General features: G+C 47.8%; 38 protein-coding genes (1 of these 38 only partly in view). 15 read left to right on the top strand and 23 right to left on the bottom strand.

Annotated features, from left to right (window positions below; all coding sequences use genetic code 11):
• Positions 1–369 precede the first annotated feature (369 nt).
• The gene (gene pckA / locus DXN05_RS22370) at positions 370–1,986 is read left to right on the top strand and encodes a phosphoenolpyruvate carboxykinase (ATP) (RefSeq protein ID WP_116849520.1); all 1,617 of its coding nucleotides are present in this window, start codon (positions 370–372) and stop codon (positions 1,984–1,986) included.
• 135 nt (positions 1,987–2,121) lie between these two features.
• Here the strand turns inward: pckA and DXN05_RS22365 are convergent, their stop codons facing one another.
• Both DXN05_RS22365 and trpS read right to left on the bottom strand, forming a co-directional pair.
• Positions 2,122–2,757 carry a deoxynucleoside kinase gene (locus tag DXN05_RS22365; RefSeq protein ID WP_116849519.1) on the bottom strand — a complete coding sequence of 212 codons (636 nt, stop codon included), beginning with the start codon at positions 2,755–2,757 and terminating at the stop codon, positions 2,122–2,124.
• A 181-nt stretch (positions 2,758–2,938) separates the two neighbouring features.
• Positions 2,939–3,937, bottom strand: a complete 999-nt coding sequence (gene trpS, locus DXN05_RS22360) for a tryptophan--tRNA ligase (protein WP_116849518.1) — start codon at positions 3,935–3,937, stop codon at positions 2,939–2,941.
• A gap of 417 nt (positions 3,938–4,354) precedes the next feature.
• On the opposite strand from trpS, the gene recG reads away from it, so the two are divergent.
• Genes recG through DXN05_RS22345 form a run of 3 tightly spaced genes read left to right on the top strand, consistent with a single transcriptional unit; the run spans position 4,355 to position 11,328 of the window.
• Complete coding sequence (gene recG / locus DXN05_RS22355) at positions 4,355–6,469, top strand: ATP-dependent DNA helicase RecG (RefSeq protein ID WP_116849539.1); 2,115 nt, start codon at positions 4,355–4,357, stop codon at positions 6,467–6,469.
• 58 nt (positions 6,470–6,527) lie between these two features.
• Positions 6,528–10,274, top strand: a complete 3,747-nt coding sequence (locus tag DXN05_RS22350; RefSeq protein ID WP_245975278.1) for a DUF7948 domain-containing protein — start codon at positions 6,528–6,530, stop codon at positions 10,272–10,274.
• A 19-nt stretch (positions 10,275–10,293) separates the two neighbouring features.
• A complete protein-coding gene (locus DXN05_RS22345) occupies positions 10,294–11,328 on the top strand; it encodes a PorP/SprF family type IX secretion system membrane protein (RefSeq protein ID WP_116849517.1) in 1,035 nt (344 codons plus the stop codon).
• 61 nt (positions 11,329–11,389) lie between these two features.
• On the opposite strand, the gene DXN05_RS22340 is transcribed toward DXN05_RS22345, so the two are convergent.
• The gene (locus DXN05_RS22340; protein ID WP_116849516.1) at positions 11,390–12,217 is read right to left on the bottom strand and encodes an HlyD family secretion protein; all 828 of its coding nucleotides are present in this window, start codon (positions 12,215–12,217) and stop codon (positions 11,390–11,392) included.
• Between the two features lie 201 nt (positions 12,218–12,418).
• On the opposite strand from DXN05_RS22340, the gene DXN05_RS22335 reads away from it, so the two are divergent.
• Entirely contained in the window at positions 12,419–13,840 is a 1,422-nt protein-coding gene (locus DXN05_RS22335; protein ID WP_116849537.1) for an FAD-binding oxidoreductase, read from the top strand.
• Positions 13,841–13,869: 29 nt separating this feature from the next.
• Entirely contained in the window at positions 13,870–14,505 is a 636-nt protein-coding gene (locus tag DXN05_RS22330; protein WP_116849515.1) for a hypothetical protein, read from the top strand.
• Here DXN05_RS22330 and DXN05_RS22325 read toward each other — a convergent pair.
• Positions 14,474–15,025: an LOG family protein gene (locus DXN05_RS22325; protein WP_116849514.1), complete on the bottom strand. Its 552-nt coding sequence runs from the start codon at positions 15,023–15,025 to the stop codon at positions 14,474–14,476. The two genes, DXN05_RS22330 and DXN05_RS22325, sit on opposite strands and share 32 nt — an antisense overlap.
• Positions 15,026–15,183: 158 nt before the next feature.
• Here DXN05_RS22325 and DXN05_RS22320 point away from each other — a divergent pair, with 158 nt between their 5' ends.
• The 5 genes from DXN05_RS22320 to DXN05_RS22300 are packed head-to-tail and all read left to right on the top strand — an operon-like array spanning position 15,184 to position 20,832.
• Complete coding sequence (locus DXN05_RS22320) at positions 15,184–16,632, top strand: sodium:solute symporter (protein WP_116849513.1); 1,449 nt, start codon at positions 15,184–15,186, stop codon at positions 16,630–16,632.
• Position 16,633: 1 nt separating this feature from the next.
• Positions 16,634–17,275 carry an O-methyltransferase gene (locus tag DXN05_RS22315; RefSeq protein ID WP_116849512.1) on the top strand — a complete coding sequence of 214 codons (642 nt, stop codon included), beginning with the start codon at positions 16,634–16,636 and terminating at the stop codon, positions 17,273–17,275.
• A gap of 42 nt (positions 17,276–17,317) precedes the next feature.
• Positions 17,318–18,409 (top strand): glucosaminidase domain-containing protein, encoded by a 1,092-nt coding sequence (locus DXN05_RS22310; protein ID WP_116849511.1) that lies wholly within the window; start codon positions 17,318–17,320, stop codon positions 18,407–18,409.
• A gap of 53 nt (positions 18,410–18,462) precedes the next feature.
• A complete protein-coding gene (hpt, locus tag DXN05_RS22305; protein ID WP_116849510.1) occupies positions 18,463–18,999 on the top strand; it encodes a hypoxanthine phosphoribosyltransferase in 537 nt (178 codons plus the stop codon).
• A gap of 54 nt (positions 19,000–19,053) precedes the next feature.
• Positions 19,054–20,832 (top strand): vWA domain-containing protein, encoded by a 1,779-nt coding sequence (locus tag DXN05_RS22300; RefSeq protein WP_116849509.1) that lies wholly within the window; start codon positions 19,054–19,056, stop codon positions 20,830–20,832.
• A 188-nt stretch (positions 20,833–21,020) separates the two neighbouring features.
• Here DXN05_RS22300 and dnaJ read toward each other — a convergent pair whose 3' ends face one another.
• Positions 21,021–22,193, bottom strand: a complete 1,173-nt coding sequence (gene dnaJ, locus DXN05_RS22295) for a molecular chaperone DnaJ (RefSeq protein WP_116849508.1) — start codon at positions 22,191–22,193, stop codon at positions 21,021–21,023.
• A gap of 76 nt (positions 22,194–22,269) precedes the next feature.
• The gene (locus DXN05_RS22290; protein WP_116849507.1) at positions 22,270–22,815 is read right to left on the bottom strand and encodes a nucleotide exchange factor GrpE; all 546 of its coding nucleotides are present in this window, start codon (positions 22,813–22,815) and stop codon (positions 22,270–22,272) included.
• Positions 22,816–22,904: 89 nt separating this feature from the next.
• Between DXN05_RS22290 and DXN05_RS22285 the strand changes: the two genes are divergently transcribed.
• Positions 22,905–24,080, top strand: a complete 1,176-nt coding sequence (locus DXN05_RS22285) for a class I SAM-dependent rRNA methyltransferase (RefSeq protein ID WP_116849506.1) — start codon at positions 22,905–22,907, stop codon at positions 24,078–24,080.
• Positions 24,081–24,256: 176 nt separating this feature from the next.
• Here DXN05_RS22285 and DXN05_RS22280 read toward each other — a convergent pair whose 3' ends face one another.
• The 11 genes from DXN05_RS22280 to DXN05_RS22230 form a co-directional block, all read right to left on the bottom strand.
• The gene (locus DXN05_RS22280) at positions 24,257–24,646 is read right to left on the bottom strand and encodes a T9SS type A sorting domain-containing protein (protein ID WP_116849505.1); all 390 of its coding nucleotides are present in this window, start codon (positions 24,644–24,646) and stop codon (positions 24,257–24,259) included.
• Positions 24,647–24,825: 179 nt separating this feature from the next.
• On the bottom strand, positions 24,826–25,299 hold the full coding sequence (locus tag DXN05_RS22275) for a redoxin domain-containing protein (RefSeq protein ID WP_116849504.1): 474 nt from the start codon (positions 25,297–25,299) through the stop codon (positions 24,826–24,828).
• A 35-nt stretch (positions 25,300–25,334) separates the two neighbouring features.
• Entirely contained in the window at positions 25,335–26,834 is a 1,500-nt protein-coding gene (locus tag DXN05_RS22270) for a carboxypeptidase M32 (RefSeq protein WP_116849503.1), read from the bottom strand.
• Positions 26,835–26,932: 98 nt separating this feature from the next.
• Positions 26,933–27,589: a 3-oxoacid CoA-transferase subunit B gene (locus DXN05_RS22265; RefSeq protein ID WP_116849502.1), complete on the bottom strand. Its 657-nt coding sequence runs from the start codon at positions 27,587–27,589 to the stop codon at positions 26,933–26,935.
• A 56-nt stretch (positions 27,590–27,645) separates the two neighbouring features.
• Complete coding sequence (locus tag DXN05_RS22260; RefSeq protein ID WP_116849501.1) at positions 27,646–28,347, bottom strand: CoA transferase subunit A; 702 nt, start codon at positions 28,345–28,347, stop codon at positions 27,646–27,648.
• Between the two features lie 25 nt (positions 28,348–28,372).
• Positions 28,373–28,750 (bottom strand): DUF4296 domain-containing protein, encoded by a 378-nt coding sequence (locus DXN05_RS22255; RefSeq protein ID WP_116849500.1) that lies wholly within the window; start codon positions 28,748–28,750, stop codon positions 28,373–28,375.
• On the bottom strand, positions 28,747–29,667 hold the full coding sequence (gene porD, locus DXN05_RS22250; protein ID WP_116849499.1) for a type IX secretion system protein PorD: 921 nt from the start codon (positions 29,665–29,667) through the stop codon (positions 28,747–28,749). Before porD ends, DXN05_RS22255 begins: the two co-directional genes overlap by 4 nt.
• Complete coding sequence (gene coaBC, locus DXN05_RS22245; protein ID WP_116849498.1) at positions 29,651–30,856, bottom strand: bifunctional phosphopantothenoylcysteine decarboxylase/phosphopantothenate--cysteine ligase CoaBC; 1,206 nt, start codon at positions 30,854–30,856, stop codon at positions 29,651–29,653. The genes porD and coaBC overlap by 17 nt, the downstream gene beginning before the upstream one ends.
• A gap of 75 nt (positions 30,857–30,931) precedes the next feature.
• Complete coding sequence (locus tag DXN05_RS22240) at positions 30,932–31,273, bottom strand: DNA-directed RNA polymerase subunit omega (protein WP_116849497.1); 342 nt, start codon at positions 31,271–31,273, stop codon at positions 30,932–30,934.
• Entirely contained in the window at positions 31,242–32,072 is an 831-nt protein-coding gene (locus tag DXN05_RS22235) for an outer membrane protein assembly factor BamD (RefSeq protein ID WP_116849496.1), read from the bottom strand. Before DXN05_RS22235 ends, DXN05_RS22240 begins: the two co-directional genes overlap by 32 nt.
• A 138-nt stretch (positions 32,073–32,210) precedes the next feature.
• Entirely contained in the window at positions 32,211–33,740 is a 1,530-nt protein-coding gene (locus DXN05_RS22230) for an OmpA family protein (RefSeq protein WP_116849495.1), read from the bottom strand.
• A gap of 204 nt (positions 33,741–33,944) precedes the next feature.
• Here DXN05_RS22230 and DXN05_RS22225 point away from each other — a divergent pair, with 204 nt between their 5' ends.
• Complete coding sequence (locus tag DXN05_RS22225) at positions 33,945–34,907, top strand: polyprenyl synthetase family protein (protein ID WP_116849494.1); 963 nt, start codon at positions 33,945–33,947, stop codon at positions 34,905–34,907.
• 66 nt (positions 34,908–34,973) lie between these two features.
• The gene (gene recJ / locus DXN05_RS22220; RefSeq protein ID WP_245975277.1) at positions 34,974–36,689 is read left to right on the top strand and encodes a single-stranded-DNA-specific exonuclease RecJ; all 1,716 of its coding nucleotides are present in this window, start codon (positions 34,974–34,976) and stop codon (positions 36,687–36,689) included.
• Positions 36,690–36,758: 69 nt separating this feature from the next.
• On the opposite strand, the gene htpG is transcribed toward recJ, so the two are convergent.
• From htpG to DXN05_RS22200, 4 genes are all read right to left on the bottom strand, one after another.
• Positions 36,759–38,603, bottom strand: a complete 1,845-nt coding sequence (gene htpG, locus DXN05_RS22215; RefSeq protein ID WP_116849493.1) for a molecular chaperone HtpG — start codon at positions 38,601–38,603, stop codon at positions 36,759–36,761.
• Positions 38,604–38,914: 311 nt separating this feature from the next.
• On the bottom strand, positions 38,915–40,768 hold the full coding sequence (gene yidC, locus DXN05_RS22210) for a membrane protein insertase YidC (RefSeq protein ID WP_116849535.1): 1,854 nt from the start codon (positions 40,766–40,768) through the stop codon (positions 38,915–38,917).
• A 162-nt stretch (positions 40,769–40,930) separates the two neighbouring features.
• Positions 40,931–43,102 (bottom strand): S9 family peptidase, encoded by a 2,172-nt coding sequence (locus tag DXN05_RS22205; RefSeq protein ID WP_116849492.1) that lies wholly within the window; start codon positions 43,100–43,102, stop codon positions 40,931–40,933.
• 95 nt (positions 43,103–43,197) lie between these two features.
• The gene (locus DXN05_RS22200; protein WP_116849491.1) at positions 43,198–44,847 is read right to left on the bottom strand and encodes a CTP synthase; all 1,650 of its coding nucleotides are present in this window, start codon (positions 44,845–44,847) and stop codon (positions 43,198–43,200) included.
• Positions 44,848–45,244: 397 nt separating this feature from the next.
• On the opposite strand from DXN05_RS22200, the gene DXN05_RS22190 reads away from it, so the two are divergent.
• Positions 45,245–45,763, top strand: a complete 519-nt coding sequence (locus DXN05_RS22190; RefSeq protein WP_147314039.1) for a hypothetical protein — start codon at positions 45,245–45,247, stop codon at positions 45,761–45,763.
• 14 nt (positions 45,764–45,777) lie between these two features.
• On the opposite strand, the gene proC is transcribed toward DXN05_RS22190, so the two are convergent.
• Together proC and DXN05_RS22180 are read right to left on the bottom strand one after the other, a co-directional pair.
• Positions 45,778–46,578, bottom strand: coding sequence for a pyrroline-5-carboxylate reductase (gene proC, locus DXN05_RS22185; protein WP_116849488.1), 801 nt, complete (start codon positions 46,576–46,578; stop codon positions 45,778–45,780).
• A protein-coding gene (locus DXN05_RS22180) for a type II toxin-antitoxin system VapC family toxin (protein WP_116849487.1) crosses the window boundary here: on the bottom strand, positions 46,575–46,769 show its 3' portion. Its footprint extends 183 nt past the window's final position; the window shows 195 of its 378 coding nt (coding positions 184–378); its start codon lies beyond the right edge, outside the window; its stop codon occupies positions 46,575–46,577. The genes proC and DXN05_RS22180 overlap by 4 nt, the downstream gene beginning before the upstream one ends.

Here is a 46,769-nt window from a genome sequence, read left to right as displayed (position 1 = left end):
AGAATCCTCGTTGCAAAGCAATGTCTTTTGCAAATGAACCGCTTTAATCAGCTGTATCAGAAAAAACATTACTTTACAACGAGGTCTATTATCTACAAAAAAAGTCAACCTTATTCAGGCAAGTACAAAGTTTAACGTTAAACATGAAACTTTTAAACATCGCTGCTAAATCGATAAACTCCGCAAACCCAATATTTATAATACTTGCAAGGGTTTTGCTAAAATTTTTCTGTTTGCACAACAGGGTTGCAAAATATTTTTTAGCAACTCAGCATCAGCGCTTTTTCATTGAATTTCTTCTAAAACGAACGCTCCCTAATACTAACACCTGTAAGTTTTTAAGCGCTAGATTTGTTTAAAACTTCCATTATGCCTGTAGTAAGTACATTAGCCGCACCCAAACAACTTGCACGCCTCGGCTTAGGCAGCCATGTGCAGGTGCATTACCAGCTACAACCCCACCAATTGATTGAGCAAACCCTTCAGTTAAACCAGGGCGTACTGAGCGATACAGGTGCGTTGTGTATTAACACAGGCCAGTTTACCGGCAGAAGTCCGCAGGACAAGTTTATGGTGAAAGATGCACTCACCGAATGCTCCATTAACTGGAACAATTTCAATATCCCTATTGATGAGCAGCATTTTATACAGCTAAAGCGGAAAATGATACATTATTTAAACCAGCGGCGTGAAGTATGGATACGTGACTGCCAGGCCTGTGCCGATGAACGTTACCGGTTCAATATCCGGGTAATTAACGAACACCCGTGGAGCAACCTGTTTGCTCACAATATGTTTATCCGCCCCGGTGAAGACGCACTGGAAAACTTTAACCCCGAATGGCTGGTGATACATGCACCTGGGTTTAAAGCCACTCCCCTTGAAGACGGTACCCGCCAGGAAAACTTCGCTGTACTCTCCTTTTCGCACAAAACCATTTTAATAGGCGGAACAGCCTACACAGGAGAAATAAAGAAAGGCATTTTCACCATTCTCAATTACCTGATGCCAAAAGAAGAAAATGTGCTGAGCATGCATTGCAGCGCCAACATGGGCGAAGCAGGTGATGTGGCAGTTTTTTTTGGTTTAAGCGGAACCGGCAAAACCACGCTGAGCACCCATCCTTCCCGCAAATTGATTGGCGACGACGAACATGGCTGGGCGGCAGACGGTATCTTTAATTTTGAAGGAGGTTGTTATGCCAAGTGTATTAACCTGCAGGCTGAAAAAGAACCCGATATTTTCAACGCCATCCGCCCTGGTGCGCTGGTAGAAAATACCCGCTTTTACAACGGCACACAGCGCATCAACTTCAATGATGGCACTGTAACCGAAAACACGCGTGTAAGTTATCCATTGCATTTTATACCCAACAGCGAGCCGTCTGCAAAAGGGGGTATTCCTAAAAACATCTTCTTTTTAACCTGTGATGCATACGGTGTGCTGCCACCTGTAAGCCAGCTTACACCGGCGCAGGCCATGTATCATTTTATCAGCGGTTATACCGCCAAGGTAGCCGGCACTGAAACAGGCATCTGTGAGCCGAAATCTACATTCAGTGCATGTTTCGGCGCACCGTTTATGCCTTTGCACCCGGTGCAGTATGCCGAAATGCTGGGGCAGAAATTAAAACAACACAAAGTAAATGTATGGTTAATCAACACCGGCTGGACAGGCGGTTGTTACGGCAGCGGTGAACGCATTTCGCTGGCCCATACCCGTGCCATGGTAGATGCAGCCCTCAACGGCAGCCTGCAACAGGTGCCGTACGAACAGCACCCGGTGTTCGGGATGATGGTTCCGCAGCAGTGCCCCGGTGTACCGGCCTGTTTACTTAACCCGCGCAACACCTGGAAAAACCCGGAAGCCTATGATGCTCAGGCCAAAGAACTGGCCGGGCAATTCAGGCAGAACTTCTCCAAATATATGCGCCAGGTGCCCGAAGAAATATTTTTTGCTTCACCCTTGGCAGATTCAAAAATTTGAGTACATTTAACAATCCAATTCTTTCAATAATTTTTGAAAGCAATTGCCACGGCCCTTCTTCGATTGCTATGACATAATAAAAACTCCACCGGCTTCGGTGGAGTTTTGTTTTGTATAATAAGTTGTAAATGAGGTTTAAAACAGGCCGAACAACATGCCGTCTATCTTGCTGATAATGTCCCCGAAGTCTTCTTCGCTATCGGCAAACTTGTTCTTGTCAACGTCTATTACCAGTATCGGGCCCTCGGTATAACTGTCAATCCACTTGTTGTATAAATCGTTCAGCTTTTTCAGGTAATCGAGGCGGATGTTTTCTTCATATTCACGGCCGCGTTTCTGAATCTGGCCAACCAGTGTAGGCACCGATGCTTTCAGGTAAATCATCAGGTCTGGCGGTTGCACCATGGATTTCAGCGTTTGAAAAAACGCATAGTAATTATCGAAATCACGTTTGCTCATCAACCCCATTTCGTGCAGGTTGGGCGCAAATATGTTGGCATCTTCATAAATGGTTCTGTCCTGTATCACGGTTTCTGTACCGCGGTGAATTTCGAGCAGCTGGTTCAGCCTGCTGTTCAGGAAGTAGATTTGCAGGTTAAAGCTCCAGCGTGGCATGTCTTCATAAAAATCCATGAGGTATGGATTATGATCCACGTCTTCAAACTGTGGTATCCAGCGGTAGTGCTTGCTTAATAATTCCGTTAATGTGGTTTTACCTGCACCGATATTACCGGCTACGGCAATATGTTTTGGTTTCTTCGCTTTTGCCATTTTACTTATTTCGGGTTTCAATCGGGTTACAGGTTGCAGGCAGCAATACAACACAAACCTTCACAGGTTAACAACTGCAGGCATGCTGCCTTACGTAATCACTCGGGTAACGGATACGTTGTTGTTGCAACCGTAGCTGCGTTTTAATGCATTACATGGTATGCTTACCTTCAAGCTGCAACTAAATATAATGTACACCTATTGCATCGCGCACCGCTTTAATGGTGGCGTTGGTGTTTATCCGCGCTTTCTCTGCTCCGTCGCGTATAATTTTGTCGAGCAGGTTTTTGTCTGCCTGAATCGCAGCTGCCTTCTCACGTATGGGATGAATAAACTTCGCCATATCTTCTGCCAGCTGCTTTTTCATGTCACCGTAACGGATGACGCAATTGTTGAAATCGGCATTGAACTTCTCCAGTACATCCGGGCTGCTCACCAATCCCATCAGCGTAAAAAGGTTTTCGATATAATCAGGCTTTTCAGCATTCGGTTCTGTGGGACCGCTGTCTGTTTTTGCCTTCATTATTTTTTTCCTGATCAGGTCATCATCATCTGCCAGGTACAAGGTGCTCATCTGGTTTTCGCTCTTGCTCATTTTACCGTTGCCATCAAGGCTCATGATCTTGGCCAGGCTGGTGCCATAATTAAACGCCTGCGGCAAGGGAAACACTTCACCATAACGGTGGTTAAAACGTTCCGCAAAGTTGCGGGTCATTTCCAGGTGTTGCTCCTGGTCTTTACCCACCGGCACTTTCACTGCGCGGTGCACCAGAATATCGGCCGCCATTAATACCGGGTAGGTTAGCAATCCGGCATTCACGTTGTCGGGCTGCAAACGCACTTTGTCTTTAAATGTAGTGGTTTTTTCCAGCTCGCCTTTATACGCCAGCATATTCAGGTACAGGTACAGTTCAGATACTTCAGGCACAGTGCTCTGCACATACAATGCCACCTTTTCAGGATCCAGTCCGCAGGCAACGTTTTCTGCAATTACCCGCATTACGCTGTTGCGCAGTTCCTTTGTATCGGGGTGCGTGGTAAGACTATGCAGGTCGGCCACAAAAAAATAACAGTTGTATTCATCCTGCATGCGCACATAGTTGCGCATGGCACCAAAATAATTGCCCAGGTGCAAAAAACCGGTAGGTCTTATTCCGCTTAAAACAACTTCCTTCTTCATAAGCGGCGAAGATAAGACAAGTTACAGGTTTAACCGAGACCGTGCATGGACAATCGTCTCCGTGAATCGTCAGTCGTGAGTGGAAAAAACATCGAGAATCGAGAATCGACACTTCGGGACCGTGAATCGACAGTCGTGAGTGGAAAAACCATCGGGAATCGAGAATCGACACTTCGGGATTATCCAGGCGAAGACGGGTTGCCGGTGGGGACACCGGCAACGGCAGCGTAGGGATGACCTTCGCTTCAATCACTCACTACTGACTACTCACCACTCACCTGTTTTCATTCACTATTGCCTGTTCACTATTCACCAAAGGAGCCCTATGGACACCAGTACCCCCTTTTTCCAAAAAACCTACGCGCCAACCACCAACAGCTAACAGCTTCTTCCTATTTTGCGGCCAAATTTCCGGACATTTCTTTCGAAACACCATCCATATTAGATTCTCCGATCGAGTACCTCAAAGGCGTAGGGCCGCTGAAAGGTGATATGCTGCGCAAAGAACTGTCGGTATTCACCTTCCGTGATTTGCTGGAGCATTATCCCAACAGGCACCTCGATAAAACAAAGGTGAACACCATCCGCGAAATAAACGCGCAAACCGAATTTATACAGGTAGCCGGAACATTGCTCAATGTATCTGTACTGGGCGAAAAACGCGGCAGGCGCCTGGTAGCGCAGCTGCAGGATAAAACAGGCATACTTGAACTCACCTGGTTCCAGGGCATACAATGGGTGCAGAAAACACTTACAGCCGGGCAGGAATACCTGGTATACGGCCGCACCAGCGTTTTCAATGGCAAGCCGCAGATTACCCATCCCGAAATAGAATTGCTGCGCGATACAAAGGCAGATGGCAAAGCGTTTCTTGAGCCGGTGTATCCTACTACTGAAAAACTCAAGGCACGCGGTTTAAACGGCCGGCAGATAGGCAAACTCACGGCTGCACTGCTACCGCAGATCAGCGAAAAAGATCTTCCTGAAAATATCCCGGCACGCATACTGCATCACCTAAACCTGCCCTCCCGCTACCATGCTGTTTGTGCACTGCATTTCCCTGCCAATGCCGATCAATACCAGGCGGCCCTGCAACGCATGAAGTTTGAAGAGTTTTTCATGGCGCAGATAAGGCTTAACCTGGCCCGCTTAAACAGGCACCGCCACAGCAAGGGCGTAGTGTTTGAAAAAGTAGGCGACCTGTTCAATACCTTTTACACCACATACCTGCCCTTTGAATTAACCGGTGCACAGAAAAGAGTGCTGAAAGAAATACGGCAGGATACCGCCCGGGGCCACCAGATGAACCGGCTGCTGCAGGGTGATGTGGGCAGCGGCAAAACCATGGTAGCTTTACTAACCATGTTACTTGCCGCAGGTAACGGTTACCAGAGCTGCCTGATGGCGCCTACTGAAATACTGGCCCAGCAACACTTCGCGGGTTTAAGTGCACTGCTGAAAGATTTACCCGTACAGCTGCGCCTGCTTACCGGCAGCACCAAAGCAGCAGAAAGAAGGAAAATACTCGCAGGCCTGGCCGATGGCTCTATACAAATGGTAGTAGGCACCCATGCGGTGATTGAAGAAGCCGTGCAGTTTCAGAACCTTGGCCTGGCCATTGTAGATGAGCAGCACCGCTTTGGTGTAGCACAGCGCGCCCGTTTATGGGAGAAGGCAACTGTTCCGCCGCATGTGCTGGTAATGACAGCTACGCCTATTCCGCGCACACTGGCCATGACTGCCTACGGCGATCTCGATTACAGTGTAATGGATGAGCTGCCGCCCGGCAGGCAACCCATTACCACCGTGCACCGCAACGAACACCACCGCGCCAGGGTAATGGACTTTATCCGCACCGAAATAGAAAAAGGCCGCCAGGCTTATATTATATACCCGTTAATTGAAGAAAGTGAAAAGCTCAGCTACGAAGACCTGATGCAGGGATACGAGCAGGTAAAAAGCTTTTTCCCCGAGCCAAAGTACCGCATCAGCATGGTGCACGGCAAACAGCCGCCCGAGCAAAAGGAAACCAATATGCAGCGCTTCGTAACAGGCGATACGCATATTATGGTAAGCACCACGGTAATTGAAGTGGGTGTAAACGTACCCAACGCTTCGGTAATGGTAATTGAAAGCACCGAAAAATTCGGATTGTCGCAATTACATCAATTGCGCGGCCGTGTGGGAAGAGGTAGCGAAAAAAGCTTTTGCATTCTTTTAACTGGTTCCCGCCTCAGCAACGACGCACGCGAACGTATTGGTATTATGTGCGCAACCAACGATGGCTTTAAAATCGCTGAAAAAGATCTTGAATTACGCGGACCGGGCGACATTGAAGGCACCCGGCAAAGTGGTGAGCTAAACTTTAAACTCGCCAGTCTCGTAAATGATAAAAGCATCCTTGAACTGGCAAAATTTCATGCCGGGCAGCTTTTAGACGCAGATGAGGATCTTGCTTCAGCAGAGAATTTACCACTAAGACAATTCCTTTTGTCTCAGAAAGGAAAAACTTCCTGGAGCAAAATTTCCTGAACAACTTTTTCGCGTTGGTAAGCGTTGTATTTAGTAACTTATATATAAATTGTTGAGCTTGGAAACTATTTCCAGAATACTGTCCGTTGCCGTTGCCTTGCTGGTATGGGATATAGCACAGGCGCAGGCTTTGGAGTTTACCGAAAACAAGGGACAGTGGGAAAAGCGCATACAATTCCAGGGTGATATTTCCAATGGCGTATTCATGTTGCATAAAGATGGCTACCGCATATTACTCAACAACCCCGACGATGTAAAACGCATTACCAGCTTCTATCACGGCGCTACACATACCGGCACACCAGGCATACAACCCAATGTTACTACAGCCCGCACCAGCGCCGAAAATCCAACGGCAGGCGGCGGAGGTGTAGGTACTGCCGGCTCACCGGCTGCCGACATGGTGCTGCATTCGCATATATACCAGCTGCGCTTTCTCAACGCCAATGATACCGCTGCCATTACCGCCATACCCGATAAACCGTTAAACAGCTACAATAATTACATACTGGGCAACGATCCCTCCAAATGGGCATCACACTGCACCGTATACCAGGCCGTGCTGTTTAAAAATGTATACCCCAATGTAGATGTGCGTTATTACACCGATAACGGCGCACTCAAATACGATATTATTGTAAACCCGGGCGGCGATCCTGATAAAATAACCCTGCAGTTTGACGGCGTGGATAAACTGAGCCTGAAAAACGAACAGCTTTCCATCCAAACATCTGCCGGTACGGTAAATGAGTTGAAGCCGTACACCTATACTTCAGGCAACACTGGCAGAACCGATGTTGCCGCAAAATATGTGGTAAAGGGTAATACGCTTAAATTCCGCGTTGGCCAGTACGATAAACAATCCACGCTGGTGATAGATCCCACGCTGGTATTCTCCACCTTTACCGGCAGCCGTGCCGATAACTGGGGTTATACCGCTACCTACGATAACCAGGGCAACCTTTATTCAGGCGGCATCGTATTTAATAACGGGCGTGGCGGAGGCGGCTTCCCGGTAAACAATGGCGCTTATCAAACAACATTCCAGGGCGGTGTTCAGGGCGATAATGCAGCCCCCAACGATGTAGCCATTATGAAGTTCAGCGCCAACGGTTCGCAGCGTTTGTACGCCACCTATCTGGGCGGCAACGGTAATGAGCAGCCGCATAGTTTGATTGTAGACAATGCAGGCGAGCTCATCATTTCAGGCCGTACCAGTTCAACCAACTACCCTACCACTGCACCCAATTTTGGTACCTGCGGTAAGCTGGATATTTTTCTTACCAAGCTGAATGCCACCGGCGGCGGCTTGATCGGCTCCCGCAAAATAGGCGGTGCAGATGATGATGGCGTAAACATTGCCACCAAGTACAATTCCAACACCACCAATACCGGCGCAGTAAGCACACGCCGCAATTATGGCGATGATGCGCGCAGTGAAGTGCTCATCGATAACAGCGACAATATTTACCTGGTTACCCAAACCCAGTCATTGAAAGAAACAGACAGCGCTTCAGGCCTGTTCCCTGTTACTGCCAATGCCTTTCAGCCAAAACCCGGCGGCGGCCTGCAGGATGGCGTGGTGATAAAAGCCAGCAGCGATCTTTCTACCATTTATGCCTGCAGCTTTTTGGGCGGCACCGGTAATGATGCGCCATTTGCAGTTGCACTCAACCCTGCCAATAACCATGTATATGTAGCAGGAGCAACGGCCAGCACCGATTTCCCGGGTATTGCAAGGGCCAATGCCGTTATCGGCGGTACTTATGCCGGCGGCGACTGTGATGGTTTTGTAACAGAGCTTAACAACGACTGCTCATCACTGCTCAACAGTTCTTACTTCGGTACATCCGGGGCAGATCTCGTGTTTGGTGTGCAGTTCGACAAGCTGGGCTTTCCTTACATCACGGGAACCACCACCGGCTCATGGCCTGTAAGCAATGCGGCCTTCAGCCAGAATAACGGTAAACAGTTTATTTCGAAATTAAACCCCAACCTGGGTACCTATGTCTACTCCACCGTATTTGGTAAAGGCAGTGCACTACCCGATATTTCGATTACTGCATTCCTGGTAGACCGTTGTGAGAATGTATATGTTTCAGGCTGGGGCGGTGGTATTAATGCAGCAGAAGGATATAACAGCAATGGCACAACAGGCTTAACCACCACAGCCGATGCGATTATTGCCAACTCGCCGCAACGCGACGGAGCAGATTTTTATTTTTTTGTAATGAAGAAAGACGCCGTATCACAATTATATGGAACCATGTTTGGCCAGAACGGCGGCGTTATCAACGACCATGTTGATGGCGGTACCAGCCGTTTCGATAAACAGGGCGTGATATACGAAGCCATTTGTGCAGACTGTAATGGCGGCGGCGTGTTTCCCACCACACCCGGCGCATGGAGCCAGACTAATGGCGCACTGCCCAGTTTCTGCAACCTCGCAGCCATTAAAATTGCTTTTCACCTGGCAGGCATTGCTGCAGGCCTGCGCGCTACCATTGACGGCGTACCCAACGATTCATCGGGTTGCGTACCGCTTACCGTTGAGTTTACCGATACCATGGCCATGGGTAAAACCTACCAGTGGTCGTTTGGCGATGGCTCACCCGATACCACCACAGTTGTTAACTCGGTGAACCATACTTTCACGCAGTTGGGCACCTACCTGGTACGCCTTATTTCAAGCGATCCCGAAGCCTGTAATGCGGCAGATACCGCTTACATGCATATAAGGGTACGCGGAGACAAGGCACCGGTTTCATTTGCCTACCGTAAACTGCCGCCCTGCGATTCACTGAAATACGAATTCAGGAATACCTCGAAAGCACCGGTAACACGGCCATTTACCGATACCTCGTTTGTATGGGATTTTGGTGACGGCAACGTTACACCGCCAACAGGTACACAGATAGTGACACACAGTTATACAACACCAGGCACTTACAATGTGGTATTGCATTTAATAGACACATCCTATTGCAATTACCCTGATTCTGCGCTGAAGCAGATACGCATATCGCCCACTGTAAAGGCAGGCTTTGAAACACCGGCCGCAGGCTGTTACCCGTATACCGCCAAATTCAGCAACACCTCGCTCGCAGGCCAGCAGTTTTACTGGGATTTTGGTGACGGCACTGCCTCGCAGGAAGTAGAACCTGTGCATGCTTACACACAAACCGGTACCTTTACCATCAAATTACTGGTAATTGATTCATCGGCCTGTAACCTGAAAGACAGCATTTCAAAAACCATTGTAATAACCCCTAACCCCACGGCATCGTTTACTTATTCACCCGTACCGCCGCAATCGAATACACCGGTGAATTTCATGAACACCTCAACAGGCGCTGTAACTTATTTATGGGAATATGGTGATGGTGACACCCTGCGCACTACGCTGCACGACACCACTATTCAGCATATTTATGAAGCTACCAGTATTTATAAAGCCTGTTTATATGCCAGTAACCAGTACGGTTGTACCGATTCGGCCTGCCAGGCCATCAGTGCCGTGGTTACACCGCTGGTAGATGTGCCCAACGCATTTACGCCAAACGGCGACGGAATTAATGATGTGGTAATGCTGCGCGGTTATGGCATTGCCAAACTCAATTTCAGGATTTATAACCGCTGGGGGGAAATGGTGTACCAGGCTACCGACCCCAAACAAAACTCGGGGTGGAATGGCCGGTACAAAGGCACTGTACAACCACAGGATGTATATACCTATGTAGCCGATGTGGTTTTCTATGACGGTTCCACTTACCAGAAGAAAGGAGATATAACTTTGTTAAGATAGAATAAAGCGGAGGTTTGATATGCTATTGATTTTTCAACGCCATCCAGGATGGCTCTGTACCCTTTTATTGCTGCTGGTTGCATCTGCAGCCAACAGCCAGGATTTGCATTTTTCACAGTACTTCAATGCTCCGCTGCTCGTAAACCCTGCCAACACAGGTTTTGAGCCGGATGCAGATTACCGCCTTGGCGTTAACTACCGTAACCAATGGGCGAGTATTTCCAACAACCCTTATAAAACATTCAGCGTATGGGGCGATGCGCAGCTGTTTAACCAGCGCTTTGAAAATGGCTGGGTAGGCATCGGCGGTGCGTTATTGCGCGATGTGGCAGGCAGCGGCAACCTCTCTTCTACCAAGGCATACGGCTCTGTTGCCTATCACCAGATGCTGGGCCTCAGCAGCCTGCTGAGTATGGGCTTCAGCGGCGGACTGGTAAACAAAAGTGTTGACATCAGCAAGCTCACATTCGACAACCAGTGGAACGGCAAGTTCTTCGATATTACCATTCCCAGCGGCGAGCCGTTTGCCTACAGCTCTGTGTATTATCTCGATCTGCAGCTGGGTGTAAACTATGCCTGGTTTCCCAACGAAAACACTTACCTGAATGCAGGCGTAAGTGTAATGCACCTGAACAAACCCAACGAAAGCTTTTTTGCACAGAAAACAGCACTCAGCGAAACCAACCGGAGAATGACTTTCTTTCTCAATGGCTCGTTTAAGCAAAACGACCAGTGGATACTGAGCCCCAACCTGTATTACAGCAAAATGGCCAATAGCGAGGAACTGGTGCTGGGTTTGCTGGCCAATTACAATCTCAGCGGCGATGGCAACACGCAGCTCATAGGCGGCGTTTACGTACGCAAGGGAGATGCTGCCATACCTATGGCCGGCTACCAGTGGAATGGCTTTAAGCTTATTGTAAGCTACGATGTAACCACATCGGGCCTCAGCGCATACAACCAAAGCCGCGGCGCCTACGAGCTGTCTATTACCAAAACCGGCCTCATCAGCCCGGCTGCACGCGGTACCAAATGCCCGGTGGTGCGGTTTTAGGTTAACTTATACGCATAAAAAAACGCAGGGCATTGTGCCCTGCGTTTTTTTATATAAGCTATTAAATCTTGTCCTGGTCATCATCGCCCTCATTGTTGTTTATCAGGAAATGATCTTCGTTGGGAAAGTACCGGCGGTATTTCTCTGTTACTTCCCTGCTTTGCGTTTTACCGTTGATAATAAGCTGGCCATCTTTCAGCTCAATCCGGTAGGGCTTATCCTTTTCAATCAACCCGTCTTTCTGCAATGCACTGGTAAGCGCTTTTATCTGTTTCAGCTGTGCCTGGGCGGCTTTCATTTGCACGTGCGCTTCTGCCAGGCTTTTCTGCACCTGCTCATGTATAGCCCTGGTATCAATGTTAACATGAATGCTGTCCAGCTTAGCCTGTGCCAGCCCGGCTTTTACCTCTGCTTCAATCTTTGCCATGTCTACCTGCTGCATTTCCAGTTGTGCCTGCTGCATGGCTTTTTGCACTTCTTTCATCGACTGCTTCATCGATACATTTACTTCTTCCTGTATCTTCTTCCAGTCAACATTGTTTACAGCGGCCATTGCCTGTTCATGGATCTTTTTAAAATCAATGTTCGCCAATGCATTGTTTACCTGCGTGTCAATGTCCACATCCAGGTGCGCCAGCTGTTTGTCGAGGGTTACCATCTGGCTATCGAGGTTGCGCATGGCCAGGTTTAAGTCAACATCACTGTTTAGTTGATATTCATTTTTACCATAACGCTGTTTACGGGATTTGGTGGTATCTCGGTCATCGTATGTTCGGTCTGCGTTTTTATTGTTTTTCTTCCCGGCCACCTGCCAGGCAAAAGCAGAGATGCCAGTAAGCAGCAGGCACACAATAAGTATATAACGGGATGATGAAGTCGCATTTTTCATAAATTTTGATTGACAGTTTATATTTACGAATTAATTCGTAGCAAACATACGACAGATTTCGTAAATACCAAATACCGCTCTCTATTTTTGCAGTTTTTAACAGGTTCCGGTGTTTTTACAGCTGGAAGGTTATCAAAAACCCGGCAAAACAATTCGTTCTCATCTAATGCATTGCCCGTATTTTTACAAAAATTTCAAGGCATGCAACCTGTTCTTGCGAAAGGAAAAATTACTAGCGATCACCTGGCCACATTTAAAGAAATTGCCGGCGCGTCTTACGTACTGGCCGATGAAGAATCACTCCATCATTACGGGCACGATGAAACCGAGCACCTGGTATATTTACCCGAAGTGGTAATTAAACCGCGTACTGCCGAAGAAATCAGTGCCATCATGAAAATATGTAATGCCGATGGCATCCCTGTTACCCCACGTGGTGGCGGTACCGGTTTAAGCGGCGGCGCATTGCCTCACCTGGGCGGCGTGCTGCTGTCTATGGAACGCTTTAACAGCATTCTCAGCATAGACGAACGCAACCTGCAGGTAATCACCGAACCCGGTGTTATTACCGAAGTACTGCAGGATTCTGTAAAAGAAAGAGGCCTGTTTTACCCGCCAGACCCCAGCAGCCGCGGTTCCTGCTTTATTGGCGGTAATATTGCCGAGAACAGCGGCGGACCAAAAGCCGTGAAATACGGTGTGGTAAAGGATTATGTGCTGAACCTCGAAGTGGTATTGCCCACCGGCGAAATTATATGGACAGGTGCCAATGTACTTAAAAACTCCACCGGTTATAACCTTACCCAACTGCTGGTAGGCAGCGAAGGCACGCTGGGTATTGTCACTAAAATAGTACTGAAACTGATACCGCTGCCCAAATACGACCTGCTGATGCTGGTGCCCTTTGCTTCGCTTGAAAAAGCCAGTGAAGCCGTAAGCGCCATTTTCCGTGGCGGCTTCACACCCAGCGCACTGGAACTGGTAGAAATAGATGCGCTACAGATTGTAAGCAAAATGGTAGACAGCCATGCCGTTCCGGTGACAGACGATATTGCCGCCCACCTGATTGTAGAAGTAGACGGCAATAACCTCGATGTGCTGATGAACGATATGGAAGCCATTGCTACCCTGCTGCAGGATTATGAAGCAGGCGAAGTGTTTTTTGCCGACGATGCCCAACAGAAAGCCGAACTCTGGAAACTGCGCCGCCGTGTGGCAGAAGCCGTAAAAAGCAGTGGCTACACCATTGAAGAAGATACGGTGGTACCGCGTGCCGAACTGCCCAAACTCATCAGGGGTGTAAAAGAACTGGGCCGCCAGCATAATTTTCATGCCGTGTGTTATGGCCATGCCGGCGACGGTAACCTGCACATCCGCATTAAAAAAGAAGGTACTGCCAACAGTATGGACAATGCTGAAATGAACAACAGCCTGCGCGCCTTATTTGAACTGGTGTACAGCCTCGGCGGCACCATCAGCGGCGAACATGGCATTGGTTTGATTCAGAAAAGTTATATGGATATCGTGTTTGCCGATGCAAACCTGCGTTTAATGCGTGAAATAAAGCAGGTATTCGATCCTAACAATATTTTAAATGCCGGCAAAATTTTCGATTTACGCTAAACCTTTACGTTTGTATGAAACTATACAGTATGTTTAAACGGATTGCCTGCCTGCTTTGCATTACCTTTGCCTCGTCACAGCTTTTTGCGCAGGGTATTACCCCTACGTACGAAGATGGCGAACCGGCCCCGCAGGAACACGGTTTTAACCGCAACAACATTTTCCTCGGCGGCAGCGTGAGCCTTGGTTTTGGTACCGGCTACTTCAATATCGGCGGCAACCCCGAAATAGGCTACAGTTTTTCAGAATGGCTCGATGCAGGTGTGGCTTTCAACCTCAGCTACTACAGCACCAAATACTACGACTACAGTGGTTACAGCGATGCCAACCAGAAAAGCTTTAACTATGGCGGTGGTGTGTTTGCACGCCTGTATCCCATACGCAACGTGTTTTTGCAGGTACAGCCCGAGTACAACTGGTCTAAGTACACCTTAACCGATAACTCATCAGGCACCCAGCAAAAAAGCACGTTCAGGGTAGGTGCACCCAGCCTGCTGGCAGGCATTGGCTATTCACAGCGTGTGGTTGGCAGCGCCAGCTTTTACACTGTGCTGCTGTTTGACGTAAATAAAGATCCCAATTCACCATACCGCAACTACGACGGGAGTTTTATACCTATCATCCGCGCGGGTTTTAACGTATATCTTCACCCAGGTCGTCGGTAAGCTCAACAGGAGTGGCGTACACGGCAAACCGTGTGCGCCAGTCTTCGTGCAGGAAACCCTGCAGCTGCGTATGATTGATATGCCCCATCAGGTGATTGTAATATCCTGCTGAGTTCAGCAGGATTATTTTTTTATTGTGGATGTTGAGCGCGTTCCACGTAAGCATTTCAAACATTTCATCCATGGTGCCGTTGCCGCCCGGTAGCACAATAGCCGCATCACACAGGTCGTACATCATTTTCTTGCGCACATGCATATCTGCCACTACATGCAGTTGGGTAAGGCCCTTGTGCTGCCGCTCCCACTGCACCAGCACATCAGGAATAACACCCACAACCTCCCCGCCGGCTTCCAGTGCCGCATTGGCTACTGCACCCATCAGGCCTACATTGCCGCCGCCATATACCAGCGTAATCTTATGTTCTGCCAGCAAACGCCCCAGTTCACGGGCATGCTGCTCGTACAAGGGATCGTTGCCCATACGCGATCCGCAAAAAACGGCGACTGATTGATATGCCATACACGAATTTTTACCTGCACCAATTTAAAGGTGATTTGCCATTTTGCCCGGATAATACGGATATTTGTTTCTTAACAAATTGTGTTGTGCTGCCGATGATTCCCTGTTTTATCATCCCGGCACACCCGAATTAGCCCATTAAACAAAGGATAGCCCCCATGTCACCAGCCTTATTGTTTTCTTTTGTAGTCGCCTATTTTGTGCTGTTACTCTGCGTGGCCTGGTATACCGGCCGTAATGCCAACAACGATTCTTTCTTTATCGGTAACCGCAACAGTAACTGGATGCTGGTAGCGTTCGGCATGATAGGCACCACCCTCAGTGGCGTAACGTTTGTAAGCGTACCCGGCGGCGTAGGCAAAAGCGCCTTTGCCTATTTCCAGATAACCCTCGGGTATGTGGTGGGCTATTTTACCATTGCCTATGTGCTGCTGCCGCTGTATTACCGCATGCAGCTTACTTCTATCTACAATTATCTTAATCACCGCCTCGGTATAGTATCGTATAAAACCGGTGCCTCTTTCTTTATTCTCTCGCGCGTACTGGGTGCCACTGCCAGGCTGTACCTGGTGGTCAACATCCTGCAGGATACCATTCTCAGCAGTTTTGGCGTGCCTTTCTGGGCAACCACGCTTATCATACTGCTTATGATTCTCCTGTACACTTACGAGGGCGGCGTTAAAACCATTGTATATACCGATACGCTGCAAACTACCTGTATGCTGCTGGGGCTGATCATTTGCACTTTCTATATTCTCAACTACCTGCACCTCGGTTTTGGTGAAAGCCTGCACTTAATGGGGCAGCAGGGTATGACCAGGGTGTTTAACCTGGATGTAGACAGCAAACACTTTTTTGTGAAAGAATTTGTGGCCGGTGCGTTCATCAGCTTAACCATGACGGGTATGGACCAGGAAATGATGCAGAAGAATATCTCCGTTAAAACCCTGGGCGATTCACAAAAAAACATTGTGACCATGACGCTTACCCTGGTGGTGGTAATTGCCCTGTTCCTGTTCCTTGGCGGGCTGCTGCACCTGTATGCAGCACAGGTAAACGAGCCGGCAACAGGCGATAAGCTGTTCCCGGCCATTGCCCTGCACCATATGCCACCGGTGGTTTCGGTGATCTTTATCATTGCGCTGATATCGGCCCTGTTCCCCAGTGCCGATGGTGCGTTAACCGCCCTCACTTCTTCATTTTGTATAGACCTCATAGGCATGCAGCGCAGAACCGACTGGAACGATGTACAGAAGAAAAAAATACGCCAGCGCACGCACCTTATTTTCGCAGCCCTGTTCCTCGCCTTTGTAATGCTGTTCAAATGGATCAACAATACCAGCATGGTAAATGTGATACTGCAGATTGCCGCTTATACCTACGGTCCGCTGCTGGGCTTGTTTTCATTTGGCATTTTAAGTAAGCGTGAAGTAAACGATAAGCTGGTTCCCATTGTTTGTTTAGTGGCGCCGCTCATTTGCCTGGCCATTGATTTAAACCAGGCTGCCTGGTTTAACGGTTTCCAGATAGGCCCTGAATTGCTTATCCTTAATGGTGCACTCACTTACACAGGTTTATTCTTCATCAGCAAACGCAAAACTGCCTGATATGGATCTGGTACACCCGCTTGCAGAAAACTATGCAGCAGCGCATACTTCACCCGAAGATGCACTGCTGCACGCAATCAATGCGCAAACACAGCAGCACGCGCAGCCGCATATGCTCAGCGGGCATGTGCAGGGCAGGCTGCTGGAGTTTATCAGCTGGATGATGCAACCGAAGTATATCCTGGAAATAGGCACATTTACAGGCTACAGTGCCCTGTGCCTCGCTAAGGGACTGCAACCCGGCGGGGCGCTCCACACCATTGAATTGCGGGAAGAAGATGCTGCCCTGAGCCGTGAAAATTTCAGTCGCAGCGATCAGCATAATCTGATACATTTGCACACCGGAAACGCGCTGGATATAATACCCACCCTGCCTCATGCCTGGGACCTGGTTTTTATAGACGCCGATAAAACCGGCTATACGGCATACTACGAGATGCTGTTACCCCGTTTAAGCAAGAACGGACTGATTATTGCGGATAATGTGCTGTTTCACGGCCAGGTGCTGGAAACACCCCTGAAAGGAAAAAACGCCAAAGCAATAGATGCATTTAATAAACATGTACTGAACGACGAACGATCAGAGCAGGTATTTGTTACTGTGAGAGACGGATTGCTGTTCATTAAAAAGAAACAGGCGTAAAACACTGTTTTACCAGGCCATCGAACAAAACCATTGAGACAAATGAAAAAATTCCTGGCAGTTATCTCAGTTATAACTATTGCCCTGGGTGCAAAAGCCCAAACAAGCGCTGTAGCCAATTACATCAACACCTATAAAGAACTCGCCATCAGCGAGGAAATACGCACCGGTGTTCCGGCATCCATTACCCTTGCACAGGGTATTGTAGAAACAGAAGCCGGCCAGAGCGACCTGGTGAAACAATCCAACAACCATTTTGGCATTAAGTGTAAAAACGAGTGGACAGGCGCCAAGGTGTATCATGATGATGATGCCAAAGGCGAATGCTTCAGAAGTTATGGTTCTGCAGAAGAATCGTACCGCGACCACTCCGATTTCCTGAAAAACCGCCCCAACTACGCCTTCCTCTTCACCCTTGATCCTACCGATTACCAGGGCTGGGCAAAGGGCCTTAAAAAGGCCGGTTATGCGACCAGCAATGTGTACGCCCAGATGCTCACCAAAATTATTGTAGACAATAACCTGCAGCAATACACGCTTACCGCCATGGAGCGCAAACGCAATGGTGGCAATGATCCTGTGTACGCCCGCAACAATACGCCGGCTGTACAGCAGGGCAGCAATGCACCGGTTGTTACCGACAACGATGCACAAACCGAACAGAAAGCAGCTGCCGTAACACCTCCGCAAAAAAGCGCGCCGGTAATGGTAGCCCAAACGCCCGTTAAAGCACCCGCCTACCCCAACGGTGTGTTTGCAATCAACGACACCAAAGTAATTTATGCCGCAGAAGGTACTTCCCTGTTTGCCGTAGCCAATTACTACAACCTGCGCTACAAAAAACTGCTCGATTTCAACGAGCTTGACCAGGTTGACATACTCAGCAACGGGCAGCTTATTTTCCTGGAAAGAAAGCCTAAAAAAGGCGCGAAGGACGTACATACCGTAGAACCCGCCGAAACCATCGCGCTCATCGCACAACGTGAAGGCGTTCGCCTCGAAAGCCTGCTGGACTACAACCACCTCACCAAAGGACTGGAACCGCTTACCGGTGAAAAGATTTATCTTCGCGGCAATGCACCTGCGGCGCCCAAAACCACGCGCGACAATAACCGCATGGCTGCAGCCAGGTAACCAGGCACCGCCCCGGTTATTCCCGGTTTAAATTAATGGAATAGTATACAGATATGACACTTGTAAAAGTTCACGATAAACAGTTTCACCCGTACCTGACGCAGACCATGATTCACGATAAGCTGCAGGAAACAGCGGCTGCCATCAATGCCGACTATGCAGGCAAACGCCCGTTGTTTATCGCGGTATTAAACGGATCGTTTATGTTTGCAAGCGACCTCTTTAAATACCTTACCATTGATGCGGAAATCTGTTTTATCAAACTGGCTTCTTACAAGGGCACCAAATCAACCGGTCATGTCATTACAGCGATTGGCCTCGATACCGATATTACCGGCAGGGATATTATTGTACTGGAAGATATCATCGACACCGGTAAAACCCTCAGCCAGTTTTTACCACAGCTGATCAACCAGCAGCCCGCTTCGCTCAAAATAGCTGTGCTGCTGCACAAACCCGAAGCCACCGTTTACCCGGTTCATATTGATTACTGCTGCTTTTCCATACCCAATAAATTCGTGGTAGGTTATGGACTTGACTACGACGGCCTGGGAAGAAATCTGCCTGAAATTTACCAACTTCACGAATAAAGATTTACATTTATTAGTTACGTTTTTACTGGCAAAACCCATTATACAACCCAATTGAAGCCTGTACTGTTTGCCATATTACTGCTGGCGCTGTTACCGTGTAAGGCCCAATACTATCTCCGCGGCGAGGTTAGGGATGAGCAAAACAAACTATTGCCCAATGTAAAAATATGCCTGGCCTCAAAAGGTGCATTGCCTTTTGCAACAGGCAGCGGCGGCGCATTCGGTATTCCCACATCACGCCCGGTTGATACCATCAGCCTGCAGCTGGAAGGCTTTGAAACACTGAAAACCGCTGTTATCTCCAGCAAATACCAAACCCTGGTATTAAAACAACTGCCGCAAACAGCTGCCGCACGCACACACAAACTGCTCAGCTTCAGCAAAAGCAAACGCGAAAACAAGCCGCTTTCACTGCACGATGGTGAAAGCTACAACAACCTCATCGAAAACAATTTCCAGGAAACAGAGAGCAACCCCGAAACAGGTTTTGCACTGAATGTAGACAGGGCCTCATACAGCAATATCCGCCGCTTTCTGAACATGGATTATGAAGTGCCGCCCGATGCCGTGCGCATTGAAGAAATGCTCAACTACTTCGACTTTGGCAGTCCCGATGGCACTTATCCTGAAGGCCGCTTTACCAGCTACAGCGCGTTAACCAGTGCACCCTGGAATAAAAAGAACCAGCTGCTGTTTGTACGTTTACAGGCACCCAAACTCAACCTCGACAGCGTGCCACCCAGCAACCTCGTGTTCCTGATCGATGCGTCCGGCTCAATGGATCATCCCAACCGCCTGCCCCTGCTGCAGGCTGCACTGCGATTGCTTGTTACCAACCTGCGCGCGCAAGACAGTGTTTCCATTGTTGTGTATGGCGGTAATGTTTCTGTACTGCTCGAACCCACTTCAGGCGCCGATAAAAAAACCATTCTCAATGCCATTGACCAGCCTTCTGCACATGGCACCACACCCGGTTCTACTGCCATTAAACTGGCTTACCAGATGGCACACCGTTCGTTTATGCCCAACGGCAACAACCGCGTAATTATTGCCACTGACGGCGATTTTAATGTAGGGCAAACATCAGAGAAAGAACTGGAAACACTCATCTCCGAGCAGCGCGAATCGGGTATTTACCTTACCTGCTTAGGCATGGGCATGGGCAATTACAAAGACAGCAAGCTGGAAACCCTGGCCCGCTACGGCAACGGCAATTTTGCCTATCTCGATAACATCAATGAAGCAGAAAAAGTACTGGTGTCTGAGTTTACCAAAACCATGTATGCTGTTGCCAACGATGCTTTTCTCAACATCCGGTTTAACCCGCAGTTTGTAAAATCTTACCGCCTCATTGGTTTTGATAACCGCGAAGAAGCCCTGAAAGACAGTACTGCCGAACTCGAAGGCGGTATTATTGGCTCCGGCCACGGGCTGATTGCCATGTTTGAAATTGTACCCAACGAAGAAAACAACAACCAGCATACAGACGATAGCAGCAATACCATTACCATTGGCCGGCTGGCTACCATGACGCTGCATTACCAGCGCCCGCACCAGCTAAGTGAAGAACAGGTGCAGCATTTCACTGTGCCTTTTCATTTTGAACAGCCGGCCCTGCTCGATCCATCCCTGCGACTGGCCACGGCCATTACCATGTTTGGCGAACTGCTCAAACATTCCCGCTTTGTGCAAAACTACACCTGGACCGATGTGCTGCAACAAGCCACTGCTGCCGCCGATCCCAAATCAGCCGTACAAATGGAGTTCATTGCCCTCGTACAAAAAGCCCAAAAGCTGTACACCCGCAAAAAGAAGAAAGACGACCAATAAAGGATGTGAATCAACAATCGGGATGAGCTAAGCGCGAAGTCTTTCACGCAAAGTCCGCAAAGAAGCAAGGGCGCAATGGGGAATAAGTCTCTGCCCTGTATTCCATTTTCAAATTTACACAAATTAAAAAGGCCGGTAAACATCCCTGTTCACCGGCCTCACTTTATGAAGAAAATCGCTTATATCGATTAACTGAATACCTCTTTCACCTTGTCGAAAAAGCTTTTCTCGCTTTTACCCGGCTGTGGCTGAAAGTTCGGGCTCTGCGCCATTTTGTCCAGCATGGCTTTCTCTTCAGTACTTACATGCTGCGGCGTCCACACATTCACCTGTATCAGCTGGTCACCGCGTGAGTAGCCCTGTACTTCCGGGAATCCCTTGCCTTTCAGGCGGAATATTTTACCACTCTGCGTACCGGCCGGGATCTTGATTTTCGCCCTGCCATCAATGGTAGGTACTTCAACCTGCGTACCAAAAACAGCATCGGAGAAGGAGATATGTAATTCATATGCCACATTCAGCCCGTCGCGCTGCAGGTCTTTGTGTGCTTCTTCTTCAATCAGGATAATCAGGTCGCCCGGCATGCCGCCACGTTCACCGGCATTGCCTTTGCCGCTAAGGCTCAACTGCATGCCTTCAGAAACACCGGCAGGTATGTCAATGCTCACCATTTCTTCACCATATACACGGCCTTCCCCTTTACAGGTACCGCATTTGGCGCTGATGGTAACCCCTTCACCATTACAGGTAGGACAGGTTGTTACGGTTTGCATCTGGCCAAGAAAAGTATTGGTCACTTTACGCACCTGGCCGTTACCGCCACAGGTGGTACAGGTTTGCACACTGTTTTTGTCTTTTGCGCCTGAACCGGAGCAGGTGCCGCAGGGCACATATTTTTTAACCTTGATGTTCTTGGTAACACCTTTGGCCATTTCTTCGTAGTTCAGCTTTATTTTAACCCGCAGGTTGGTGCCACGCACACCTCTTGAGCGACCGCCGCCTGCGCCACCCCGGCCACGGCCACCGCCGCCACCAAAGAAACTGCCAAACAGGTCGTCTCCGAAAATATCACCGAACTGGCTGAAAATGTCGTCCATGCTGCCGCCATAACCACCGCCGCCACCGGTTCCCGGGGCAAAAGCAGCATGGCCAAAACGGTCGTACTTTGCACGTTTGTCTGCATCACTCAATACTTCGTATGCCTCGGCAGCTTCCTTAAACTTCTCCTCTGCCGGTTTGTCGCCAGGGTTACGGTCAGGGTGGTATTGCATGGCCACCTTGCGATAGGCTTTCTTGATCTCATCTGCAGAAGCAGATTTGCCTATGCCAAGGATTTCATAAAAATCTCTTTTGTTCGACATCTGATAGTCAGCTTTTTGCCGGGGCAATTAAAATACACCGCGTTTGCTCCGGCACAACGCAATGCAGGTAATACAGTTACTTGCCAACCACCACTTTGGCGAAGCGAATAATTTTATCGTTCAGGTAATAGCCTTTCGTTACTTCATCCAGTACTTTGCCTTTCAATGCTTCAGCAGGGGCAGGTATTTCGGTAATGGCCTCGTGTTTTTCCACGTCAAAATCGGTATTTACACTTTCCATCACTTTCACCCCTTTTTGTTGCAGGGTGCTGCGTAATTTATTGAATACCAGCTGTACCCCTTCTTTTATCTGTGCCACATCAGTTGCGGTCTGCAGCTGTTTTTCGGCACGGTCACAATCATCCAGCACATCCAACAGGGAAACAATTACTTCTTTACCTGCGGTCTGCGTCAATTCCAGGCGCTCTTTGGCAGTTCTTCTCCTGAAATTGTCAAATTCAGCCATCAGGCGCAGGTATTTGTCTTTTTGTTCCTCCAACTGAGCTTTCAGCTGGTCTGTCTCATTTGTAGGTGTGGCAGCTGCATTTTCGGCAGTTTGATTGTCACTACCTGCATTTTCAACAGCTGTTTCCTGATTTTGCTGCAATTCTTTCTCGTCCATAGTTGAATTTGTATTAGCCCTATACTGGTCAAAATTTTTGCCAACGCAAGATAATGGGAAAAATTGGCAGGAGATAATACCTTTGCCGGATGATCAAGGTGATACTGAAGAAAAAAATAGCCCCCAGGATAGCCAACGGGCACCCATGGATTTTCGCCAACGAAGTAGATAAAATTTCCGGGGAAGTTACACCCGGGGAAATAGTGGACGTATTTTATGCAGATGAAAAATTTGCAGGCCGCGGTTACATTAATCCTAAATCGCAGATACTCGTACGCTTACTTACCCGTAAAAAAGAAGATATCAACGAGCAGTTCTTCTACAACCGCCTGCTCGATGCCTGGAATTACCGCCAGAAAATAGGTTATACCGAAAACTGCCGTCTTATTTTCGGCGAGGCAGACGGCATGCCGGCCCTGATTATCGATAAATTCAATGATTACTTTGTTATTCAAACACTTGCACTCGGGATAGACCAGTGGAAACCTGCCATTGTGCAGGCACTGGAAAAAATATTCAAACCCAGGGGCATTTACGAACGTAATGACGTTCCTGTACGCGAACTCGAAGGCCTGCCACAGCAAAAGGGCTTTTTGTCAGCCCCGTTCCCTACTGAAATCACTATCCGGGAAAACGGGCTGCAATTTTATGTAGATATTGAAAATGGCCAGAAAACCGGTTACTTCCTCGATCAGCAGGATAACCGCCGCGCCATTCAGCATATTGTAAAAGGTGCCGATGTATTGGGCGCCTTCACCTATACCGGTACGTTTGAACTGCATGCTGCTCATTACGGCGCCAAATCTGTATTGGGACTGGATATCAGCGCCAATGCCGTGGCACAGGCTACCCGCAATGCCCAGCTGAACGGTCTCGACAAAATTGCCCGTTTTGAAGCAGTGAACGCCTTCGATGTGCTGAAACAATGGGCCAAAGACGGCCGCCAGTACGATGTGGTTATGCTCGACCCGCCTGCCTTTACCAAAAGCAGGGAAAACATCCAGAAAGCAATTACCGGTTACAAGGAAATTAACCTGCGTGGTATGAAACTCGTGAAAAACGGCGGTTTCCTTGTTACCAGCAGCTGTACCAACCTGGTTCATCCTGAATTATTCCTGCAAACCATTGATATGGCCGCCAAAGATGCACGCAAGCGCATACGCCAGGTAACCTTCCAGGCCCAGGCCAGCGATCACCCGATTATCTGGGGCATGGAAAACACGAATTACCTGAAATTCCTGATCGTGGAAGTCACGGATCGTTAACCAATGCCGGAGGCATCGGTTAGATGGTTGGATTGTTAAATGGTTGAATGGCTATTGATTAAACACGCAAAGAGGTTGGGCTTCGCATACAGCGAATGTATCCGGCAACTTTGCGTGTTTTTTGTTGCACAGACATATTAACAATGAAACAATAGAGCCATTAAACCATCTATGAATTACTTGATGACCTGGAATTTGCCGGTTTCAATAACACGGCCGGTGCGGTCTTTCAGCTGGAAGACATAGATGCCGCGGAAATAATCGTTGAGGTTCACGATAATTTTGCTGTTGTCAACAGGCATTTCAGTGATTTTCTTGCCTACAAAGCTGAAGATGAGAAGTGTGTAGGATTTATCGATGTCTTGCGGAAATTCAAAGTTGATAAAGGCGGTAGCAGGGTTGGGATAGTATTTAACGATCTTCACATCATAAAACAATTCATCGCCGGCAGCATTTGCTTCCGGGGAATGGAACGAGGACGCCAGGCAAACCAGTGCAGCCACGAAAATACCTGTGATCAGCCGCCTCGTGTTCCAGTAAAATTGTTTGTGTAAAAATCTAACCATTCATTTTTTTTATCATACAAGATACCCGTAAATATCCCTGCACAACAGTGCATCGCACGTACTATGCTAATATAGCGAAAACCATGCGCAAAAGCGCCGTTTTAAAGGCAGCTTTTATTATTCACCTTATTCATTGATCCGTACCGGCCTGCCAAAGCTGCCGGTACGGACAAATTTAACTAGTTCAGCGTGGCCAATGTTTGACGGATAGCATCAAAATCAGGCTGTTCGCCAGGTGTGGCACATACTTCCGCGTAACGTACAATACCTTCCTTATCAATTACAAAAGCGGCTCTTTTACTTACGCCTTGCATTTCCAGCGCCGGGAATATATCGTACAATACGTTATATGATTTGGAGGCCTGTTTATTAAAATCGCTCAGCAGGGGAAAATTCAGCTGCTGCTCTTTTTTAAATTTATCAAGGGTAAAAACCGAATCTACAGAAATACCGAAAACCTGCGCATTGGCATTATTGTAGGCGGTAATGTTGTCTCTTACACTGCACAATTCAGCTGTACACACACTGGTAAATGCCAGCGGAAAAAACAGCAATACCACATTTTTACCTTTTTGATCTAACAGCGATACCTTGTTTTTTTCGGTATCAAATAATTCGAACACCGGTGCTTTTTGTCCTGCTTCAATTTGCATATCGGATACTGTTTTTATTTCGCCAAAACTATTGATTATGGCGTGTATTTGCTCTTAAGGTACGTAATAAAGTAGTTAATATTTAATGGTTCGCCGGTTACTTTGCGGCACAGGTCTTCACTTTCCAGCAAACGGCCTTCTGCATGTATATGTTTACGCAACCACTGCAGCAAAGGTTGGCTGTTGCCGCTGCGCAATTGTTCTTTCAATTGCGGTAACTGCTCATTGGCCTTGGCCCAAAACTGGCTTGCATAAAAACTGCCGAGGCTGTAGGTGGGAAAATAACCAAAACTGCCATGGCTCCAGTGCACATCCTGCAAACAGCCGTTTTTATCATCGGGCACTGTTACGCCCAGGTTGTCGTGGTAAAGCTGGTTCCAGCGGGCAGGGATGTCCTGCACGGCCACTTCACCGCCAATCAGTTCTTTCTCCAGCTGGTAACGCACTTTTACGTGAAAATGATAGGTGATTTCATCTGCTTCCGTGCGTATCAGCGATGGTTTTACTTTGTTGATGGCTTTGTAAAAATGTGGCAGTTCAATACCGGCGAGGGCTTCCGGGAAATAGCCCTGCAACACCGGGTAATAGTGCTGCCAGAAATCAATGCCACGGCCCACGCTGTTTTCCCATAACCTGCTTTGCGATTCATGAATGCTCAGCGAAGCATATTCTCCGGATGGCAGGCCGTAATCCGCATCAGGCAATCCCTGTTCGTACAGGGCATGGCCCGCTTCGTGAATACAGCTCCAGGTCATATTGGCAAAATCCTGCTCATCAATACGGGTGGTGATGCGTACATCTTTTGCGCTGAAATTGGTGGTGAACGGATGTTCAGATATATCCTGGCGACCGCTCTGCAAATCAAAGCCCAGTTCTTTTACCAGGTACATGCCCCAGTCCCACTGCTTTTGTTTGGGATAAAAACGGTGCAGGAAACTTTCATCAGGCTGCGGCTGTTGCGCTATCTGTGCCATTATCTGCTGCAGCGGCCCGGTAATGGCGGTAAACACAGCATCGAGCTTGCCTACATCCATCGATTTTTCATAATCTTTTACCAGCGCATTGTAAGGGTGTGCTTCATAACCCAGCAAATCGGCCTCCTGTTTTTTCAGTACCACCAGTTCGCCCAGCGCACCGCTGAAATGACTAAAGCTGTTTTCCCTGCGCGCAGCGATCCATGCATTGAATGCTTTGGAAACGGCCTCTGACAGCTGGCGTACAAATGCGTTGCTGAATTTCTGCTGCTTTTCAATATCCTCTGCAGTCAAGGCAACATTGCGTTGCTGCTTTGCATCGAGGTCGCCCCTGCCCTGCAGTTCTTTTACCAGGTTCACCAGCTGCGCATCGGTGCTGTGCGCATGCGCTATTTCACTCAGCGTTGCCAGCTGGCGTGCACGCCCGTCTGCTCCCTGTGCGGGCATATAGGTTTCCTGGTCCCACTGCAGCACGGCAGCAGCGTATTTTATATCCGCTACGCGGCGCATACGCTCGCAGAAGTCGTTGTATAAATCGTTGGTAGATTGTTGTGTGAGCATATCACGAAGATAACAATTCAGCGTTGCTATGCAGCGCCCGGGTGAATAGTGAATAGGCAATAGTGAAAAAACCATTGAACAATCCAACTATTAAACAATCATATTCTCATCTCCGGCACCTCGCCGGACACAACCAGCCGCCCTGCGGTTTTGCTTTTAATTTCATCAATGCTTACGCCCGGTGCGCGTTCCAGCAGCAGAAAACCTTCAGGTGTAACTTCAAGCACGGCCAGTTCTGTAACTATCTTTTTTACGCAGCCGATGCCGGTTAAGGGCAAGGTGCATTGCGGCAGCAGTTTGCTTTCGCCTTTGGGATTGGTGTGCTGCATGGCCACAATAATATTGCGCGCACTGGCAACAAGATCCATGGCGCCGCCCATACCTTTTACCATTTTACCGGGTATTTTCCAGTTGGCAATATCGCCCTGGTCGCTTACTTCCATGGCACCAAGTACTGTGAGATCAATTTTGCCGGCGCGTATCATTCCAAAACTTTCTGCGCTGTCGAAGAAAGCGCCGCCGGGCAATACAGTAACTGTTTCCTTGCCGGCGTTGATTAGGTCTGCGTCAATGGCAGCCTCCTCTGGGTACGGACCGGTACCGAGTATCCCGTTTTCGCTTTGCAGAATTACCGTCATACCCGCAGGTACATAATTCGCTACCAGTGTAGGAATACCGATGCCGAGATTCACATACATCCCGTTCCGCAGTTCCTGTGCAATGCGTTTTGCAATGCCGTATTTATCTAAAGACATGATGGTTGAATGGTTGGATGATTTGATTGTTGGAGGGGAAACTCACGACTGACGATTCACGATTCCCGCAGCTTCACTGTTTTTTTCTCGATGCGCTTTTCATACCCGCTGCCCTGGAAAATGCGGTGCACATACACGCCGGGTACATGAATATCGTCGGCATCAATCATGCCCGGCTCAACCAGTTCTTCTACTTCTGCAATAGTAATATCGCCTGCCTTGGCCATGGCCTGTGAAAAATTGCGGGTGGCTTTGCGAAAAACGAGATTGCCCATGGTATCGCCCTTCCAGGCTTTTACAATGGCAAAATCAGCAGGCAGTGCATATTCCATCAAATAACGTTTACCGTTGAACGTACGTTCTTCCTTGCCTTCGGCAACTTCGGTACCTACACCTGCGGGGGTAAAAAAAGCGGGGATGCCCAGCGCGCGCATGTGAATGCGGGTGGCGAGTGTGCCTTGTGGCACCAGGTCGACTTCCAGTTCACCACTCAGCAGCTGGCGTTCAAACTCGGCGTTTTCGCCAACATAACTGCTGATCATCTTTTTAATCTGCCGCTTTTGAAGCAGCAAACCCAAACCAAAATCATCTACACCGGCATTGTTGGAGATACAGGTTAAGCCGGTGATATTGCGCTGCACCAGCGCAGCAATGGTATTTTCAGGAATACCGCATAAACCGAAACCACCCAGCATCAGTGTGGCTCCGTCGGGTATATCCCGGATGGCCTCCGTGGCACCAGAGACTACTTTGTTCATATAGCAAGCGTTTAATTAACTGTGACTATTTCACGTCTGCTTTCGTATCCAGCTTTTTGGGCTGAAACTGCTGCATACGCGTTCTTTCTGCCATGTTCGACAGCGAATCGTTCAACACCTTGTTGATGTTGGGATGCATGAGGTAGAAATTATAGCTTTTGTAAAAAGCTTCTTTGGTTGTATGGTGAATGGTAAATACATCCTGGTATAATTCAAGGTGTGTATCTTTCTTAATCTTATTCGTGTCTTTCTGCATTCTCAGCGATGCCAGCTGTTCGGCACGCAGCAAATCCCATACAATCACTTTCATTGAATCGGGCGTAATAATATCCTTGCCTGGTTTGTTGTTGCTTTTACATGCCAGCAAACAACACATGCCCGCGCAAACCATCAGTTTCTTCATCGTAGTTCCTGTTTGTATTTAGCCGAATTGGCTACATCTATCTGGGAAAGTAATTCTGCTGCCAATGCTTTATCCTGCGGTGCCGCTTTCTTAAACACACCGGTATATTCCTGCGTTTTGCCCTGCATCAGGAACTGCATAATCATGAGATTGGGATTTTCCTGGTTGATGCTCTGCAGCCTGCTGAGTGATTCCAGTATATTTTTCCTGCCGGCGTTTTCATTGTCATACATGCTATCTAATCCGCCCCTGTAATGCGAATAAATGGCATCGTGCAGCAGGTTGTAACGGTTGTTGTTGAAGTTTTCGGCCAGCCAGTAACGGTTGCGCAAGCCGTCAAATGCTTTCCATCCGCTGATATCGCGCGATTCCGGAGCATTGCTTACAATGTTCTGCGCACGCTGAAAAAAGGGCACGCCCGATTTTAATGCATACGAATCATAGTCAATGCCCAGTATAATATACGCGTAGTACGCGATAGTGGCGGTAAGATTACCCACAATGGGATCTGTGCCCTGTACCCTGTTTTCATTAAATTCTACCGGCTGAAATTCCACATACTTAAAAGCAAAATCGGCATCCTGGTAATTCACGATAGGGCTTTGGTACGAGCTGTTGTACACAGGGCGCGCTGCCTGCACGGTAAGCGTGGCCTTGTAAATATCCGTTTGCGGCATATCGGTGATGGTGATCAGGAAATTGCAGGTTATTTTCTCCTGCGGCTGAAACTCGTCGCTCGTCCATTTGCGGCTGTTGAGCAAATTGGTGAGCTGTGTTTGCAGGGTGTTGAAGATGTTCTTGTTCACCGAAGTGGGCACTTTCTGCGCCAGCACGGTTACCCTTGCCTGCAGTTCCTGTGCCTGCACCTGTGTGGTGAGCAGCAATACGGCGATTATAAGACTATACTTTAGGCGCATACAGCTTTTGAATAATGTGTTCAACAATTACAGCAGCAACGGCATCTTTGGGCATTACGCCGTGTGTGGTGGTACCACCGTCTTTGTCAAAAATGGTAATGGCATTGGTATCAACGCCAAAACCGGCCTCCTTATTACGCAGCGAGTTCAGCACAATCATGTCTGCGTTTTTATTGCGCAGTTTCTGCATGGCATGTTCGGTTTCGTTGGTGGTTTCCAGCGCAAATCCTGCCACAAACTGGTGCGGTTGTTTCAGGCTGCCGAGCGACTGTAATATATCGGGTGTTTTTACCAGTTGCAATTCCATTCCGCTGCCGGTTTTCTTGATCTTCTCCGGTGCAGCCTCCACCGGCCGGTAGTCGGCCACAGCGGCACTCATCACCGCTATTGCGGCGGCAGGAAAGGCCGAAATACAGGCCTCGTACATTTGCTGGGCTGTTTGTACACGAATCAGCTCAATACCCTCGTATGCGGGCTGTAATGCCGTAGGACCACTAACCAGCTGCACAGCCGCCCCCTGCAGGTACAGCGCGTTGGCCAGCGCAAAGCCCATTTTGCCCGAGGAATGATTGCCGATAAAACGAACGGGGTCGATGGGTTCGTAAGTGGGGCCTGCAGTCACCAGGGCAGTTTTGCCTGCCAGCGCCAGCTGCCTGAAAACCTGCGCTTCCAGGAAACGTATAATGGCTTCCGGTTCGGCCATACGGCCTTCGCCAAACAAACCACTGGCCAGCTCACCCTTGCCAACAGGAATGACCTTGTTGCCAAATGAAGCCAGCTGCTGCAGATTTTGCCGGGTGGCAGGGTGGTGCCACATATCTTCATCCATGGCAGGCGCTACAACCACCGGGCAGGTGGCAGACAGGTAAACGGCCAGCAGCAGGTTATCGCATTGGCCATGGGCCATTTTCGCGAGCGTATTGCAGCTCAGCGGTGCAATCACCATTACATCGGCCCAGCGGCCCAGCTCCACATGGTTGGCCCAGGTAGCCTCATCTGCCAGGTTTACCAGCACCTTGTTTTTTGATAAGGTAGCCAGCACCAGGGGCGATACAAAATCTGCCGCAGCAGGTGTAAGCACGGTTTTTACTTCCGCACCGGCCTTAACCAGTTCCCTTACCAGCAAAATGGACTTATAGGCTGCAATGCTTCCTGTAATGCCTAACAATATCTTTTTTCCCTTCAGCATATCGGTAATACAACTTAAAAGTAACAAAAAACGACAGTGTTCAACTGTCGTTTCTATTCATTTTACAGGATATGTCTATCTGAATAAATCCTCATCGTTTTTGCGATGGTAAACCTTGTGCTCCATAAATTCCTGGGTAGCCAGGATTGCTGGGTTAGGCATTTTTTCGTAAGCCCTGGAAATTTCAATCTGCTCTTTGTTCTCGTGTATCTCTTCCAGGCTGTCTGTATGACTGGCAAACTCTTCCAGTTTGTTGTGCAGTTCCTCACGCAGCGCAATATTGATCTGGTTAGCCCTTTTAGCGATAATGGCTATAGATTCATACAAATTGCCGGTATGGTCTTTAATGGCCACCAAACTCTTTGTTTCAACCACATTGGTTGTATTAGCGCTGAGTTGCCGTCTTAGCTTGCTCATTTTTTATATTTTTTATGGAATTGATGGAAAGTGTTTTATAATCATTTACTTCTTTCAAATATTTGCTCTGCGGGAAACGCTCGGCAAAATCTCCTGCCTCTGAAATCACTTTTTCATAGCGTTCCTGCTGCTTGTCGCTGAAACTCATACCGGCGTATTTGTAATACGAACGGATAACAAGCATTTTATAGTCATCGCTTTTGTCAGATTCGGGGTAATCTTCCATCAGGGTGCTCAGCGCAATGGCCGCAGCCCTGTAATAACCCAGATCGTAATACAAAGTAGCGCTTACATATTCTTTTTCTTCGAGCTTCGAGCGGCACAGCTCCAGCAATTCGGTAGCCTCTTTTGTTTTGGCGCTTTGCGGGTGCTGGTTAATAAATGCCTGCATTAAGCTCATTGCCTTGCTGGTATTGGTTTGATCCAGTTCCAGTTTGGGACTTTGTTTGTAAAAACAGTAGGCGCGCATGTATTCGCACTCTTCTGCCCTTGCACTGCCGGGAAAGTTCTCTGTGTAAGTCTTGAAGATATTTTCCGCGTTCAGGTAATCTTTCTGGTAATAGTAGCTGTAAGCATTCTTGTAAAACAGGTCTTCGTAACGCGAAGTACCCTTTACATAAGGAAAAAGCTCGTCAAACAGCTGCTGTGCGTAGGCGTACTTTTTTTGCGCGTAATAATTCTCCGCCATTTTGTATTTGTACTCATTGTCCTTGCTTTTCAGCACCTTAGAAAACTTGGAGGCACAGGATGTAAGTGTTACAGCGAACAGCAGTATGTAAAGATAAACGGCTTTAGTCATAAAGAAGGGCAAAATTAGGCTTTTACGCGCAATATAAGCACAGTGATTTTTTAAGCATGTGATTGCCAGTTAATAAAAGCATAAAAAAAACCTTCCGCACTAGACGGAAGGTTTTTATGGGCGCAAAAAGTATTAAACTTATTTAGTACGCTTCAGGTTCGGGTGAGGAGCAGGTACTGTGTTAGGACCTTCTTCAGTTGTACCCTGCAGGTCAACTGTGTTGTTGTCACCTTCCTGGCCGTAAGTGAAGATCAGGCGGCTTTCAGAAATACCTTGTTTTTCGATCAGGTAGTTTCTTACAGCGTTCACGCGATCCCAGCTTAACTGCTGAGCACGTTTGTCAGAAGCACCGTAACCAACCAGTTTCACTTTACAAGTAGGATTAGCGTTCAGTTTTTCAGCTACGCTGGCCAGCAATGCAGTTGCATCTTTAGTCAGTTTAACTGTACCGCTTTTGAACTTGATGCTAGGTAAGTCAGTGATTGCGCACTCGTTGGCTGGTTTGTAGTTAGCCAGTTTGTCGCGCAGTTCTTTACAGCATTCTGGTTCTGGGCAGTTACCAACACCATCAGCGTTAACAGGGAAACATTTCTGAGGTGTCAGCAGTTCTTTGTCTTTGTAGTCAGGAACACCGTCACCATCAGTATCTTTTGCTACACCATGAGAATCAACAGGTGCACCGGCAGGAGTGTTTGGTTCCTGGTCGAACTGGTCTGTTACACCGTCACCGTCTGCATCAGGCAGAACAGGGGTCGGGATTTTCATGTGTTTGGGAGCATTCAGCTCGTTGTAGATAAAGTTGTTGGGGTTGATCCACCACAGCGGAGCCACTCTTCTTGCAGAGTTACCCAGCGCGTAGTTGAAGCGGATGCTGGTTAAGCTCCACACGTCATTGGCATTACCGCCTTTGTAAGCATCCAGGTAATCATAACCTGTCAGCGGAACGGTAAACCTTTGTTCAATACCGATATTGAATTTGTCGCTCACTTTGAAGGCTACACCTGTACCAAAGCTGGCACCGTGCATCAGTGCCCAAGCGTGACGGCCGTTAACTTCAGCACCACCAAAAGTAGTGATTAAGCCAGACTGTGTATTAGCTGAACCGTTTTGACCATAAAACAAAGCATAACCATCGCTTTGTCCGCCACCAGGATACTGGAATTTAGTTCTGCTGGCAACCAGGTCATAACCTGCCAATACGTACCAGTCAACTTTAGGATTGCCCCTGTAGTGGCTGAGTGCGTTCAGAGAGAAGATCACGTCCAAAGAACCCATGTGAGTCTGGGTTTTGTATGGTACCTGACCGATTGAAGTGCCATAAGCACTGGGTTCACCCTTGTCCAGCTGACCAAAGTAGCCAAAACGCAGAGAAACTACGTGGCCGAGCGCCTTTCTCAGAGAAAGACCACCGCCGATGCCTACTTTAGATTTCACGTCTCCAAAAATGAAAGACGGCCCTACCGCACCGCCAAGTTCCCACATGTTGCGTGGTTTGGGGGGATAAGGATACTGATTGTTGATGAACTCGTTGTGCTGAGGCATGTTGCTGGTAGAAACTTTCGAAGAGTCTTTCCACCAGTCCGCGTTAGCGTCATTCTTTTGTGCAAATGTGGCTGTTTGAACCAGACCTAAAAGGCCTAAGATCCAAGTGTACTTTTTGCTTGCCATAGGTATAATTTAAATTTTTGTTTAATGTTTCCCTACCTAGATTACTACAATGTATCCCGGCAAAGTTAAATATTGGTAATAAAATACCAAATTTTTACAATTTATTTTGTCATGTTTTATTTGAGCTTAGACAGCAATGGGCATGCCAATGTTGCGTGGACTATTTAAATTTTATTTCAGGTATATTGCAGCCAAGTTTCAACAATGGAATTAGCACGCAAGGTTATATCATCAGAACTGGCTCAGTTTGAGATACATTTCAGGGATGCTGTAAAAAGCCGTATCCCTTTGCTGGACAGGATTATGCAGTACCTGGTACGGAGAAAAGGCAAGCAAATGCGACCCATGTTCATTTTTCTGAGCGCCCGCCTCGGGGGCCCGGTAAATGATGCAACTTACCGTGCAGCATCGCTCGTAGAACTGTTACATACCGCAACACTGGTACACGATGATGTGGTAGACGAATCAATGGAAAGAAGGGGCTTTTTCTCCATAAATGCACTCTGGAAAAACAAAGTGGCTGTTTTAGTGGGCGATTATCTGCTGTCTAAAGGCCTGCTGCTGTCGTTGGACAATGAAGATTTTAAAGTGTTACAGATTCTTTCACAGGCTGTTAAAATGATGAGTGAAGGTGAACTTCTCCAAATGGAGAAATCACGCAAGCTCAACCTCGATGAAACTATCTACTTCGATATTATACGGGGAAAAACTGCCTCATTACTCGCATCCGCCTGTGCAGCCGGGGCTTATACCACTTTCAACGATATCACCAATACCGAGAAAATGCGCCTCTTTGGTGAAAAAGTAGGGATGGCCTTCCAGATTAAGGACGACCTGTTCGACTACGGCAGCGAAAAAATAGGCAAACCTACCGGCAACGATATCAAAGAAAAAAAGCTTACCCTTCCGCTTATTTACACACTCAATAACTGCGATAGTGTATTGCGCCGTAAATTGATTTACATCATCAAAAACGAAAACACCCGGAAAGACAAGGTTAAATTCGTGATTGATGCAGTACAGGATGCCGGCGGCATGGCTTATGCCACACAAAAAATGCTGCAGTACAAGGCCGAAGCCTTAACCGTATTACACGAATTTGAAGATACCGAAGCACGCAGGGCGCTGGAAGAACTGGTAACCTACACTACCGACAGGCATTACTAAGGTTATCTGCCATGCGCGCAATGCAGTTGGTTACAATAACTGCAACCCGCACCCTATAAACATTAAATGGTTACTACATCAATGCAAAAACGCTGGAACATATTACAGGCGCCTGCTGTTACAGTAAGTGCATTACAGGAGACGCTTAAAATCAACAAAACCATTTGCCAGCTGCTGGTTCAGCGAAAAATAACCAGTTTCAGCGAGGCAAAGTCTTTTTTCCGGCCACAACTCTCCGACCTCCACGATCCCTGGCTGATGAAAGACATGCAGAAAGCCGTAACACGCGTGCAGCAGGCTTTCGCAGCAAAAGAAAAAATACTGGTATTTGGCGATTACGATGTGGACGGCACCACTTCAGTAGCCAGCATGTACCAGTTTATTCATGCCTTACACCCGCTCTCCGATTTCTATATCCCGCACCGCTATAAAGAAGGGTATGGCATTTCACTGCAAGGCATTGAGTTTGCCCGCGACAATGGCTTTACCTTGATCATATCGCTCGACTGCGGTATTAAATCCGCCGATTTAATTGCCCATGCCAAAACACTCGGCATCGATTTTATCGTGTGCGATCACCACATGCCCGATAAAATACTGCCGCCCGCAGTGGCCATTTTAAATCCCAAACAGCTCGACTGCACTTACCCTTACAAGGAATTGTGCGGCTGTGGTGTGGGTTTTAAACTCATGCAGGCACTGGCCTATACCCTGCAACTGCCCGACAGCAGCTACCTCCGCTACCTCGACCTGGTGGTAACCGCCATCGCCGCAGACATTGTGCCCATTACCGGTGAAAACCGCGTACTGGCTTTTTACGGGCTCAAAAAAGTAAACGAAGATCCCTGCGCAGGCATCAAAGCACTGATGCAGCTGGGCAACGTAACCAGGGAAGTACAGATTAACAGCCTCGTATTTGTAATAGCCCCGCGTGTGAACGCTGCAGGCCGTATGGACAATGCACGCAAAGCCGTACAGCTCTTCGTAGAACCTTCGCTGGACAAGGCTTTGGAATTTGCCGAACTGCTGCACAACGATAATACCGACCGTAAAGAAGCAGACGCCAGCATTACCGAAGAAGCACTGGCACTGATACATGGCGATGAAATAATGCGCGCGCGCACCACCACCGTAGTGTTTCGCGAACACTGGCACAAAGGCGTAGTAGGCATTGTAGCCTCCCGTTTAATTGAATCGTATTACCGCCCTACCATTGTGCTTACACGCAGCGGCGATATTGTGGCAGGCAGCGCACGCAGCGTAAGCGGTTTTAATTTATACGAAGCCATTCACGCATGCCGCGATCACCTGCTGGGTTATGGTGGTCACTTTGCCGCAGCCGGCATGACGCTGCTGCCCGAAAATGTTACCGCTTTCAGCAATAAGTTTGAAGAAGTGGTGGCTGCTACTATCACCAAAGACCTGCTGGTGCCCGAAATCATTATCGATGCTGAGGTCACATTTTCCGAACTCTCGCACAGCTTCTTTGGCATACTCACACAAATGGAACCCTTTGGCCCTGAAAATATGCGGCCGGTATTTGTAGCCAAAAAGGTAACCGATACAGGTTTCTCTAAAATTGTAAAGGATCAGCATATCCGCTTTGTGGTAAAACAACACAATATCACCTTTACCGGTATTGGTTTTAACATGGCTGCCAAATTTCCGCAACTGCAGCTGAAACACCCGGTAGACATAGTGTTTACGCTGGACATGAATGAATGGAACGGCGAAAAAACATTACAGCTGAAAGTAATTGATTTCAGGTTAAGCGAGCTGTAAACAGCTTTCCCATAAAAAGAAAACCCGGTGGCATGCCACCGGGTTTGTTATTTACAAACGTGTTGCTGACTACATCAACTCAACACTTCTGTTAATGAAATTGGTTAGGCTGGCGCCTTTCAGCAATCCCTGCGATAACAATGCAAGATCTGCCAGGTTGCGGATTTGCTTTCCTGCTTTTGCCTGGTCTGCTTCCTGCAGCAATGACTGGTAAATTTTGTGGTTACCATTCACAGTAAGTGTTACTTCATCGGGCATGGTAGCATAGAAGGCAGTCATACCGCCACCTGCAGCCCCCATATCTTTCATGCGGCGCATAAACTCAGGGCGTGTAGCTACAACCGGCGCTGTTTCTGCACTCAGTCCTTTTACTTCCACCGTCATACGCAGCTCAGGCGCATCAAACTGGAACAGTTCTTTCAAACGTGTTTCTTCATCGGCAGAGAGTACACTTGCTGCGTGCTCCTGTTTATCAATCAGGTTGTCAACAATATCGGCATCTACACGGGTAAAGCTCACACCCTCCCATTTCATTTCCATATTGTTGATAAACGCAGCATCAATCAGCGTTTCAGCCTTAATTACCTTGTAACCTTTGCCCTGCGCAGCTTTGATGTACGCATCCTGCTGAATGGGATCGGTTGTATAAAGAATAACGGTTTTACCGTCTTTGTTTTTCTGTAAAGCTTCTGTTGCGGCTTTGTATTCTTCCAGCGTGTAGAAGGTACCACCTGCCGCATCTTCCATTACCAGGAATTTGTTGGCTTTGTCCAGGAATTTGTCATCAGTCATCATACCGTACTTCACAAACAGGCCAAGACTTTCCCATTTTTCTTCAAACGATTTACGGTCGTTCCTGAAAATCTCTTCCAGTTTGTCTGCTACTTTCTTCGTGATGTGCGCGTTGATCTTTTTCACATTCGGATCGCCCTGCAGGTAACTGCGGCTTACGTTGAGCGGGATATCCGGGCTGTCAATGACGCCATGCAGCAACATCAGGAACTCTGGTACAATGTCTTTCACCTCATCGGTTACAAACACCTGGTTAGAGTACAGCTGAATTTTATCTTTCTGTATTTCGTAGCTCTGCTTAATCTTGGGGAAGTACAGGATACCGGTGAGGTTAAACGGGTAATCCACGTTGAGGTGTATCCAGAACAAAGGCGTTTCGCCATAGGGATACAGCTCACGGTAAAACTGCTGATAGTCGTCTGCAGTTAATTCAGACGGCTTTTTAACCCAGATAGGATTGGTATTGTTGATGGGCTTTTCTTCAACAACCTCGTCGGTTTTTACTTCTTCACCTGCATCTTTGAAGTAAATGGCCACCGGCAGAAAGCGGCAGAACTTTTCGAGGATGCCACGGATACGGCCCGGTTCCAGAAACTCCTGGCTTTCTTCGTTAATGTGCATCACAATGCGGGTGCCCCTGTCTTCCTTGTCAATTTCGTACAGTTCAAATTCAGGGCTGCCGTCACAGCTCCAGAATACACCCTTGGTGTTTTCGCGAAAGCTTTTGGTGAAAATTTCTACCTTATCGCTCACCATGAACGAGCTGTAAAAGCCCAGGCCAAAGTGACCGATAATGTTCGCGTCTTTATATTTATCCAGGAACTCTTCAGCACCGCTGAAAGCCACCTGGTTAATGTATTTATCTACTTCTTCGGCAGTCATACCAACACCCCTGTCAACAATGCTCAGGGTTTTGGTTTTGGCATCTACAATTACATCAATACGCAGTTCGCCCAGCTCGCCTTTCGCTTCTCCAATGGAAGAAAGCGTTTTCAGCTTCTGGGTGGCATCTACCGCATTGCTCACCAGCTCCCTTACAAAGATTTCATGATCACTGTAGAGGAACTTTTTAATGATCGGAAATATGTTCTCTGTCTGAACCCGTATCTGGCCTTTTTGCATAAGTGCGATTTTTTTGTTTTCTCACATCAAAGTCAATACCAACCGGCTGCCGACTGACAGGATGACCGCCCTGCAAGGCTTGTATCTGTTTTGACCGTCAGAAAGCGCAGGTTACGCCCCATTGTAGCCCGGGTTTGCGGCAGTACTACCTGACCGTCTCTATGAGCTTCTCCCTATTTTCCCTTTCCTGCTTTTCCGGCTAACCGGCTAAAAACATCCTTGCATCAGCACAAAACCGTAATACCCGCCAGGCAAAATGCCCCCGCAAAACTGTCAGTTTGCGAGGGCATTTCTATAGATAACCGGATTGGTTATTTCTTGTTAGTCTTGTTTTTCAGATCCTGCACTTTTTTCTGTGCTTCCATCATCTGTGAATAACGCTCCTGGAATTTGCTCTGCGTTTTAGGGGCTTTGCGTTTCTCCTCAATTTTGGCCATGATTTTATCATGATCAATAATGTAGTGCTGTATCACAAACTGCAGGGCCAGGGTTACCAGGTTTGATACTGTATAGTACCAGGTAAGGGCCGATGACAGGTTATTGAATACAAAGAACAGGATGAAAGGGAAAATATACGGCATGTACTTCATGGCAGGATTGTCCTGCGTAGGCGTCATGCTCATGTTGTAGATAGAGATCAGGAAGCTGGTGATGATCGCCGTAATGGTGAACAGGCTAATATGGTCGCCGATCAGCGGCAGTGAACGGTGGAAATTTACCACCATATCAGAAGCCGAAAGGTCTTTCGCCCAAAGGAAGCTTTGACCGCGCAGCAAAATATTGGCGCTGAAGAAGCTTGACAAGGCGAAGAATATCGGGATCTGCAGCAATGCCGGGATACAGCCGCCGAGCGGGTTTACCCCTGCTTCGCGGAATAATTTCATCTGCTCCATCGCAAAGCCCTGCTGGTCGCTGCCGAATTTCTTCTTCAGCACATCCAGTTCAGGACGCAGCAATTTCATTTTGGCACCGCTTACATAGCTGGAGTAAGTAAGCGGGGAAATAACGATACGGATAAACAGCGTAAGCAACGCAATTACCCAGCCATAGTTACCAATGAAACCGGCGAAGAAATTAAACACCGGCATAATGATCCAGCGGTTAATGTATTTCACAAAAGAGAATATGCCTGAACCCAGGTCAACGATATTCTCCATTTTGTTATCGTATTTCTTCAGGATATAATAGTCATTCGGACCAAAATACAGCTGGAAGGGAACGGTTACAGAAGCACCTGCAGGCACCTGCACTTTAAAGTTGCTGGTGGTGGCAAACAGCTCATGTGAAGAATCTGACTGCTGTGTAAACTCAGTAGCACCGCTCTGTATCTTGTTTTTGGCAGCAACCAGGGTCACATTAAAAAACTGCTGTTTGATGCTTACCCAATCAGTAGGTTTTTCAAATTCCTTTCTTTTGGCATTGCCGGCAATTTTGTAATCATAACCACCGTCTTCCACAAAGCACACGCGGCTTTGCTGGCGTTCGTAGGTTACGGAAGCCTGTTGTTGCTGCATCATGTAATCCCACGCAATGTTCATGGAATTGCCGTTAAGCAGTTTGTCAGCGCCGGTGAGCGATACATTCCAGTCAATCAGGTAATTGTCTGGCTTAACAATATACTGGTGTGTAATGCTTTCGCCACCGTTATCAGAGAGCGTGAAAGTAATAGCCTGGCTGCCGTCTGCATTTTTAACTACCTGGCCTGCGTTGAAGAACAGCTCTGACGTTTGCGCTGCGTGGCCATTGGAAGTGTTAACATTGTACGACAGGTTATCTTTAGCAGTACCGCCCATGATGACCTGGGTACTGTCGGTGCTGCGGTATTTTTTCAGTTCTACGCTTTTCAGCTGTCCGCCCTTGTTGGTGAAAGTGGCCTTCATGAGGCTGTTTTCTACAACCACCAATTGTTCGGTACCATTGGCTGCAGAGGTAAAATTGCCTGCTTTGGCAGCGCGGAGCAATGAATCTGTGCGAAGTGAATCAACCCTTGCTGCAGCGGTGTCAGCAATGCGGTTGTGGGCTGCAATAACTGCGGCGGTTGAATCAGCTATTCTCTTTTTTTCAGTGAGAACGGCCTGCTGCTGTTTGTTGGTATACCAGAAAAATGCGAAAAAAAGCACACCCAGCAAAACAAAACCGATAATCGTATTCTTATCCGTCTTCATAAATTGAAACAAAAAATTGAGCGGCAAAGGTAATCATTGGCAGACAGATTGCTCCAGCAAGTTTTATAAGCTGGTTTTCAGCCAGATGAGCGGCATGTAGTTCCCAGGTCGCGGTTTATTGTGGAGCGGTGAGCAGGCAGTAGTTCCCTCACTCACCACTCACTATCTCCCTCCCCCCGGGCAGTTCCGCTGCAGAAACTCTGTAAACGTACTTGCCAGGTGTTCAGATGTTCCTTCCCCCTCATAAATACCATGCGTACGGTTAGGATATACCATCAGCTGAAACACCTTGTTGTTTTTGATCAGCTCGTTAATCACCATTTCCGCATTCTGGTAATGCACATTGTCATCACCGGTGCCGTGTATCAGCAGCAATTTACCACGCAGGTTTTTCGCATACGTAATGGGCGATCCTTTTACAAAGTCTTCCCTGTTTTCCTGCGGAATACCCATGTAGCGTTCCTGGTAAATATTATCGTAGGTAAGCTGGTTGGCTACTGCTGCAATGGCAATACCGGTTTTATAAATATCGGGGTATTGAAACAGCAGGTTCAGCGTGGTAGATCCGCCGCCGCTCCAGCCCCATACGGCGATGCGACTGCTGTCTACAAACGGCCATTCCAGTATTTTCTTTGCCGCCATCGCCTGGTCGCGTATGTTAATGCGACCGATGTTGCGGTAAATAGCCTGGCGCCAGGCCGTGCCCTTGGGAGCCGGTGTACCACGGCCATCCAGGCTAATCTGTATATAACCATCGTTGGCCAGGCTGCCAGTGTATAACCCGTTGTAAGCCGCGCCGTATGCATCACGTACGGTTTGCGAAGCAGGCTCGGTATATACGGTAAACAGTACCGGGTATTTCTTGGTTGAATCAAAATGCAGTGGCTTTACCATCCAGCCATCGAGTGTAATGCCATCTTCAGTAGTTACCTGGAAAAACGTGGCCGGACTAACTACTACACGCGACACTGCGCGTACGCCATTGCTTTTAATGACTTCGTGCGCAGGCAAACGAACCCAGTCGCGCGTGCCCGGCGTATTAATGTTGGAGTAGCTATGAGAAGCATACATGCCATTGGGCGATACATCGTAACCGTGTGTGCCTGGCTGCGTGGCAGGTGATAACCTTACAGAATCACCGCTGCCATTGGCATTAATGCGATACAGGTATTGCTGCGTGGCATTATAGGGCGATGCCATAAAATATACATTACCCGTTTTATCATCAATGGCGTTGATGCTGATAACATCATAGTTGCCCTTGGTTGCCAGCTTCTCTGATTTGCCATCGCGGCTTACAAGATAAATATGACGGTAGCCATCCTTCTCAGACACCCACAAAAAGTCTTTCCCATCATGCAGCCATTCCCAGCCGGCAGCTTCATCTGCAGGCAGGGCCTTTACATCAATCCATGCCTTGCTGGTTTCGGTGATCACCTGTTTGGCTGCACCGGTAGCAATATTGCAAATGAAAACATGGCTTTCGTTCTGTTTCCTGTTTAACTGCTGCAGGATGATTTCGGTATTATTCGCCGCCCATTCCATACGTGGAATATAGTGCTGGCGCGTATCACCGGGCACCTGCATCCAGCTGGTTTTGCCAGAGCTTACATCTACCACACCTACTTTGCACGCAGAAGGGTCTTCCCCTACTTTGGGATACTCAACAGGAACAGTAAAAGAATAAATAGAATCAGTATTGTTGATCATGAGAAAGTTGCGGATAGCGCGCGCATCAATCTGCCAGTAGGCAATATGTTTGCTGTCTGCACTCCACCTGAAACCATCACGGCAGTCAAATTCTTCTTCATAAGCCCAGTCGAATGTGCCGTTAATCAAACGGTCAGTACCATCTGTGGTAAGCGCTTTCACCGCACCTGTAGCCACGTTTTCTGTATACAGATTGTGCCGGCTTACATAGGCCACCTGTTCGCCATTGGGTGAAAATTTCGCAAACATGAGTGAGGCAGCGGGTTGTTTTTTACCCAGCTGGCTCAGCTTGCCACTGGCAACATCCAGTACCCAGTAATCGCCGCGGGTATCCCTGCGCCATACGCGCTGGCTATTGGTATAGATGAGCATTTTTTTGCCGTCTGCCGAAAAGCTGAAGCTGCGCACTTTTAACGGGGCGCTGCTTCCGGCAGGTATCAGTTTTGCTTTTTCAACCACGGTTTCGTGTGTAAACCCGGGCAGGGTGTACCTGGCAATTTCTCCATTCTCGGCTTTGTAGTAAGCGTCGCCGCTTGTTGTCCACTGAATGTTTTGTGCAATGGCCTGCTGCCACAGCAGCGCCGCCATGCAGGCAATGCATAAGCGTAATCGTTGTTTCATCATGTTATAGCGTATCGCGTTTGAGGAAGTAAAAATAGAAAAAGGGACTGCAACTTGTCCTATTGCAGTCCCTTTTCATTGTATCAGGAAGAAAATAATTAAATGATTTCACCCTGCAAAACCGGGTTCTTCAGCGAGCTTTTCTGCTCATTGTATTGTTTGGCAGCAGCGACAAATGATACGAACAGCGGGGCAGGTTTTTCTACCGTGCTCTTCAGCTCGGGGTGATACTGCACACCAATAAAGAACGGATGTGAAGGTATTTCCATAATCTCCACCAGGTTGGTTTCAGGGTTGCGGCCGCTGAATACCATGCCTGCTTTTTCGTACTGTTCCTGGTATTTGTTGTTAAACTCGTAACGGTGACGGTGACGTTCGCTGATGTGCAGGTTATTGTAAATCTTGTGTGCCAGCGTACCTGCTGTAATTTCACAGGGGTAAGCGCCCAAACGCATGGTACCGCCCATCATGGTAATCTGTTTCTGCTCTTCCATCATATTAATAACGGGGTTGGCAGTATTGGCGTCCATTTCGGTGCTGTGCGCGTCTTTAATACCCAGTACATTACGGCCGTATTCAATTACCGCCATCTGCATACCCAGGCAAATACCGAAGAAAGGCAGCTGCTTTTCACGCGCATACTGAACGGCAACAATTTTGCCTTCAATACCACGCACACCAAAGCCGGGTGCTACCAGCAGGCCGTCGAGACCTTCCAGTTTTTCTGCCACGTTTTCTTCGGTAATATATTCACTGTGTACGTTAACCACCTGTACTTTCACCTCGTTCATGGCACCGGCATGTACAAAGCTTTCCAGGATAGATTTGTAGGCATCCTGCAGCTCAATGTACTTGCCAATCAAACCAATGGTAACCTTGCTTTTAGGGTATTTCAGTTTATCGAGAAAGCCCTTCCATTTATCCAGTTCAGGCTCTTTGAAATTGGTGATGCGCAATTTTTTCATACAAATGAGATCGAGTTTCTCGCGCAGCATTTCGAGCGGCACTTCATAAATGGTTGGCGCATCCATGGCCTCGATCACCGCTTCTGTTTTTACATTACAAAACAGCGCAATCTTGCGTTTGATATCATTACCCAGCGGCTCTTCGGTACGGCATACAATCACATCGGGATGTACACCTGTTTCGCTGAGCATTTTTACGCTGTGCTGTGTGGGTTTGGTTTTTAATTCTTTGGCAGCCTTCAGGTAAGGGATCAGTGTAAGGTGCACTACTACCACATCTTCTTCCGGCAGCTCCCATTGCAGCTGGCGAACCGCTTCAATAAACGGCAGGCTTTCAATATCGCCTACAGTACCACCTATTTCTGTGATCACGATATCGTATTTGCCTTCCTTACCCAGGAACAGCATGCGGCGTTTTATTTCATCGGTAATGTGCGGCACCACCTGAACGGTTTTACCCAGGAAAGCGCCCTGGCGTTCTTTGTTAATCACCGTTTGGTAAATACGGCCGGTAGTTACGTTGTTCGATTGGGAAGTATAAATGTTCAGGAAACGTTCGTAGTGGCCAAGGTCAAGATCGGTTTCTGCACCATCTTCGGTTACATAACACTCGCCATGCTCGTATGGGTTTAAAGTTCCCGGATCAACGTTGATATAGGGGTCTAACTTCTGAATCGTAACACTTAAACCGCGCGCCTGCAGCAATTTTGCCAGCGAGGCCGCGATAATTCCTTTACCCAAACTACTGGTTACCCCTCCGGTAACAAAAATGTACTTTGCCATAACAAGATGGTTAAAAAACGTATTTATTAAGATGATCTTTTACCTGTTTTTGTTGGAGCCGAAGACGGAAGATAGCATGGGCAATGCCTGTATCAGGTTTCCGTTGCGTCGCACCCTTTGCGACCAGTACAATACCGTACAAAAAAAGATTTGGCTATGCCTGCTGCCAGCCATTGCGCAAAAGATAATTATAGTACAGTAATTAGTTTGAGTGGTCATGCAAAGCTACGCCAATTTTTGCTTCAAAAAAAATGGCAGCGCCGGGGAAATTGATTTTAACTGTTCAACAAGGGGCAGTATTCATGCTATTCATTTTCCTGCAAAGGCTTGCGCGCAGCCGGCTGTTTTGTAATTTCCCGGTTTGCCTTTTCCGGCAGTAACCAAAACACTTCACCTTATGAACTTCATCAAAAAGCTGGTTATACCCAGCGAATCGCGCAGCAGCGAGGCCAGGCAAAAGCTGGGCCTGCTGTTCAGCCTAGTAGTACCACAGGCAAATGATTACCGGATTGTATATGGCAACTACCAAACGGAAACCGCCAGCATAACCAAACGAACGTTTACATATTACAATTATGCTGTAGGTTATCAGCCCGGTACGTTGCAAATAGCTGTTGTGGGTATAGATGCTGCGCTGAGAGAAGCGTCTTCTCCCCTGTATTTTAACCCGGCCAATCTTAAAAAAGCAGGCAAAGGCTTTTCACAGGCCTATTATTTTGAAAACCTTGCGGGCGATTCCGTTTATTTCCGGGTGCCGCCGTTCACTTTGCGTTTTGGCAGCGCCAGCCAGTTTCAGCCGCCCATTTTCCAGGAAGAAGAGGAAAAGCTCTTCAAAGCGTTCTTTAAAACAAACTTTGGGAAAGAGGAAAAGCTCTTCAAAGCGTTCTTTAAAACAAACTTTGGGAAAAAGAAGTAACCGTTAAGCAACGGTTACATATCGTTCACTATTTTTTTATAACTGGTTACCACGCCTTTGATCAATGATGAACTAAAGCCCTGGTGTTCCATTTCGTTTAAGCCGGCAATGGTACATCCCTTGGGTGTGGTAACTTTATCTATTTCCTGCTCAGGATGCGTGTGGCGGGTCAGCAGCAACTCAGCTGCGCCTTTCACGGTTTGTGCGGCAATCAGTGAAGCCGTTTGCGCATCAAAACCTATTTCAATACCACCCTGTATGTTGGCACGTATATAACGCATGGCATATGCCGTACCACAGGCGCCCAGCACGGTCGCTGCATCCATCAGCTTTTCTTCAATCATTACGGTTTTGCCCAGCTGGTCAAACAGGTTGGTTACAAACTCCTCCTGCTCAACCGATGCATTGTGTTTGCAAATGCAGGTAATGCTTTGCTGAATGGCAATGGCCGTATTGGGCATGGCACGGAACAGGGTAAAATTGTTGCCCAGCACTTCCTGTATGTCTTTAATCCACACACCGGTAATCACGCTTACCAGCGCATGTTTTTCCGGGTTCAGGTGCGGCTGCAGTTTCGATAAAATATCTTTTACCTGGAAGGGTTTTACGGCCAGTATCACCCAATCCGCATACTTAACAGCTTCTTCATTGTCGCTGGTTACCAGCACGCCCTTTTCTTCGAGTGAACGGAGTGTGGCAATATTGCGCTTGGTAACAATAATGTGTTTGGGCGAAATAAAACGGCTGCTGATTAAACCCTCTGCTATAGCGGTGCCCAGGTTGCCGCCACCAATAATGGCTATTTTTTTGCTCATAAGCTGGGAATAAGATTTATGAAATTGATCTCTTTGACTTTTGAAAAGTCCTTATCTGCCGATACCAGCGGAATATCAAACTCTAAAGAACAAGCAGCGATCAATGCATCTGCCAGCTTAAGATTATATTGAGATTTGAGCCAGATGGTTTGTTGACGGATCTGATAGTTATAATCAATGTAAAGGCATTC

It is taken from the genome of Deminuibacter soli, assembly GCF_003412455.1.
Lineage (GTDB): Bacteria > Bacteroidota > Bacteroidia > Chitinophagales > Chitinophagaceae > Deminuibacter > Deminuibacter soli.
The sequence above is the reverse complement of the archived record's forward strand: the minus strand, read 5'-3'. Positions and strand labels throughout refer to the sequence as shown.

Bases quoted from the DNA above. Each gene is read 5' to 3' on its own strand.
- pckA (WP_116849520.1), top strand. From the start codon at position 370: ATGCCTGTAGTAAGTACATTAGCCGCACCCAAACAACTTGCACGCCTC.
- DXN05_RS22365 (WP_116849519.1), bottom strand. From the start codon at position 2,757: ATGGCAAAAGCGAAGAAACCAAAACATATTGCCGTAGCCGGTAATATC.
- trpS (WP_116849518.1), bottom strand. From the start codon at position 3,937: ATGAAGAAGGAAGTTGTTTTAAGCGGAATAAGACCTACCGGTTTTTTG.
- DXN05_RS22345 (WP_116849517.1), top strand. From the start codon at position 10,294: ATGCTATTGATTTTTCAACGCCATCCAGGATGGCTCTGTACCCTTTTA.
- DXN05_RS22340 (WP_116849516.1), bottom strand. From the start codon at position 12,217: ATGAAAAATGCGACTTCATCATCCCGTTATATACTTATTGTGTGCCTG.
- DXN05_RS22335 (WP_116849537.1), top strand. From the start codon at position 12,419: ATGCAACCTGTTCTTGCGAAAGGAAAAATTACTAGCGATCACCTGGCC.
- DXN05_RS22330 (WP_116849515.1), top strand. From the start codon at position 13,870: ATGTTTAAACGGATTGCCTGCCTGCTTTGCATTACCTTTGCCTCGTCA.
- DXN05_RS22325 (WP_116849514.1), bottom strand. From the start codon at position 15,025: ATGGCATATCAATCAGTCGCCGTTTTTTGCGGATCGCGTATGGGCAAC.
- DXN05_RS22320 (WP_116849513.1), top strand. From the start codon at position 15,184: ATGTCACCAGCCTTATTGTTTTCTTTTGTAGTCGCCTATTTTGTGCTG.
- DXN05_RS22315 (WP_116849512.1), top strand. From the start codon at position 16,634: ATGGATCTGGTACACCCGCTTGCAGAAAACTATGCAGCAGCGCATACT.
- DXN05_RS22310 (WP_116849511.1), top strand. From the start codon at position 17,318: ATGAAAAAATTCCTGGCAGTTATCTCAGTTATAACTATTGCCCTGGGT.
- hpt (WP_116849510.1), top strand. From the start codon at position 18,463: ATGACACTTGTAAAAGTTCACGATAAACAGTTTCACCCGTACCTGACG.
- dnaJ (WP_116849508.1), bottom strand. From the start codon at position 22,193: ATGTCGAACAAAAGAGATTTTTATGAAATCCTTGGCATAGGCAAATCT.
- DXN05_RS22290 (WP_116849507.1), bottom strand. From the start codon at position 22,815: ATGGACGAGAAAGAATTGCAGCAAAATCAGGAAACAGCTGTTGAAAAT.
- DXN05_RS22285 (WP_116849506.1), top strand. From the start codon at position 22,905: ATGATCAAGGTGATACTGAAGAAAAAAATAGCCCCCAGGATAGCCAAC.
- DXN05_RS22280 (WP_116849505.1), bottom strand. From the start codon at position 24,646: ATGGTTAGATTTTTACACAAACAATTTTACTGGAACACGAGGCGGCTG.
- DXN05_RS22275 (WP_116849504.1), bottom strand. From the start codon at position 25,299: ATGCAAATTGAAGCAGGACAAAAAGCACCGGTGTTCGAATTATTTGAT.
- DXN05_RS22270 (WP_116849503.1), bottom strand. From the start codon at position 26,834: ATGCTCACACAACAATCTACCAACGATTTATACAACGACTTCTGCGAG.
- DXN05_RS22265 (WP_116849502.1), bottom strand. From the start codon at position 27,589: ATGTCTTTAGATAAATACGGCATTGCAAAACGCATTGCACAGGAACTG.
- DXN05_RS22260 (WP_116849501.1), bottom strand. From the start codon at position 28,347: ATGAACAAAGTAGTCTCTGGTGCCACGGAGGCCATCCGGGATATACCC.
- DXN05_RS22255 (WP_116849500.1), bottom strand. From the start codon at position 28,750: ATGAAGAAACTGATGGTTTGCGCGGGCATGTGTTGTTTGCTGGCATGT.
- porD (WP_116849499.1), bottom strand. From the start codon at position 29,667: ATGCGCCTAAAGTATAGTCTTATAATCGCCGTATTGCTGCTCACCACA.
- coaBC (WP_116849498.1), bottom strand. From the start codon at position 30,856: ATGCTGAAGGGAAAAAAGATATTGTTAGGCATTACAGGAAGCATTGCA.
- DXN05_RS22240 (WP_116849497.1), bottom strand. From the start codon at position 31,273: ATGAGCAAGCTAAGACGGCAACTCAGCGCTAATACAACCAATGTGGTT.
- DXN05_RS22235 (WP_116849496.1), bottom strand. From the start codon at position 32,072: ATGACTAAAGCCGTTTATCTTTACATACTGCTGTTCGCTGTAACACTT.
- DXN05_RS22230 (WP_116849495.1), bottom strand. From the start codon at position 33,740: ATGGCAAGCAAAAAGTACACTTGGATCTTAGGCCTTTTAGGTCTGGTT.
- DXN05_RS22225 (WP_116849494.1), top strand. From the start codon at position 33,945: ATGGAATTAGCACGCAAGGTTATATCATCAGAACTGGCTCAGTTTGAG.
- recJ (WP_245975277.1), top strand. From the start codon at position 34,974: ATGGTTACTACATCAATGCAAAAACGCTGGAACATATTACAGGCGCCT.
- htpG (WP_116849493.1), bottom strand. From the start codon at position 38,603: ATGCAAAAAGGCCAGATACGGGTTCAGACAGAGAACATATTTCCGATC.
- yidC (WP_116849535.1), bottom strand. From the start codon at position 40,768: ATGAAGACGGATAAGAATACGATTATCGGTTTTGTTTTGCTGGGTGTG.
- DXN05_RS22205 (WP_116849492.1), bottom strand. From the start codon at position 43,102: ATGATGAAACAACGATTACGCTTATGCATTGCCTGCATGGCGGCGCTG.
- DXN05_RS22200 (WP_116849491.1), bottom strand. From the start codon at position 44,847: ATGGCAAAGTACATTTTTGTTACCGGAGGGGTAACCAGTAGTTTGGGT.
- DXN05_RS22190 (WP_147314039.1), top strand. From the start codon at position 45,245: ATGAACTTCATCAAAAAGCTGGTTATACCCAGCGAATCGCGCAGCAGC.
- proC (WP_116849488.1), bottom strand. From the start codon at position 46,578: ATGAGCAAAAAAATAGCCATTATTGGTGGCGGCAACCTGGGCACCGCT.